Source organism: Auritidibacter ignavus (assembly GCF_003703835.1).
In the GTDB taxonomy this organism is placed as follows: Bacteria; Actinomycetota; Actinomycetes; order Actinomycetales; family Micrococcaceae; genus Auritidibacter; species Auritidibacter ignavus.
Map to the genome: position 1 here is coordinate 1 of NZ_RDQR01000013.1, position 57671 is coordinate 57671.

Below are 57671 nucleotides of genomic sequence, written 5' to 3' on the forward strand. Positions count from 1 at the left end.
CCGCTGATCGGCCACCACACCCTGCTGGCATCAAGATCCACCGCCGCGCCAGCTAATCGAACATCCGGGGATTATTTGTCTGAGGCACGGCCTACCTTTCGCGGGGATCTTGACATGAGGCACCCCGGAGATGCTTCATTTGAACTACTCCCTACGCGACCAGTTCGACAGTTGGGAAATCTGGGACAACAACCGATACTTTTAAAGTGGCGACGGGCAGCCCCCATGGTGGACAGTGGCACGCCAGCGGCAAGGAATGACCAAACCGCAGCCACCGTACAAGCAGCCGGACTTGACAGATCAAAAGTGGACTCCCCGTCAATCTTCCAGGAATTGATAATCGCGCAGGTGACCCGTCAGATCACTCGGGAGGAAGCGGAAGCGCTACTGGCGTAAACCAGCGTCGCGCAGCGGACATGACCGAAGCGGAACGCCACGAGGCTATCGTCGATATGAACAACCGCTTGCTGGACGGCGCAATCGACGTGGAGCCGCGATAAGCTGCCGAACGCGAGTAAAATCCGGCGCCTACACAAGGCATTGCAGGATCGGGGGCTAGACGTTGGTTTGGACCAGATGGGCGTAGCCAGCGACCAGTGGGGGTTCGCTTCTCCCATGTTGGACAACTACCGCCGGACGGGGAGCCTAAAAGGTGTTGAGCTCCGCTGTACTCATCCGGGCATGCTTCCCTGGGGCTAAAATCCCTACGGTAAACGTACTGTCCAAAAACATTCTCGGGACACGCACATTCCGTCTCGTCTTCTATTGCAACACCACGGATAGACACCACCCGGTTACGCTCGAACAAAGCATCGAACTCCCCCACGCACTACCCCTTCGCTCCATACGAGAAAAGAAGCTTCCCGTTTTGAGAAGAATCTTTCGAAAAGACCCGTTACATTTATTTATAGGTCCTTCTAGGGTATTTCTTAGGTCTATCCAAGGAGCTGGTCGCTGGCTCTGGTATGGCTGTGTTGCCCTGTCATTTCATGGTCCGGGGGGTGTTGCCGCCAGAGGTCCAGGACGCGCGTTGACTTCTCATAGGGATGCGGCCCAAGCAGTGTGTTGAGGTCTGTTCGTCACGTGGGTGCAAGCATCGGGTGTCATGATCACAGCGGCCTTGCTACCAGCAGTGAGGAAGACTGCCATGACAACAACCTACGATGTGATCCTGGGGCTAGACGTTGGTAAAAGCGCACATGACGGATGCGCTCTGACAACCACCGGCGAGAAACTCTACGACCGGGAATTACCGCAAGACGAAACCGCATTGCGAGACGTCATCGTTCAGCTCCAAGGGCACGGTTCAGTGCTGGTGGTGGTCGATCAGCCTAACACCATTGGTGCCTTACCGATCGCGGTGGCCCGAGACTGTGGCGCCACCGTGGCATACTTGCCGGGCTTGGCGATGCGCAAGACTGCTGATCTGTATCCCGGCCGGTCCAAAACTGATGCCCGGGACGCGTTCATCATTGCTGATACTGCCAGAACCATGCCCCATACGCTACGAGCCGTGGATCGGGAATCTGATCTGTTCTCGGCGTTGAAAGTGCTGGCTGGGTTTGATGATGACCTGGCTCGGGAATGTACCCCAGCCATCAACCGACTACGATCGTTGCTGGTGCACATTTACCCGTCACTGGAACGAGTCTTCACCGGCACCGTCCTCACACGGCCCATTGTCCTGGAGTTGTTGATTCGGTATCACGGACCCCACGGCCTGCAGGCTGCTGACAAATCTGGGGTAAAACGCTGGGCGAAAAATCATGCCCGCAAAGACCCCTCCGCGTTGATCGACCAGATCTTCGCGGCCCTAGCTGAGCAAACGGTCACCGTGCCTGGAACAGCTACCGTGGAACTGATCATTCCCAGGATGGCCGCCCAGATCAAAGAGCTCAAAGCTCAACGCGCTCTGGTGGCCACCGAGGTGGAAGCGATGGTCGATGCTCACCCTCTTACCCAGGTCTTGATTTCTATGCCAGGAGTCGGAATCAAGACCGCCGCCACGATCCTGCTCACTGCAGCAGACTTCAGCTCCTTCCCCACCCCAGGTCACCTGGCCACCTACGCCGGCATTGCTCCCGTAACGTGTCGCTCTGAGACCTCGATCCGAGGTGAGTCCCCGGCCCGTTCTAGCAATAAACAACTCAACAACGCCTTATTCCGATCCGCATGGGTGGACTCCTGCCACGATCCGGTATCGAAGGCCTACTACGACAAAAAACGCGCCGAAGGCAAACGCCACAACCAAGCCGTCATCGCCCTCGCCCGACGCCGATCCGACGTCCTGTTCGCCATGCTCAGAGACGGCACGTTCTACGAATCTCGCCCAGCACAACTTGTTCCAGCAGCTTGACGAAAACGATAGAAGCACCCCCCGTCGACGGTACTGAGCAAGCTCCGTCGATGCCAGGTTTCGAAGATTCCGAGTTAGACAACTACAATGCCGACCAGCTTGATGAGCCCGGCGACGACTACTCAAACGACAGCATCGTGAGCTAACCCCTCATCCCCAGTGTGGGGGACGTTGCTCCAGCATCCACCGGTCGCGTTCAGACAACTGAGCGTGGCCGGTGGATTTTTTAACGCGCGGAGTGGACACCGGGTGCGCCTGATCTGCGCGGCGTGTTACCTCCGCCGTGAGGTGCTGATCACCGTCGGGGTCAGGTTGACCTGTCGGCCCCACATCCACTCGACGGTGTCCACGCCGACGCGGTTGCGGGCGGTGCTGAGATGGCTCGTGCGGAGTCATCACGGGTCACTGTTCCGTCACATCGTTGGTGTCGGGCTCTTTGCGGTGGGAGCGACTACTGCGCCGGGTGCGTTGTGTCTGCTGATCCATCGTGCCCGGTTGCAGACCGATAAGATCACCCAGTCGGTCCACAGTTTTTTGCGGTTCGGCAAAAGAATCGATACTCCACACCGATACTGGCCGCCAGCCCGCTCGCTGAGCAGCCAGCGGGCGAAGTCGCGATCGCTCACGTACCGAAAGGTGCTGATAGTGGCTACTACCGTCGGTGGTGACCGCCAGGGGGACCGTGTAGTCCTCCCCACCGGGAGTAGGCCGGTAGATTTCTGGATCCGGGTTCCAGATCAGCAACTCCGCATGTAAAGCACCATCGGTGATCACCCGGGCGCCCCGGGCGAGGAGTTCCTCAGCGATCGGTTGCACCAGGGGGTCGGTGGTCGATTTCGTGACGCCGCCAGCCACAGCCTCGGTGTCTGTCCGTGGGGCAGAAATGAGTTCTATCATCTCCCAGAAGTAGCCGGCCCCAGCGGATAAACGAGCGGGGTCGACCTCTTGGGGGTGAATGCAGCTGAGCACCCGAAACGACTCGCGGGCACGGGTTGCCAGTCTCGCGTAGTACTCCACGCCGTGTTGTTCGGACAGTGGCCCAAAGTGGTGTACCACGGTGCCGTGGGAGGTGCGTCCATAACCCAGGGAGAAGATCACGGTGTCGCGCACCATTGACCCCGCCCGCTCCAGTGGTGCGACCACGAAGGGTTCGCCGTGGGGGGCAGTCTCGGCATTGAAGAAGCTGGTGGCCCAGCGGTGATCAGCGAGGTTGACGCGTATTGCTTCGGCCACCCTGCGGGCGTGCAACGGTGTGGTGGTCAACACCGCCACCGAGCGATGGGGGAACGTCTGGAACTGTTCAAAGACCAAATCGACCACACGATTGACTTCAGCAGTGGTGGACTCCACTCCATCGTCGCCGTAGCCCGGGGTACCGGGCGCGGTGAGGTATTCGACCTCGGCCCCTCGGGAGGTATAGGCCCCGGTGATTTCCGCGGCGGTGGCCATTTTGTCCAGTTGTCCGTCATAGAGTTGGGTCCCGAGTAATCGGACCAGCGCCTGGGAGACACCACGGTGCATGGTCGACAGCGCGGTGGTCGGCAACACTCGGCGCAGGGCCACGCACACCGATTCGGTCACGGCTGGTTCGCTACCGGTGGTGGGTTCCACGCAGACGTGGAACGGCTGGGGCCGTTCGGAGACCGGGTCTCCGAAGGCAACCACCTGTTGAGCCCGGGCCATCGCGCCCAGACCCGTGGGCAAAGCCAAGGAACCAGCATCCAGGATCAACACGGCATCGAAGTGCAGTTTCTGCGGGGCTTGCGCCAAAGCCATCGGCGAGGACATCCATACCGGGATCAAGGGCTGCAGGAGCTCGGGATCAATGTCAGCGAGGTTCTCTAGTGTGGTCTCGCCCTCTTTGAGCATGGTCCGTAGCGTCGAAGCGGCAGTCTCGTGAGTGTCGCAGACCTCGTTCCAGCGCTGGGCCAGCGTCCAGTTCAACGAGGAGGCGCCCAAGTCCAGATGCGTCCCATCGGCAAGACGGTACTCGGCTTCTAGTGTGTTCAGCTCGTCGCCGTCCATCACAGTCAGGGTCTCGTCGGAGGACAGCATCGCTTCCAGCACGGACTGCCACCAGGCCATCTCGAGTTCAGCGACCACGTTGTCTGCGGTGACTTCCCGTTCGGAGAAGTCGCGAAGTAGCTCACCGAGCCCGTGTTCAGTCAGCTGATCGACGACCAGGGTCCGTTCGGGCAGTGTCTGCAACGTTTCAGCGTCGTCGACCAGACGTTGGACGACGTCGGAGAGGTCGTTGATCGACAGACGCGCCAGTTCTTCGGCCCGCACCGCCGGTGTGGCTAACCGCTCTTGGAGCTGGGAAATATTGTCGGTCAGCACCGACAGCTCCCGTTCGAGGGTGTCTAGTCCGGTGGGGATTTTAGGATGGCGTTTGGAGGTGGAGTACTGATTCCACGCGGTGAGTTGTTCTTGGACTTTCTCCAGAGCGTCGTGTAAATCGGGCACCGACACGCCGGGCCGCACGTACTCTTTAGCCACACGACGAAGTTTCGACCGCGTCATCGCCGACATCTCGATCTCGTGATCGCGTCGCCAGGATCCTGACCCTGTGGCAGCAATCAGATCGGTCACCGGCCGATCGAAAATATCGGGGGTGAAGTGGTCCAGGGAGCCGCGCACACTTTGCAGCAGGGAAACTTGGTCGTTCCACTCATTGATGTTCGTCCCGGTCCGCAGGTGGGCATCCTCAGTGGCCTGGACCATCAGCTTTCGAACTCGCGGGAGGTGGTCGTTAATGTCTTCGGCCAGCTGGTAGGCAGCTTCGGCTTCTTGCACGTTGCGTAACCGCGCACCATACCACGGGGATTCGGTGGCGGCCCGTGAGAAGGCACCCAGTCTGGCCGCCGAGGTGAGCTTTTCAGCAATATCGTCCCGTGCGACGGTGGAATCCAGCACCGAACGTTTCAAGCGCACCGAAGTGCATGGTGGCGGGTCCAAGGCGGTGAGCTCAGCCAGGGCGCGCATGGCCTGGTAAGGCGAGCAATTCCACCGCTCGCGCACCCGGTGGAGGCTCTCGGCATGAGCAACCAGCTGATCACGACGTTGCACCAGGGTTTGGTTCACCCGCTGGGTGGCCGGCTCTTTGGCAGCTTCGACACGTAGTAACGCCTGGATCATTTCTTCACGCAACTGAGCGGAAGTATGGGTTGCACTGACGTGGAAGAGCATGCTGGCTAGTCCCACCGCGTCGGCACGACGGTAGAGCTCGTTGAGTGTCGTGGTGCGTTCAGCCACCATCAACACCCGGCGACCATCAGCGGCCAAGGCTGCTGCAGCGGCCAGCGCGGTCTGTGTTTCGCCGGTTCCCGGAGGAGCGGTTACCACCACGGAATGTCCGGAGCGGATCAGGTCCACGGCGGTTTGTTGTGAGGGGTCGAGGTCGAAGACGAGTGGCTCATCGGCGGGGTCGCGCTGGTCCAACGGGGTGAGGTCCACCGCCTCCAGACTCGATTCTTCGGGTTCGACGAGTTCGGTCGCGAATTCGGTGCCGGCTTGCGCACGGTAGAGGTCGCGGAGCACGGGGTGATCAAATCCGGTGATCGCCGAAACCGATTCGTCGGTGAGATCAGCGAAAGTCGAGAGCAGAATACGGTGTTCGACCACCAGACCTCGAACCTCAGAGCTATACTCGCGCATCAGCTCCAGTGCGGGCAGAGGCTCGAGCTTATTGGTGGCGTAGGCGGCACGACGGAACTGCTCTGGGTCAAGTTCTACACCGTAGACCGAGTGGAAGTACCGGGCCAGGGCCGGGTTGAGGATAGCTTGTCCGGTGAGCTGGACGTCAAAGTCTTCGCGTCCATTGCGCTGGCTCAAGCGCACAGGAGCCAGTAACACAGGCGCTGACATCTGGTGAGATGCCCCGCCATCGCTGATCCGCCAGGTCGCAATGCCGGCGGCGACGAAGCCGACGTTGATCCCACGATCTTCAGCGAGTTCGTCGATCTTGGAGATCATGGCGGTGGCGGTAGCTCGAGCCGAGTTTTGTCCGGGTTGATCCCGCATCAGCGTGGAGAGGCGGGTGCGACGTTTGGTCAGAAACTGTGTCAGCCCCGAGGGGTGGGAGTGGGTGATTTCCAGGGAGTTTGCCGTGGTCGGGGCAAACCGCAACATGGTGTCAGACTCTTGCCCGGTCGTGATCTGGTGTAGCCATTGGCCGAAGCTGATCTCGGGATCGTCGAAACCGGCTGTGCTCGGTGCGGAATCATCGGCAATGAAGTCGAGATCGGTGCTGTCCAGTTCCTGGTTTTCGGCGCCACCGAGCTCTGTGTCGTCATCACGACGAGTGGGATCCGTTTCGTTCACAGCAGCCTCGTCCTTCCTGATCGATAGTCCTCGCTGAAACTATCCAACCGCACATTGGGCGAGATCGGGCGGTGAACCACCGAGATGGTCCCAGATTTTCTCACGGGGATCGCTTTATTACTCCCATTCGATGGTTCCCGGGGGCTTGGATGTCACATCCAACACAACCCGGTTGATCTCATCGACCTCATTGGTAATGCGATTGGAGATCTTGGAGAGCACGTCGTAGGGCACCTTCGCCCAGTCAGCGGTCATCGCATCATCGGAAACCACCGGGCGTAGTACGATCGGGTGACCATAAGTTCTGGCATCACCCTGCACACCCACGGAGCGAACATCAGCCAACAGCACGACCGGGCACTGCCAGATCTCCCGATCCAACCCGGCTGCGGTCAGCTCGGCACGCACAATTGCGTCGGCGGCCCGCAGGGTGTCGAGACGTTCTTTGGTGACTTCGCCGATAATACGGATACCCAGGCCGGGGCCAGGGAAGGGCTGACGCCAGACAATCTCATCAGGCAGGCCCAGTTCAGTTCCCACGGCGCGGACCTCGTCTTTGAACAGGGCTCGCAGTGGCTCGACGAGTTCAAATTCAATATCGTCCGGCAACCCGCCCACGTTGTGGTGGGACTTGATCACAGCGGTCCCGTCTCCCCCACCGGATTCGACGATGTCGGGGTACACGGTTCCCTGGACCAGGAACTTCACTGGGGGCAGATCCTGATCAGCGGTTTCTGCCACAATCTCGGCTTGTGCCCGTTCGAAGGTGCGGATGAATTTTTCGCCGATGATCTTGCGCTTGGCTTCGGGGTCACTCACACCGGATAACGCCTGCAGGAAGTCTTCTTCGGCGTCCAACATCACCAGACGGGCTCCCCCGGAAGCGGCTCCAAAAGCACGTTCGATTTCGACTGATTCGTCGTGGCGCATCAGTCCGTGGTTGACATAGACGCAGGTGAGCCGGTCACCAATGGCGCGTTGCACTAGCGCGGCGGCCACCGCGGAGTCCACCCCGCCGGAAAGGCCACAGATGGCTCGAGCGTCACCGACCTGATCCTTGATCAGTTGCACCTGCTCGTCAATAACACTGCTGGTGGTCCATTCCGGACGCAATCCGGCACCGTGGTAGAGAAAGTTCGTGATGGTGTCCTGACCGAAGGGAGTATGTTTCACCTCGGGATGCCACTGGACGCCGAAAATCTTCTTTTCGGTGTTCTCGAAAGCGGCCACACTGGCATGCGGAGTCGAGGCAATGACGGTAAACCCTTCGGGGGCTTGCGACACCGCGTCGGAGTGCGACATCCACACCGTCTGGTCGGCGGGCTGACCCGCCAGCAGTACCGAGTCTGTCGCTAGGCTGGTCAGCGGTGTGGAGCCGTATTCGCGCCGTTCGGTCCGCGCCACCGTACCACCCAACGCCTGGGTAATGGCCTGGAATCCATAGCAGAGGCCTAGCACCGGGATGCCGGCTTCCAGCAGGTCCGGGTCAATTCCGGGAGCGCCGTCTTCGTAGGCCGAGGATGGTCCGCCCGAGAGGATAAGCGCGGCGGGTTTGCGCGCCACAATGTCTTGGACCGGGGTGGAGTGCGCGACCACTTCGGAGTAGACATGAGCCTCACGGACACGCCGGGCAATCAACTGGGCGTATTGAGCTCCAAAGTCCACCACCAACACGGTGGGGAAATCAGCGGCAATGTCTGGGTTATCTGCGCGGGATGGATCAGTCACGTTCTCAGTCTAACTGAGCCGCACCGGGGCGCTGCGCCGTTTTTCGGGACCGGATCTTGTAGACCACGTAGGCGATCAATGCCAGCAGGAGCAACCCGATCACCAGGTATTGGAACCAACCGGCGGCCTGTTCCAGCAGGTACCAGTTCTCCCCGAGCAGAAATCCACCGTAGACAAAGATGGTGTTCCAGATCGCTGATCCGGTCAGGGTCAAGAGCCCAAACTTCCACCAGTTCATGCGCTCAACTCCCGCCGGTAGCGAGATCAGTGAGCGGAAGATCGGCACCATACGACCGAGGAACACGGTCCAATAACCGTGTTTGTTGAACCAGTTTATGGTGGCGTCGATCTCCCTGCGCTCCACGAGCGGCAATTTCGTCAACAGATTCACGGTGCGCTGGTGCCCCAGCCAGGCACCCAGCCCGTAGAGACAGTATGCGCCCAGGACTGATCCAACGGTCGCGAACAGCACCGCGGAGGCCCAGGTGAACTGCGCCTGGTCGGAGGCGGCGCTAAATCCGGCCAGGGGCAGGATCACTTCGGAGGGAATCGGCGGGAAGAGGTTTTCGATCAGCACCAACAGCCCGACACCGGTGGGGCCTAAGGCGTTCATAACCGCCACGGCCCAATCGCCGATCAGGCCAAAAGCAGAGTCGGCGGAGTTGGCCTGGGTGGCCATCAACTCCTGGAGCATGATGGTGTCTCCGATCGTTAGTACCGGCGCACTCCTTCGGGGTGTTCGGCAAGTTCTTGGTGGGTCCGTTGAGCTATTTTATGCTCGGTGTAGAAACTCAAAAATGGCACCACGCCACCGCCGGCCATCGCCAACAGCGTCCAGCCGGACCAGCGCATCAGCGCCCACAGTCGGAAACAACCCACCAAATACACCACGTACATCCATCCGTGGACGATGAGTACTAGCAACGACAGGTTTACTCCGCCCAGCACGGAGTCCGGGGGGTGTAGTCCCAGCGTGTTATCCGCACCATCGAAGGTGGTGCCACCGGCGAAAAGCTCGAGGTCGAAACCGTATTTCAGGATCATTTCGACTACCAGCGCCAGGAGCAAAATACCGGTCAGATAAGCGCAGATCCGGTAAAAGGTCAGGGCTCCACGAATCTGTTTGTGGGTGCCGCCAAAACGGCGTTTGCCCACCGACTCAGGGCGGGGTGGCGCAGCCGGCAGATCCTCTTCGGTGATCTGGTCGGGGTCGGGCAGGGTGTTGGGGTCGATGGGAGGTTGTCTATCAGTCACGATCTGTCACGGTGCCTTCGTTGGGTCGAGCTCACTGGTCGGCGGGTGGTTCAGGGTCATGCCCATAGTAATTTCGATAGGCTACCACCGCCGCGGCCTTTTCGGCGCGGGCTTGTTCGCGTCGTTTTTCGAGTTCTTTGCGTCGCCAATGCTGTTCCCACAGCCGGTCGAGTTCTGCCTCGCGTTGGTCTTTCAGGTAGTCATCGCGCACGAATCGCCACCACAGATACAGCGCGAAAGCCGCAAAAATCACCCACTCGATCGCGTAGAAGACGTTGAGCCACACCACGTCGGTTTCCTGCTCCGGGGCGGAGACACGGACAGCTTCCAGGCCATCGGATGTGCTGGACGAGCCGGGGGCCTGAACGGTGTGCACCGTCCCTTCGGTGTCCTCGAATTCTTCGACGACAACATAGCCGGCATAGAGCGGCTCATCCCAGATATTGGTCAGCTCGGCGGTAGCCAGGGTCGAGACGGTTACCGGGGTGGTGGACAGATCAGAGCCGGTATCCGGCCCATCGGCAGGAAGGAGTCTTCCGGTCATGGTCACGGTCTGGCTCGGTTCGATGCCACTAGCCTCAGTAAACAGGCGTTCTGCAACGCTGAGGTCCGTGGGGTTCTGCTCGGTGGCCTCAAAATCCAGCGGTTCTTCGCGCCAGCCCCACACCACCGGAATACTCACGTTACGATCGGTGCCGGTCACCGTGGCACGCGAGACGATCCAATATCCGGTCTGGCCGTCGTGCACGCGGTGAGCAACTTGGACGGTGTGCTCGGGCTCAACAGTGCCGGTGAAGTACACCATCTGGTCAGCCTGAGTGGAAACCATAGCGGTAAATGGTTCGAAGAATTCGGTCATCTCCACCGGGTTTTCGGTTTGTTCCGGTGGCGGGGCAGGGTTGGAGACTGCTTGGCGGGCTTGCCAGACCGACAGGGCCATGAACACCGCCGAAACCAGGATCGCGACCGCTAGGAAACCCAGCCACCGAGGCTTCAGCGCGGTACGGAGCATCAGACCTCGCTTTATCGGGGGTAGCTACAGCAGATGGGAAGGGGTTAGACCTGGGCGATCTGAACTTCGACTTTCTGGAATTCTTTCAGTTCGGTATATCCGGTCGAAGCCATGGCACGCCGGAGTGCGCCCATCAGGTTGGCGGTGCCGTTGGTGTGATCGGTAGGTCCCAATAATACTTCACGCAACGGGGCGACGGTGCCCACATGGGTGCGATCGCCACGGGGGAAGACCGGATGGGCGGCTTCCAGGCCCCAGTGCCATCCCGCTCCAGGAGCTTCTTCGGCTCGGGCCAGGGCGGCGCCGAGCATCACCGCGTCAGCGCCCATACCCAGAGATTTCACGATGTCTCCCGAGTTTCCGAGACCGCCATCGGCGATCACGTGCACGTAGCGTCCACCAGATTCATCCATGTAGTCGCGACGGGCCTCAGCAATATCGGCAATGGCGGTGGCCATCGGCACCCGGATGCCTAAGGCACGACGGGTGGTGGAGGACGCGCCACCACCGAATCCGACCAGCACCCCGGCAGCACCGGTGCGCATCAGGTGAAGAGCGGGTGTGTACCCGGCGGCACCACCGACAATCACCGGAACGTCCAGCTCGTAAATGAACTGTTTCAGATCCAGGGGCTCGGAGGTTTCGGAGACATGCTGTGCCGAAACGGTGGTACCACGAATGACGAACATGTCCACCCCGGCGTCCAGCACGGTGCGGTAGAACTCTTGGGTGCGCTGAGGCGTGAGCGCCCCGGCGACCACGACTCCGGCGTCGCGAATCTCGGCCAGCCGGGCGGTGATCAGGTCGGGCTGGATCGGGGCCGCGTAGAGCTGCTGGAGGCGTGCGGTGTTCTCTGGGGAGAACGCTGCAACTTGCAGGTGGGCGATCTCTTCCAGAATCGGTTCCGGGTTTTCATAGCGGGTCCAGAGGCCTTCGAGGTTGAGCACGCCCATGCCTCCGAGCTTGCCCAGCTCGATCGCAGTGGCCGGAGACATAACCGAGTCCATCGGGGCTCCGATGACTGGCATGGAGAACTTGAAGGCATCGATCTGCCAGTCCAGCGACACATCTTCGGGGTCGCGGGTCCGGCGGGCCGGAACAATATTGACCGCGTCCAGCGGGTAGGATGCTCGGCCTCGTTTGCCGAGACCGATCTCAATCTCGTGACTCACTAGTTGGCTCCAGATTTAGCGGTTGTGGTAGTTGGGGGCTTCCACGGTCATCATAATGTCGTGGGGGTGGGACTCTTTGAGCCCAGCAGGGGTGATCCGCACGAAGCGGCCGTCGCGCTTCAAGGCAGGAATGTCGGCGGCGCCAGTGTAGAACATGGTTTGGCGCAGACCGCCCACCAACTGGTGCAACACGGCACTGACCGGACCGCGGTAGGGCACCTGTCCCTCAATGCCTTCGGGGATCAGCTTCTCTTCGCTGGGCACATCGGCCTGGAAGTAGCGGTCCTTGGAGTAGGAACGGTGACCATCACGGGTTTGCATCGCACCCAGCGATCCCATGCCGCGGTAGGCCTTAAACTGTTTGCCCTGGTAAAACACCAGGTCGCCAGGAGATTCTGCGGTGCCAGCCAACAACGACCCCAGCATCACCGAATCGGCGCCGGCGACCAGCGCCTTGCCGATGTCACCGGAGTATTGCAGACCGCCATCGGCGATCAACGGCACGCCGGCAGGGATGGTCGCTTTGGCGGATTCGTAGATGGCAGTCACCTGGGGCACGCCGACACCGGCCACCACACGGGTGGTGCAAATAGAGCCGGGGCCCACCCCGACCTTGACCGCATCGGCTCCGGCATCAACCAGAGCTTTCGCGCCGGCGTAGGTGGCGGCCTGTCCGCCGATAACATCAATATGCCCCGCGGCAGGTTCCTTCTTCAGTCGGGAAACCATGTCCAGCACGCCGTGGGTGTGACCGTTGGCGGTATCGACCACGAGTGCGTCGACTCCGGCGTCTACCAAGGTCATAGCACGGTCCCAGCCGTCGCCGAAAAACCCGACCGCAGCCCCGACCAGCAGGCGCCCTTCGTGGTCTTTGGAGGCCAGCGGGTATTCCTCGGCCTTGTCGAAGTCCTTGACCGTGATCAGCCCCTGGAGGTGGTTGCGATCATCGACCAGCGGGAGCTTTTCGATCCGGTTTTCAGACAACAACCGGATGGTTTCTTCACGAGTAATGCCGACGTGGGCGGTCACCAGTGGCATCTTCGTCATGGCCTCGGCCACCGTGATGGTGTCGAACTGTCCTCGGGGCACAAACCGAGTGTCACGGTTGGTGATGATCCCGACTAACGTGTTGTCTTCTTCTACAACCGGCAAGCCGGAAACCCGGTAGCGGCCACAGAGTTCGTCCCACTGGCTCAGAGTGGCTTGCGGAGAAATCGTGACCGGGTCGGTAATCATTCCGGACTCATTGCGCTTGACCTTATCGACTTCCGAGGCTTGGTCTGCGATGGACAGATTGCGGTGAATCACTCCCATACCACCCATGCGGGCCATGGCGATCGCCAGACGGGACTCGGTGACGGTGTCCATGGCCGCTGAGATGATCGGGACGTTGATGTTGATCCGTTTGGTGAGCCGGGTGGCGACATCGGCGTCAGCGGGAATGACTTCAGTGGCATTCGGTAACAGCAACACATCATCGTAGGTCAGCCCCACAAACCCGAAGGGGTCGGCGGCTTCGGTGACTGGCTGTTGTGACGGTCCAGAGGTGTTGTTGTTCACGATGGTCGCCTTTCACGAGATGATGCAGGAACAGCACCAAGTATTCGATCAGAACACAGGTTGGTTCTCAGTCTATTCCTCTGGGGTTACGGCGTCACGGTCGGTGACCGACGATGACCGACCTCGGCACGGGGTATTGGGGCCTGATATGGAGCCGCTGGCAATGGCTACTCACCGAAGGGGTCCGCAGGTAGGGTGTGAACTAGATGAAAAGGGGTTTCTCGTGACGGCACCATTGAAATTTTTTCACAGTTCACTGCTGAATCATGCGCCCAAACGGGTTTGGGACTGGTATTCCAGCCCGGGGGCTCTGACTCGGTTGACTCCACAGTGGTTGACCACGGTGGTAGAGCCTCCCACCAACGGCCTGCAACCTGGCTCGCGAACTCACCTGGTGCACGGGGCACCGTGGGTCGATGCGGTGGTCTCAATGGTGCCGGGGCTGCAGCATCTCACGCCGGTGGGTACCAGCTGGGTGGCGGAACACACCACGTTAGAGCCGGGAGTATCCTTCACGGACGAGATGGTGTCCGGACCCTTAGCATCCTGGGAACACATCCACCGGTTTGTGCCCAGTGGCACCGAGGAGACTCTGGTCTGCGATGAAATCACCTACGAGTTTCCCGGTGATCTCCGGGAGGTGCTGCGACTGCGCGAGGAATTTGAAGAGCAACTGGAACGCGTTTTCCGCCACCGCTCCCGGGTCGTGGCCGGCGACCTGAATTTCCACACCGATCTCGCGTTGAGCACGCCGTTGACTATCGTGATCGCCGGCGCCTCGGGTCTGGTGGGTACCCAGTTGGTGGCCCTGCTAACCGCCGCTGGTCACCGGGTCATTCGGTTACAGCGCCGTCGTGGTGAATCGCGTCGGCTCGATGAGGACCGGTTCAGTTGGGATCCTGCTCGGCATCAGCTGGACTCGGAGGTGCTCGAGGACGCGGATGCGGTCATTAATCTCGCCGGTGCATCGATCGTGGGCGTGATGACCGAAAAGCATCGCAACGCGATCTTTGCCTCCCGGGTGCAGACCAACTCCACGCTGGTCGCGGCCATGAAACGTACCACTCGTGCTCCAGCCAGTTTTATTACGGCTTCGGCCTCGGGGTTCTATGGTCACGACGCCTCCCCGCTGTCTCTGGTGGCTGAGCCGATTACCGAAGATCATCCCAGCGGTGACGATTTCTTAGCGGCTGTGTGCCGTCAGGTTGAAGGCATTGCCCGTGAGGCCGAAGATCTGGGGATCCGCACCGTGGCGATGCGCACCGGCCTCGTACTCTCAGCTCGTGGCGGTTTACTGGCCACGCAATTGCCCCTGTATTTTGCCGGCGCGGGAGGCCCGTTGGGTCCGGGAACCATGTGGATGCCCTGGATCGGGCTCGATGATCTGATCCAGCTGTATGTTTGGGCGGTGACGCACGATAGCATCACTGGCCCCCTCAATGCAGTCGCCCCGGCGCCTGTCCAGCAACGCGAATTCGCCGAGGTCCTCGGCGAGGTGATCACCCGGCCCACACGCCTACCCACCCCCGGGTGGGCGCCGGCGCTGGTGTTGGGGCGACAAGGCAACCGTGAATTAGCAATGGCCTCGGCGCGGTTGAGTGCCGAGAAGGCGTTAGCTTCTGGCTACCGGTTCCGCGCCGAGACCATCGATGAGGCGATTCGACAGATTTTTGGGCGTTAGCCCTCCGTCACCTCGACGTCGAATTCCTCGGCGTAGGCCTGAGCATCCAACAGAGGACCATTTTCGGTGACCTCCACGCTGAACAGCCAACCCTTACCGTAGGGGTCCTGATTCACCAACTCGGGGTCGTCCACGACCTCCTCATTGATGGCAGCCACGGTCCCGCTCACTGGAGAGTACAGATCAGACACCGATTTGGTGGACTCGAGCTCACCGCAGACCTCACCGGCGGTGACCTCATCACCAACCTGTGGCAGGTCCACGAACACAATGTCGCCGAGCTGTTCGGTCGCGAACTCGGTGACACCGACTTTCACCGGGCTGGACTCATCGATCCACTCGTGTTCGGCGGAATATTTCAGGGTTGACAGGATTGCGGGCATCGCAGGTGTCCTTTACTTTGTGGTGGGTTGATGGAAGCTGTTTCTGGAAGCTACTGAGACGATATACCGGGTCACCGGTTACGCTGGTAGAAGGGCAGGGGCACCACGGTGAACTCGTGCTGTTTACCGCGAATGTCCACAGTGAGCACTGTACCTGGTTCCGGGGCCGGTGCCTGGATATAGGCCAGTGCGATCGGATATCCCAGGGTAGTCGACAGCTGACCGGAGCTCACTTCTCCGATGGGCTGTCCCTGCTCGTCCAGCAGGTGCGCCCCTTCGCGGGCAGCGCGTCGACCGGTTCCTTGCAAGCCAATCAGCACTCGGACCGGGGTCGCCTCGTTCTCCCGGTCGGCATCTACCGCGGCACGCCCCGGGAAGTCTTCGGTCTTTTTGGCCGAGACCACGCCCAGCGACCCGGCTTCCGCCGGAGTAGTGTGCTCGGTCAGCTCGTGACCGTAGAGTGGCATCCCGGCTTCCAGGCGCAACGAGTCGCGACACGCCAGCCCACAGGGTAGTAGTTGCTCATCAGCTGCCCGAAGTTTCTCCCACAGGCTCACCGCCTGGGTGGCATCCAAGAACAGTTCAAAGCCATCTTCCCCGGTGTAGCCGGTTCGGGCCACCACCAGTTCGCCCAGGTTGTCAATCTCCCAGCGAGCGCAACGATAATATCCCAGCTCGGTTACGACGCTGGCGGCGTGTTCATCGATCAAGTCGGTGAGCACGCTGGCGACGATCTGTTCTGCGGCCGGGCCCTGCACAGCAATGATTGCGGTGTGCTCGGTGGTATCGACGAGTTCAGCTGGCTGCGCTAGCCCCTGGTTGACGCCAGCGATCTGGTCGCGGACCGGGTCCACGTTCGCGGCGTTGGGGACCACCATGAAACGGTCCTCGCCCAGCCGGTAGACGATCATGTCGTCCACAATGCCACCGGATTCGGTCAGAGCCAGGGTGTATTTGGCCCGGCCGATAGCCATCGGGGCGAAGTTTCCAGCTAGCGAGCTATTGAGCAACTCCACAGCGCTGGGACCGGAGATCAGCAGGTTACCCATATGCGACAGATCAAAGATACCGGCATGAGTGCGCACCGCTTGATGCTCCACACGCTCGGAGTCATAACGCAGTGGCATGTCCCAACCGGCGAAATCGGTGAACTTGGCACCGGTTTGCTGGTGCGTCTCGTACAGTGCACTCGTTTTTAGCTGTTCAGTCATGGCTTTACTCCCCCTGCTGTTGGTCGTCGCCGGATACCTCAAAGGCTTCAATGGGCGGGCAGGAACACACCAGGTTGCGGTCACCGGCCGCACCATCGATGCGTCCCACCGGCGCGAAGTACTTACCACGACGCAACTCGGGAACCGGGAAGGCGGCTTGTTCGACCGAGTAGGCCCGATCCCAGCTGGAGCTGATCACAGCATCCTGGGTGTGCGGTGCCCGACGGAGCACCGAATCCTCGGCGGCCACCTTGCCGTCAATGACTTCCTGAATCTCTTCACGCATGGCATGCATCGCCGCCAGAAAACGCTCGATCTCGTCCAGCGACTCGGACTCGGTCGGCTCGATCATCAGTGTGCCCGGAACCGGGAAAGCCTGGGTCGGGGCATGGATGCCGAAGTCGATCAAGCGCTTAGCCAGGTCTTCGACAGTAATCCCGGAGTCCTTGGTGAGCTCGCGGACGTCGATGATACATTCGTGCGCGACCAGGTTGTTGTCTCCGGTGAACAGGATCGGAAAGTCCTCGTGGATCCGACGTGCCAAGTAGTTGGCGTTGAGGATGGCAGTCTGCGATGAGGCCTTAAGTCCTTCAGCACCGGTCATCGCAATATAGGCCCAGGAGATGGGCAACACGCCGGCGGAACCGAAGATGGTGGCCACCACGGGATTGCCACCGCGGGCTGTCAGATCGTGGGCACCGTCGTCTGCCAGCGGGTCACCGGGCAAGAAATCCACCAGGTGCTCCCCCACCCCGATGGGCCCCACACCGGGGCCACCACCACCGTGCGGGATACAAAAGGTCTTGTGCAGGTTCAGGTGGGAAACATCGCCACCAAATTGGCCGGGCTTGGCCAGCCCCATCAGCGCGTTGAGGTTGGCGCCGTCAAGGTAGACCTGACCGCCGGCGTCGTGGATCTTCGCGCACACCGCGCGCACCTGGGTTTCATACACGCCGTGGGTGGAGGGGTAGGTGATCATGATCGCAGCGACCTGATCCCCGGACTTCTCCAGGATGCTGTCCAGATCTTCCATGTCGATCGAGCCATCGGGGGCGGTTTTGACCACCTTGACGGTCAGTCCGGCCAACACTGCTGAGGCAGCGTTGGTGCCGTGGGCCGAGGCCGGAATCAAGCACAGACGACGCTGTTGATCACCCTGAGCGATGTGGTAGTTGCGGATCGCCATCAGACCAGCGTATTCACCCTGCGAGCCAGCGTTGGGCTGGACCGAGACGGCAGCGTATCCGGTGATCTCCGCCAGCCAGTCTTCCAGTTCTGCAATGAGCTCGCGCCAGCCGGCGGCCTGATCGGCCGGAACGTAAGGGTGAATGCTGGCAAATTCGGGCCAGGTGATAGATTCCATTTCCGTAGCGGCGTTGAGCTTCATGGTGCACGATCCCAATGGGATCATGGTCCGGTCCAGCGCCAGGTCTTTATCCGCCAAGCTGCGCAGGTAGCGCATCATCTGTGTTTCGGAGTGGATGGTGTTGAAGGTCGGGTGGGTCAGGTAGTCGCTGGTACGCACGAGGGAAGAATCCACCACATCGGCGATCTCGTAGGAAACTTCGTCCAGCTCGCGTGTAGCGCTGGCCGGAAGCTCGGCGCCAAAAGCCTTGGCAACCGCTTCCAGGTGCGCAATGGTGGTGGTCTCATCCACGGACACACCCACGCGGGTCGCATCCACGTGGCGCAAGTTGATATCGGCGTCCAGGGCCTGGCTGATGACCTGCTCGGCTTGGGCTTCGGAGCCGGTGTCGACCACGAGAGTGTCAAAATAGCTGGTGGTGGCCAGGTTTAGTCCGGCCGAGGTAAGGGCCTCGCCGAGCACGCGGGCCTTGGCATGCACCTCGGAGGCAATCTTCCGCAACCCGGCCGGGCCATGGTAGACGGCGTACATGGAGGCAGTGACCGCCAGCAGTGCCTGCGCGGTGCAGATATTGGAGGTCGCCCGGTCGCGTCGAATGTGCTGTTCGCGGGTTTGTAGGGCCAAACGGTAGGCCGGGGTTCCGGCGTCATCAGTGGAAACACCCACCAGACGGCCCGGCAAGGAACGCTCCAGCCCGGCACGAGCCGCCATATAAGCCGCGTGCGGACCACCGTAGAACAGGGGCACACCGAACCGCTGGGTGTTACCCACCGCAATGTCAGCGCCTTGCTCACCGGGAGGGGTAATCAGGGTCAAGGCCAGCAAGTCAGCGATGACCGTCACGAATCCGCCGGCTTCTTTGGCGGTGGCAATCACCTCGGACTGGTCACGGACCCCACCGTTATTGCCGGGTTGCTGCAGGATGATGCCACACAGGCCTTCTTCCGGCAGATTGTCGGTGACGTTGTCAGGGTTGGAGAGGTCACGAATGTCGATCTCCAGGTCCACCATGGTAGCCCGAGAGGTCACTACCGAGAGGGTCTGCGGGAAGATGTTTTCGTCGACCAGGATGATGCCTTTGGATTTCTTCCGATTGGCACGGCGCATCATCAGCATCGCTTCGGCGGCGGCGGAAGCTTCATCCAGCAGGGAGGCGTTGGCCAACTCCAACCCGGTCAGGTCCATCACCATGGTTTGGAAGTTCAACAATGCTTCCAACCGGCCTTGGGAGATTTCGGCCTGGTAGGGAGTGTAGGCGGTGTACCAGGTCGGATTCTCCACCACGTTGCGACGAATGACTGCCGGGGTGAAGGTGTTGTAGAAACCTTGCCCGATCATCTGGGTTTTCACCTGGTTTTTACCGGCCATCTCCCGCAGGCGATCCTGCGCCTGTTCTTCGCTGAGCGGGGCGGGCAGGTTCAGCGGCTCGGTAATCCGAATGTCTTCGGGAACGGCGGCGTCGACTAGATCCTCAACGGAGGCATAGCCGACTGTGTCGAGCATGGTCTGGACATCTTGTGCGGTGGGTCCGAGATGACGGGTGATAAATGAGCTCATCGGAGTACCTCTCATTGTGCTGTCGGTGGCCCACGACCGGTAGTCGTGTCCCCGCTCTGTTCAAGACCTGAGAGTTTTAGCCGCACTCGGTCGGGACCGGGTCCGGTTTTGCACCGTCGGTGAGACCTGAGTGACTCAGGGCTACTTTCCAGAGTTGCCTAACACAAGCGATTCTGTGACCTGAGAGATTCTTGGGGGTGTTACTCCTTCGGTACCTCCTCCGGTGTTGCCACCGAATGAGATTCTCCCGCCTGCGCTCAACGGCATCACCGTCAGTTTACGTGATCTGGGAATCACTGCTCAACACATCACCATTCTGACGGGCACACTCACGACACGCCGGAAAAAACACGTGTGGCCCCGCCAATTCAGGCGGGGCCACACTGAAGATGTCAGGACGCATCAGCACGGTCAGCGCCGGTGATTAGTCCTCGTCTTCGTCTTCGTCGGTCTTGTCGGCGACCAGGGTTTCAGTGGTCAGCACCAGACCAGCAATGGAGGCTGCGTTCTGCAAAGCTGAACGGGTCACCTTCACCGGGTCGATGATGCCCTGCTCCAACAGGTTGCCGAATTCGCCGGTCTTGGCGTTAAAGCCCTCGTTGGCTTCCAGCTCAGCGACCTGAGAGATAATGACGTAGCCGTCCTCGCCGGCGTTCTCAGCAATCCAGCGCAACGGCTGCACCAGAGCGCGACGAACCACACCGACGCCGGCGGCCCGGTCGCCGGTGAGCTGGTCCAGCTCGGCGTTGTCATCCAGAGCCTTCAGTGCGTTGATCAGCGCGGTACCACCGCCGGCGACAATGCCTTCTTCCAGGGCGGCACGGGTCGAGGAGACAGCGTCTTCAATCCGAGCCTTACGCTCCTTGACCTCGACCTCAGTGGCTGCACCAACCTTAATCACACCGACACCGCCGGCGAGCTTAGCCAAGCGTTCCTGGAGCTTCTCGCGATCCCAGTCGGAATCGGTGGCATCGATTTCGGACTTGATCTGAGCCACGCGCGCTTCCACGTCAGCATCGGAGCCAGCACCTTCCACGATGGTGGTGTTGTCCTTGGTCACAGTCACTCGACGGGCGCTACCCAGGACTTCCAGGCCAACCTGGTCCAGCTTCATACCGAGATCTTCGGAGACCACCTGACCACCGGTGAGGATCGCGATATCCTGCAACATGGCCTTGCGACGATCACCGAAGCCCGGAGCCTTCACGGCCACAGCATTGAGTGTCCCGCGGATCTTGTTGACCACCAGGGTGGATAGTGCCTCACCGTCGACGTCTTCGGCGATGATCATCAACGGCTTCTTCTCGTTGAGGACCTTCTCCAACAGGGGCAGGAATTCCTGGACGTTGGAAATCTTGGACTGGGTGATCAGGATATAGGGGTTCTCCAGTACCGCTTCCTGACGGTCAGTATCGGTGACCATGTAGGGCGAGAGGTAGCCCTTATCGAACTGCATACCTTCGGTGATATCCAGATCGGTCGAGGTGGTGGAGGATTCTTCGATGGTGATCACACCGTCAGTGCCCACTGCATCGAAAGCGCGAGCCAGCAGTTCACCGACTTCGTCGTCGCCAGCGGAAATAGCCGCCACCTGAGCCAGGTTCTTGTCGGTGACGTCCTTGGCGTTGTCCAGCAGACGCTGTTCCACAACAGCCACGGCCTGCTCGATGCCCTTCTTGACTTCGTTCGGGGCAGCGCCGGCAGCCACCAAGCGCATACCCTCATTGACGAGAGCCTGAGCCAGCACAGTGGCGGTGGTGGTACCGTCACCAGCGATGTCTTGAGTTTTGGTGGCAACTTCTTTAGCCAGCTGGGCGCCCATGTTTTCGTAGGAGTCTTCCAGCTCGACTTCGCGAGCGATCGAGACACCATCGTTAGTAATGTTCGGGGCGCCGAATGCCTTGTCGAGCACGACGTTGCGACCCTTGGGCCCCAAAGTGACCTTCACAGTGTCGGCCAGACGATCGATACCGGCCTGCAGTGCACGGCGAGCATCGTCATTGAACAGTAGCTTCTTGGCCATCTGTTCTCCTTCCGGTTATTTCAGGACAGTCTTTTCACTCAATCTGTTCTGTCAGTGAATGATCAGCGACTGAGCAGACTTACTTGGTGACAACAGCCAGCACGTCACGTGCGGAGAGCACCAGGTACTCTTCGCCGTTGTACTTAACCTCAGTGCCACCGAACTTGGAGAACAGCACGACGTCGCCTTCGTTGACGTCGACGGAGACGCGCTCGCCACTATCGGTGATACGACCGGGACCAACGGCCACGACGGTGCCTTCCTGTGGCTTCTCCTGTGCGGTATCGGGAATGACCAAACCGGAAGCGGTGGTCTGCTCGGCTTCCAGCGGCTGGACGACAATGCGGTCCTCAAGGGGCTTGATGGAAACTGCCATAATCAAACTCTCCTGTAGTTCTTTGTCACGTTTTTCGTGAACTGAATCAAGGTTTTTGCGCCGGGCGAGCCAACCGTCGTCGCGGGTGCCGGATGGCGTCTGGCATTTAGCACCTTCACTGTTCGAGTGCTAACTCGACTCTATTCTGTGATTAGCACTCGGTCAAGATGAGTGCCAGCCTGTTCTGCTCAGAGAGGAGCAGGCGGTAACGTGAACATCGTGCCAACACACCAACCCACTGCTGAAAACGCCGAAACCTGGGCGCAACTGCTCTCTCCGGCCGGTCGCGCTCTGCTCGATAAGCTCACCACCGAGACGAGTTATCACCGTGAAGATCCCCTGCAGTTAGCGACGCAACTGCGCCGGGACGGCGTGGACTCCACGCTCGCTGCCGCAGTGCTCACCCAGCTGAAGTTGCGCGAAAAAGCCCACGCAAAGTTCGGCGAGTTCGCCCAGCACATGTTCTTCACCACTGATGGGTTACAGCAGGCCACCCGCCTGGGCGTGGCGGCCCACCATGCCCGCCGTTTTCAGGCCCACGGCATCCAGCACGTGATTGATCTCGGATGTGGGATCGGCGGCGATGCCATGGCTTTTGCGGCGATCGATTTGCAGGTCACCGCGGTGGAGGTCGACGACATCACCGCGGCGGTGGCCACCTTGAATTTGACGCCGTTCCCGCACGCTGAGGTGATCGCCGCCGAGGTCGAGACCTGGGTCGCCGATCATGCCGAGCAGCTTTCGGGAGCCGGGCTGTGGTTGGACCCGGCCCGACGTGAAGTCTCCACCGCCGAATCCGCCCACCGGATTTTCGATCCGGAGTCTTTCTCTCCCCCCTTGTCCTTTGTCGAACGGCTCGCCGATGCCGGACACGCCGTCGGGGTCAAGCTCGGTCCCGGTCTCGCCCATGACTCCATTCCCACCACCGCCGAGGCCCAGTGGGTCTCGGATCACGGGTCGGTAGTGGAGGTAGCCCTGTGGTTCAATGATCTTGCCCGTCCCCGGGTGCGCCGAGCCGCCTTGGTGACGACCGCCCACGGTAGTGCTGAGTTCACCTCGGATCGGGAGTTCGGTGACGATCCCAAGGTAGAGGTCCGTCCTACTCCCAGTGTGGGTGGCTATCTCTACGAACCCGATGGCGCGGTGATCCGTTCGGGGCTGATCCGCGAGTTGATGGCTCGGGAGTTTGGGGCCACCGCGCAAGACTCTCCCAGCTGGTTGCTCGATCAGCACATCGCTTATTTCTGTTCCGATCACCTGGTCGACAGCGACTTTGCGACCGCTTATCGGGTTGTGGAGGTTCTGCCCTATCATCTGAAAAAGCTCAGGGCCTGGATCGCCGAACACGGGATCTCTCGCCTTGATATTAAAAAGCGTGGAGTGGACGTCACCCCTGAGCAGCTTCGTCGGATGCTGATGGCAGGTACGGCGAAAACTCGCAAGAAAACCAAGGCCGGTGGCCATCAGGCGACCTTTGTCCTGACCCGGATCGGTAACTCTCGAGTGGCGCTCGTCGTCGAACCGGCCGAGCAGTCCTGACCGCACCCCGCCGAAAACTGGTCCTAGAAGTAGACCGCCACCGGGCCGTCGTGATCGTCGATAATACGGACCGTGGTGCCGAAAATCTCGGTGAGTACCTCGGGTTGCATAATCTCTGCGGTGGGGCCGGCATGAGAAATCTGGCCGTTTTTCATCGCGACAATATGATCGGCGTACCGGCCGGCAAAGTTGATGTCGTGGAGCACGATCACCACGGTGCGACCCAGGGCATCGCAGGCTCGGCGCAGTTGGTGCATCATGTGCACCGAGTGGGACATATCCAGGTTGTTCAGCGGCTCATCGAGTAAGAGGTAGTCGGTTTCTTGGGCCATCACCATCGCCACATAGGCGCGTTGGCGCTGACCGCCCGACAGCTCATCGAGGTACCGGTCCTGGAGGGTGACCAGATTGAGAAATTCCAACGCCTCATTGATGGCGCGTTCGTCGTCGACGGTGAGTCGCCCTTTCGAGTGAGGGTAACGACCAAAACCGACGAGTTGGCGGACGGTAAGACGGGTGATGAAATGATTCTCCTGACGCAGGATGGCCAGCGTTGTGGCGATTTGAGCCGAGGGCACCTTGTGCACGTCCTGACCGGCGACGGTAATCCAGCCGGTATCAGGTTGCTGAAGCCGTCCGATCATGGTCAATAGCGTGGACTTACCGGCACCATTGGGGCCTACCAACGCGGTGACTTGCCCGGCTGGGATTGCTAAGTCGATGGGGCCGATCTCAGCGTCTTCTGAGTATTTTTTGGCGATATTGCTGATCTGAATCACAGTCGCCCCTTTCTCATGATCACGACCAGGAACACCAAGCCACCGATCATTTCAATGATCACGGTCACCGCCCCTTGAGCATAAAAGATATTGCGCAACACGAAGTACGCTCCGGTTAACACCACATAGCCGAGCAATATGGCCACCGGGAAGATGCGCTTGTGATCGTAGGTGTCGGTGAAGCTATAGGCCATCGCGGCGATCAAGAACCCCAGGAAGGTCATCGGCCCCCCCAACGAGGTGGTCACCGCCATCAGGATCGAGACCAGCAGCAGGGTTTTCATCACCTCGTGTCGGTGGACCAGCCCCAGGTTTTCAGCCACCGGTTTGCCGAGGCTGAGGACGTTGAGCCGGTTGGCTCGGCGTAAGAGCAGAAACGCGACGACGATGACAAGTGGGATGACGACCGGTAAGAAGTCGGTGTTGGCGTTGGCGAGATTGCCGAAGGTGCGTGCCGAGAGCACATCGAATTCATTGGGGTCCAGCATCCGTTGCATAAAGGCCGACAGGGAGCTCAGCCCGCCACCGATCACGACACCAACCAGCAGCATGATGTGCACGTTGGAAAATCGGCCGGAGAGTAGCCAGCCGTAGAGCAGTGAGGCGAGTCCGACCATCAGCACCATTTGGAGGATAAAGGGCACCAGGCCCCGGCCGATCGCTGCACCGGCGATACCGAAGAAAAACACTAAGGCGGTTTGGATCGCCACATAGAGGGATTCGAACCCCAGGATCGAGGGGGTCACGATCCGGTTGGCGGTGGCTGTCTGGAAGGAGACGGTGGCCATCGCGTGGCAGGTGGCGACCAGCATCATCACCACGATGGTCGACAACCGCGATTCGACAATCAGCCAGAACCCCTTGTGCCCGAACGGGACCGGAATACCGTAGGTGAGCATTCCCATCGTCGTCAGCAGGGATAACACGATCAGTGAGGCCACCAGGATGAAGTAACGCTTGCGGTGCCGTGCGGTGACAAAGGACCCGGTTTTCGCCCGATGTCGTTGCGGGGCCTGCGGAGTTTTAAACACGCGTGCGCCTCCTGACCAGCAGGTAGACGAACACGGTCGCTCCCAGGACACCCAGGATCATCGAGACAGGAATCTCGAACGGCATGATGATGGTGCGACCAATGATGTCGCAGACGGTCACCACACAGATGCCGACCAGACACACCCACGGCAGGTTTGAGCGCAGGTTATCTCCACGGAACAACGAGACGATATTGGGCACGATCAGGCCCAAAAACGGTAACGCTCCGACGATCACGGTGACCACACCAGTGGTCACGGCCACCAGAGCAATACCGGTAAAGAGCACCAGCCGGTAGTTCAAACCGACGTTGGTGGCAACTTCTTCACCGAGTCCGGCCACGGTGAAGCGGTCGGCTGTCAGAAAGATCAGCACCAATACGATCGCGACAATCCACAGTAGCTCGTAGCGTCCTCGCACGATCGAGGTGAAGGATCCGGCAAACCAGATGCCCAGGTTCTGCAACATGTCGTATTGCAACGCGATGAAGGTGGAGAAGGATCCCACCACAGCACCGAGCATGATGCCAACGATGGGCACAATGAGTGATGATTTCAGCGCCACGCGCCGCAGGAAGAGGAAGAAGACGATGGTACCGATAAAGGCAAAGAGGATCGCTCCGACCATACGCATCATCAGGGTCGGTTCGGGTAGTAGCAGCCAGGTGAGCATCAACCCCAGACCGGCCCACTCAATGGTTCCGGTGGTGGAGGGCTCAACGAACCGGTTTTGAGTCATCAGTTGCATGACCAGTCCGGCCACCGACATGGCGGCACCGGCCAGGATCAGTGCCAGGGTGCGTGGCAGCCGGGTAATGAAAAACATCTGCCGTCCACCCTCTTGGCTCAGGTCGTAGACGCCGATGAACAATGATGCGATCACCAGCCCGAGGGTGACCAGAACGCCGAGGGCTAAGGGCCACATGGTGTGCCAGATTGACCGGTGAGCTGTGGGGCCACTGGTTGGTGGTGTAGATGTCTCGGAACGGGACGGGGCCCTGTTCCGGGAGATCGTCTCTGACATGTCTCCTCACTTCGGCCACGAAATGGCCTGCCCCATCGGTGCGACGGGACAGGCCACCTGCTCGGCCAGGTCGGGATTAGTTTTCAGCCCCACCAGCGTCTTCAAAGGCCTCAGACATCTGGTTGAACAGCTCGGTATAGTGCTGAATGTCTTCGGCAGTGTAGAAATCAGGGCTCATGTAGATGACCTGATCTTCTTTCACCGCGGTGACGTCAGCCAAGGCTTCGGACTCTTCAATGAGTTCTTCAGCCGAGGAATACCCCTCTTCGTCACGGGCGCTGGTACCTGCGTCGCGGTCCAGAACAATCAGCCAGTCGGGGTTGGCTTGGGCGATGGTTTCCACGGAAATGTCGTCACCTTGGTGGTTAGCGGAACCGTCTTGGTCCAGAGCTGGAGTCAGCCCGATGATGTCATAGACCGGGCCCACGGCCCGACCGGTGGTCGGAGCTGAGTAGTTGATGTCCCCACCGGAGGTGATCAGCCCGGCTACGGTCCAGTCCTCATCGTAGGCGGCTTGTGCATTGTCGATGGCCACGTCGAAGTCATCGACAATCTGCTCGGCGTCCTGCTCACGCCCGAAGATCTCGCCCAGCAAAGTGGTCAGCTCCCGATACTGGTCAGCGACGTCACGGAAGCCTTCTTGTTCCTGACCTTCGCGGTCAACGGGGGAGGAGACAATGTTGGTGTCCACCATGGTTGCATCGGGAGCAGCTTCCTGCATGGCTTCAGTGTGCTGATCGAAACGTTGACCGTTCAAAATCAGATCCGGTGCGGCAGCGGTGACCTGTTCGAAGTCCGGTTCACGGTGGTTTCCGATATTGAGGATGTCCTCGTTCTCGCGGTAGGGCTTCAGGGTCTCGGTATCGGGCATCAGATCCACCGGTGCTGCCGAGAGCTCAATATCCCAGTCAGCCAGGGTCCCAAAGATCCGGTTATCAGTGGCCACAATGGATTCAGGGTTTTCGGGCAACTCCACCGTGTTGCCACCCATGTCGGTGACCTCGGTAGCAGTAGCACTACCGTCCTGTTCCGAATTGCCACCGTTATCGTTGGCCGACTCGGTGCCACCACAGGCGGTTAATCCCAGGGTTGCGGCGGTCACGAAGGCCATGACGCCCAGACGAGTGCGAGTCTTATTCTGCATTCTTGAACTCCAATTGAGTATTTGGTGAGTGTTCGCAAGCCTCAGGGTGGGACCCTTTCAAAAGGCTGGGCTTACCTAACTTCATTTACGCTACTAGAGCATTGCCAATTCGTCCACCGTTACCTGCCAGATATTCGCCATTCACTCATCGTTATCTCAGCGCCATCGAGCCATTTCGCCAGAAAAACCGCAGGCTTTCTTTTCGTCCGCACCTGTCGTGTGGCATAAAACACTCTCGCCGGGTGGCTGTGGAGGGAATGACATGGAGCTACCGAGCGTGGTTGGTGGGCAGAATATGTCGAACGATGTCAGCCCGGCATGTCGCACCAGGCCACAACTGGGATACCGGCTGATGCACTGGCTAAAATCATCGGTATTGTTACCGCTCGGGAAAGGCTCAAGTACCGCTGATGCATCTACCCTTCGCACCGTCTGAACCCGCAACACTGGGAATTGAGTGGGAGTTGGGGCTGGTTGATCGCCAGACCGGAGTACTACAACCTCTGAGCGATCGGATCGTTGACCGGGTGGTGGCACCCTCTGAGCAACGACCCTATTTGGTCTCCGGTGAGTTTATGCTCAACACCATTGAGCTCATCACTGGTGTGTGCCGTACCGTTGACCAGGGATTAGACCAGCTGGCTGCCGCTGGGCGAGAAGCTCTCAAGCACGCTCAGGCCGAGAACCTGCTGTTGTATTCGCAGGGCACTCACCCCTTCGCGTCGCCACGACAGGAAACGGTGGCTCCTCAGCAGCGTTATCAGCGGATGCTAGACCGCACCCAGTGGTGGGGCCAGCAGATGGTGATCTACGGGGTCCATGTGCATGTTGGGTTACCGAGTACTGATGCGGCGATGCCGGCGATCAACCAGCTGATTAACTACTACCCACACTTATTGGCATTGTCAGCCTCCAGCCCGTATTGGGAATCTCAAGATACCGGATATGTCTCCCAACGGACCTTGATTTTCCAACAGCTACCAACCTCAGGACTTCCTTTCCAGTTTGAGCAGTGGTCCGGGTTCGAGTCGGTGGTCAGCGATCTGATCAAAATCGGGATGGTCGACGATGTCACCGAGTGCCGGTGGGACGTTCGCCCGGTGCCCCGTTTGGGCACCGTGGAAATGCGGATCTGCGACGGGGTCTCGACGCTGAAAGAGATCGGTGCGTTGGCAGCGTTGACCCAGTGTTTGGTGGCTGAAGTGATCACCCCTGAGTCAGACCGGTACGCCCCGGTGGAGATTATGGCACCCTGGTTTGTTCAGGAGAATAAATGGCGGGCTGCCCGGTACGGGCTGGATGCGATCGTGATTATCAATGCCGCCGGGGATGAACAGCTGGTCACCGAACACCTCATGGAGACCATCAACCGGTTGGAGCCTGTTGCCCATCGGCTGGGTTGTCACACGCAGCTAGGCTGGGTGGAGGATTTGATTCGATCCGGGGGCCCGGCGGCGCAACAACGCCAGATTGCTCAGCGAGGAGACCCGGGGCGCGCCCCGGATGTTGCGGATCTAGCCCACGTGGTGTTGGATGCGGCCGGTCGCACCGAGCATTCACTGCTCAACTGGGGTTAGACGCTAATCTGGTCGACTGGTTGGCTCGGGTTGGCGGAGAAGTCCAGACCGGAGGGAGCCACCCCGGCCGAGACGAGATGCGCACCCAGGGCTGCCACCATGGCGCCGTTATCGGTGCAGAGCCCAACCGGCGGGATGGTCAGCGAGATACCGGCTTGCTCGCACCGCTGGGCCAAGAGGTCGCGCAATCGCGAATTGGCGGCTACTCCCCCGCCCAGAAGCACGTGGTCGATGCCGTGCTCTTGACAAGCCAGGACCGCTTTCGAGGTGATCACGTCTACGACGGCTTCCTGAAAAGAGGCGGCGATATCGGCCACCGGCACCTGGTCTCCGCGAGCGCGGAACTGCTCCACAGCCCGAGAAACCGCGGTTTTTAGTCCGGAGAAGGACCAATCGTAGCGGTGCGGGCCAGGCTCTTCGGCGCTACCGACGAATTTAGGGGCGGTCAAGCCACGTGGGAACCGAAACGCGGTGGGATCGCCTTCTGCAGCAAGTCGGTCGATGACTGGCCCACCGGGGTATCCGGTGCCTAGTAGCCGGGAGACCTTATCGTAGGCCTCACCGGCGGCGTCGTCGATGGTACTACCCAGCAGCTCGACGTTGTGGGCCAAGGAGGTGACCTGCAGAATTTCGGTGTGACCACCGGAGACCAGTAACGCTCCCAGGGCCTCCGAGTCCTCGGAGCCGAAACGACTGTGGCGTGCTGGCACGTCGTCGGTGTGGGCTTGATGGAGAAAGCCGACCCCGATGTGGGCCACCAGATGGTTGATTCCATATAGTGGCTTACGATAAGCCACCGCCAGCGCTTTAGCCCCGGCGACACCGACCATCAACGCTCCGGCAAGTCCGGGTCCGGCGGTGACTGCGATGGCGTCCACGTCCTCGGGGCTCACCTGGGCTTCCTCGAGGGCCGCATGGAAGACGGGCAGGAATTCGGTGACGTGGGCACGGGCGGCGATCTCGGGGATCACCCCGCCGAAGGCAACGTGTTCGTCCATCGAGGAGGCCACCTGGTGGGCCAGCAATTCTCGACCGCGCACAATGCCCACACCGGTTTCATCACACGAGGATTCGATGCCGAGCACCAGCGGTGCCCGTTCGGTCGGCATGGTCACAGGATGTGTCGGGAAGGTCATGAACGCGCTTTCGGGTCGTCGTGGGTCGGGGTGTTGGGCAGTATTTTACGCATCACCAAGGCATCGACTCCGGGCGGGTAGTAGTGCGGGCGGGTTGAAATGTGCTCAAATCCCAACTGTTGGTAGAGCTGTTGAGCGCCGGGGTTATCGGCACGTACCTCTAAGAGCAGGTCGGTGGCGCCACATTGCTGGGATTCGTCAAGCATCCACTGCATCAGGGCGGTCCCGATACCCTGGCGACGAACGGATTCTGCTACCGCGATAGTTTGGATATCGGCCAGGGGTAGCACACACATCAACCCCGCGTAACCGACGACCTGCTCTGTTGGTTCGCCGGTGGTGACCGCAACCCGATAGGCTCGGGTCCCGCCTTGCTCCGGTGGGGTGGTGGCGGCCAGTTCGTCGTGGAAGAAGGAAGCCGGCCAGGCATCCAGAGGGAACAGTTCTCGTTCCAGCGCATGCACGGCGGGGATGTCCTCGGCTGTCATCTGACGCAGTCGGTAGGCAATAGTCATCGGGATCACCCGTGGCGCATTGCGGCCGGGATGTGGGCGTCGTGACCGCGCAGGTACATCGGTGTAACCGCTTCGAGCCCACGGCCACGGCGGAGTGCCCGGATGCCGTAGTGCCCCAGGAATTCTGCCAGCGGCTGAGCCCGGTCCCATCCGGGCACGGCGTGCAGAGCGTCAGGGTACAGCCCGGCTCCGGCGCCGACAACCGGCAACCGGGTGACGTCTTCGGCGGAGGTGACAAAGGGGCCGTGCAGGCGCTGGGATTGTCCCCCGATCAGCTCGTAGTGGGCCCAGTACACCTCGTGTCGGCGGGCATCGGTGGCGACCACCAGTTCTTCGTACCCCTCACGCCACAGTGGTGCCACAGCCTGTTCGGCGAGCGCATCCAAGCTCATCACCCCATAGCAGGGAATGCCCCAGCTATCAGCCAGGGTGGCGGCGGTGAGCACACCGACGCGCAGTCCGGTGAAGGGGCCGGGGCCCACCCCAGCGAAGACCGCCTGAAGGTCCTGGACCCCCAGGCTGGCTTCCTCGAGCACTTCCGCCACATAGCCAGCCAAAACTTCGGAGTGGCTCCGTGTGTCCTCGGTGTGCCGGGTGGCGATGGTGTCGTGCCCGGTGACGATCGCTACCGAGGCTCCGGCAGCGCAATCAACAGCGAGATAGTACATACGGGAGTATCCCACCTTAGGGTTGGTCGGGGCCAGTCGATTCCTCGAAGACGACGGCTGGGTGATCAGGAATCAGCTCGGCAAGGTGAAAACGGCTGTGGTGGTCGCAGACAACGATCCGGCGAGATTCGTCGTGGTCGTCTGCCTCGGAAAAGTCGGTCACCATCGGTGCAGTGGGATCCGGGGTCCCACAGCGCTGAAAGTCTAGTTCGAGCCAGCCGGTAGTGGCGAACAGGGCCTCTGCGAGGCCACGGCCCCATTCGATGACGGTTACGGACTGCTCGAGATCGGTGTCGAGGTCGAGGCTGGCGAGCTCGTCGGCGCCCGAGATCCGGTAGGCATCCACATGGACCAAATCTGGCAGTCCGGGGTGCTGGTTGCGGTGGTGGTGGGCGATGACGAACGTCGGGGATTTCACCGGGTCGGTGATCTTCAGCCCGGTAGCCAGGGCCTGGGTGAAGGTGGTTTTGCCGGCACCGAGGTCTCCGGTGAGCACCAGCCCGTCACCGCCACGCAAGTGCGTGGCCAGATGATGGGCTACCGCGGTGGTTCCGGTTCGATTAGCCACGGTGATGACCAAGGAGTCCTGGGACTTGGTGCTCTCAGCCATCGATGCCCTCCGATACGTGGGGGTAGATGTGTTGCCGGGGTACCCGCTGGGAAATGCGGCTGACGATCTCGTAGTTGATCGTTCCGGCAGACTGTGCCCAGTGGGCCGCGGAAAGGCCCGAGCGTTCCCCGAAGAGTTCCACCTCAGCACCGACGGGTGCAGTAACGGTGTCTTCGGGGCTGATATGCAAGTCCACGACGAATTGATCCATGGCCACGCGCCCGCAACTGCGGTAGATTGTCCCGTCGATCCACACCGGGGCTTCCCGAGCGATCCGCGGGATGCCGTCGGCATAGCCCAGGGGGATCAAGGCCAGCCGGGTTGGCGCGCTGGTGTGATAGAGGTACCCGTAGGAGACCCCTTGGCCTTTCGGCACCGGTTTATTGTTGGCCACGCGGGTGCGTAAGGACATCACCGGGCGTAGTCCGAGGTCTTCGGCGCAGCGGTCGGCGAAGGGGCTGAGCCCGTAGATCGCGACTCCGGCGCGCACCAGATCCAGGTGGGTGTCGGGGCGGGACAGGATAGCCGGAGAGTTGGCGATATTGCGCAGGTCGATGGTCAGCCCATGGGTGCGGGCCCGCTCAACGGCCCAGTGGAAGACACGGAGCTGTTCGTCCACGTCTTCTTCTCGTTCGGGTTCATCGGCTACCGCCAGGTGGGAAAACACCCCGACGGTGCGGATGAGTCCTTGTTGTTGGTACCGTGCGGCGGTTTTGACCAGGTCTTCCCACTGTTCGGGAACGCAACCGTTGCGACCCAGCCCCGTGTCGATTTTCAGGTGAATTTTCGCGGGGGTGCCCATCTGTTCGGCCACCGAGGCGATATGGGGTAGCTCCCAGCCGGAGACGCCCAAATCGATATTGTGTTCCACCGCCTGGGCGAAGTCCGTGCCGGGTGCGTGCAACCAGGCCAGGGTGGGGGAGGTAATGCCAGCGGCCCGTAGCTGGAGTGCTTCTTCGACCAGGACCACGCCCAGCCAGCTGGCACCGGCCTCGAGTACCGTGCGGGCAACGGGGATCAGCCCGTGACCGTAGGCGTCAGCTTTGACGACGGCCATCAATTGGGCCGGGGCGACCCAGTCTTTGATGACGCGAATATTGTGGGCGAGGTTGGCGTGATTGATCACGGCGATCCGGTGCCCGTCTGGGGCCTCTGGGATGAACTCAGCAGAAGACATAACGACTCCATTATTCCACCACCGCTACGGCGACGGTACCGAATGTGTGGGATTTAGCCTCGTGAGGCGAGTACGGCTCGAACGGCCGGGGCTAGGTCCGAGGCGGAGACTGGTCCGGCGTGGCGTGCGCTCACGGCCGCGGCCCCGTGGAGGTGGATGGCAGCCAGCACATGGTGCAGCACCTGGTGTTCGGTGACAGGCGAGTTCGTGCGTGTCCACGCCGTGGCCAAACTGACAGCGATCAGCCCCGCCAAGGTGTCGCCGGTGCCGGCTGTGGCGAGGTCGGCGCTTTGGGCCGGGTGGAGTCCTCGCTGACCCGATGGGGTGGCCACGACGGTATCGGCGGCTTTCAGCACCACGTAGCAACCGGTTGCCTGCGCCAACGCGGTGGCCCAGGCCAGCGCGTCTTTGTCTCCACCGATCGTTGCCGGAACTGCCTCAGTGCCCACGAATCTCTGGCTCAGTCGCGACATTTCCCCGAGGTGCGGGGTCAGCACGGTGGGTGCGGTCCGCGAGCTGGTGCCTCCGAGACGGAGTCGGTCGAGCCACCCCTGGTCCACCAGGTCTAATCCGGTGGCATCAATGACCACCGGTAGGTCGTGTTCCACAGCATGGTCGAGCCCCTCGTCGAGCCGTTGCCGGCTGGTTGAGGTGTCGTCGAGCCCGGGGCCGATCACCAGGCTGGTGACCTGGGGCACCGGTGCGGCGGTGACCACGGTTTCCGGGCGATCGCCGAGTACGAGCGGTCGTAGGCTCGGCACGGTTTCTGGGTCGGCGATCAGGTTTACCATGCCGATTCCGCAACTGGCCACAGCTCGGCTACACAGCAGGGACGCGCCCGGATAGGCTTCGGATCCGGCAATGATTCCAACGACACCGCGGGAATATTTGTAGTCGGTAGCCCGTGGGGGTGGAAAACACGTTGTGACGTCGTGGGGGTCCGGGCACCACACCGTGGGTTGGTAGGATAGGTGCTCCTGCAACCCGATATCAACAGTGTGCACACGACCGGCGTGCTGGTGCCCTGCCGAGAGCAACAGTCCAGTTTTGGTGGCCCCAAAAGTGACCGTGGCGGTAGCGGTCAGCGTGTCTCCGTCCAGCTGTCCGGTATCGGCGTTGATCCCGGAGGGGATGTCACAGGCGATAACTGTGGTCTCCGGACGGGGTCGATCGATACCTCTCTGGGCCAGCACGGCGCTCATCGAAAAAGGACCGGAAGCGCCAGTGCCCAAGACCCCATCGATCACCACGTCGGTGCGCTGGCCCAAGGCGGTGACGAACCGGCCCCCTGCTCGGTGGAACGCGCTCACCGCGTCCTGCGCGTTCTGCTCCGGATTGCCGAGCACCGCAATGGCCTCGACCGAGACCCCACGCTCGGCCAGCATCGACAGCGCCCAGAGGGTGTCAGCACCGTTCTTTCCTTTGCCGATCAGCCCCACAACCCGGCTCCCATAAACCGCACCGTGAGCAGTCTCCGCCAGGTAGGCCAGTACGTGGTGCGCGAGTCCCCAGGCCGCACGGCGCATTAAAAGCGCCGAGGCGCCACGGGCAATTAGGGGCGCCTCGGCCTTTCGGACACTGGTTCCAAAGTAGAGCTTTTTCACGAGAGACCTTAGCCTTCAGCGACCACCATGGCTGCCGCCCAGCCACCGTCGTGAGACAGGGACAGGTGCCAGCGACGCACGCCCTTCGCTTCAGCAATATCGGCGATCGTTCCGGTCACCACCACGTAGGGTTGCCCGGATGCTTCGGCGCCGATGGTGCAGTGTTGCCAGTTCATGCCACCCGGGGCGGCCAACGCTTTGGCAACGGCTTCTTTGGCGGCAAAGCGGGCGGCCAGGGATTGCAGATTGAGCTCACGTTCGGGCGGGGTGAACAACCGTTCCTTAAGTTTCGGGGCTTTGCGAAGTTGCCCCGCAAAGCGGTTGATATCCACCATGTCTATCCCGATACCGATGATCATGTGCTCAGTCTACCGTTCCCTGTTGTTCGTCCTGGTGTTACTGTCTGCTGGCACCCCAGAGGAGCGTTATTCCACGGTGACCGCTTTGGCAAGGTTGCGTGGCTGGTCCACGTCATAGCCCTTGGCAGCTGAGAGTTCCATGGCGAAGATCTGCAACGGCACCACGGTCAACAGTGGCATCAGTAGCGGCATGGTCTCCGGCACGTAGAAGACCTGCTCGGCGAATTCCTTGACCTTCTCGTCTCCTTCGGCTGCCACGACCACGGTGGCTGCACCGCGAGCGCGAACTTCCTGAATGTTGGAGACCACTTTGGCGTGCAATGAGTGTCGGTCCCGCGGAGAGGGCACCACCACAAACACCGGTTGGCCCTGATCGATCAACGCGATGGGGCCATGCTTGAGCTCACCGGCGGCAAAACCTTCAGCATGGATATAGGCCAGCTCTTTGAGTTTCAAGGCACCCTCGAGAGCCACCGGGTAGCCCACGTTGCGACCCAAGAACAACACCGAGTTGTTCTGCTGCATCTGTTGCGCCAAGTCTTTGACCGCCGCAGCGTTTTCCAGCACCTTGTGAATCTTTGCCGGGATTTCGGCCAGTTCGGCCAAAATATCCTTGATCTGCTGGCTGAAAAGTTGCTTCTGTAACTGAGCCAGGTAGAGCCCCAGCAGGTATGCTGCGGTGATCTGGGCCAAGAAGGCCTTGGTGGAGGCCACCGCGATTTCCGGGCCCGCATGAGTATAGAGCACCGCGTCCGACTCGCGCGGAATGGTCGCTCCGTTGGTATTACAAATCGAGACGGTGCGCGCGCCCTGCTCGGAGGCATAACGGACCGCCATGAGCGTATCCATGGTTTCACCGGACTGAGAGATCGACACCACCAGGGTGGAGGGATCGATGATCGGATCACGATAGCGGAATTCGTGCGAGAGCTCGACTTCCACCGGGATCCGTACCCAGCGTTCAATGGCGTATTTAGCCACCATTCCTGCGTACGCGGAGGTTCCGGCGGCCAAGATCACAATTTTGGAGATGGCCTTGAGTTCTTCTTCATCAATGCGCAGTTCGTCCAGGGTCAGCCGACCGCTCGCATCGTGACGTCCCAACAGCGTATCCGCCACTGCGGTGGGCTGTTCGTGGATTTCCTTTTCCATGAAGGTCTCGTAGCCACCCTTTTCAGCAGCCGAGACGTCCCAGTCAACGGTGAAGGGTTTGCCTTCGGCCGGCTGGCCCTCGAAGGAAATGATCTCCACTGAATCGGCGCTGATGGTTACGATCTGGTCTTGATCCAGTTCAATGGCGTTGCGGGTCTCATCGATGAAGCCGGCAACGTCAGAGCCCAGGTAGTTGGCGTCATCGCCCAGACCAACCACCAACGGCGAGTTGCGACGCGAGGCCACCACGTGATCCGGATGCTCGGCGTGCACAGCCAGTAGCGTGAAGGCCCCTTCGAGCCGGTTGACGGTCAGCCGCATGGCCTCGGTGAGGTCCTGGTGCGCCTCGGTGCGGTAGAGGTGGCCCATCAACACCGCGGCCACTTCGGTGTCGGTTTCAGAGATGAAACTGTAGCCATCGGCCACCAGCTCATCTTTCAGGGCCGCAAAGTTTTCCACGATCCCGTTGTGGATCAGAGCGAGTCGGCCCTGATCGGCCAGGTGGGGGTGAGCGTTTTCGTCCGAGGGCACACCGTGAGTTGCCCAGCGGGTGTGTCCGATACCGACCTGCGCTTCGGGCACAGGGTGCTCGGCGATGTTGTCCAGAAGGTTCTGGAGTTTGCCTTCTTTTTTGCGCATTTCCACGTGGCTTGGTTCCTCCGTGGCAATGACCGCAATACCCGCGGAATCATAGCCACGGTATTCAAGTCGTTTCAGGCCGGTCGTCAACACGTCCACCGCGTTGCGCTGTGTCACGGAGACTGGCTGTCCTGCGTATCCAACAATTCCACACATGGATTCAACAATAGCCGGTGATGGACCACTTCCAGACCATTGAGTATCGTTGTCGCCGGAATTGAGCTACCTGTCACCCGATGCGCACCACTGATGTCACTCACAGCACGGTGTTTACCGTCGTGGTCCATAATAGAGCGGTGACTGATTCTCAATACTCCACACCCTCGGTGCCCAAAGTTTTTGGTGCCCGGCAGACCCCGGTGTCGCCGGTGACTGCCAGCAACCCCCGGGTCGGTTCGCCACCGATGGAAGAGCAAAATCACTACTCGCCGTTTATTGAACTGGACCGTCCAGCCTGGGCCCGGCTCGCCCATGAGCTAGAACAGCCCTTTGATGAGTCCGACGTGGAACGTTTGCGGGGACTGGGAGAGCAACTCTCTCTACAGGAGGTCGCCGAAGTATATCTGCCCTTGTCTCGGTTGTTATCGATTTACGTCGATTCCTCGTCGAAACTGCGCCAAGCCTCCAATGAATTCCTCGGAGAGTCCACCCGACGCACCCCCTACGTCATCGGAGTCGCCGGCTCGGTAGCAGTCGGAAAATCGACCACGGCTCGCGTACTCCAGGAGATGTTACGTCGCTGGCCCAATACCCCGCGTGTGGAACTGGTCACCACAGACGGTTTCCTGTACCCGAATGCAGAGTTAGAGCGTCGCAATCTGCTGGGTCGCAAAGGCTTCCCGGAATCCTACGACCGACGTCGCCTGCTGCGGTTCGTCTCCGATGTGAAAGCCGGTAAACCCGAAGTGCGGGCTCCGATGTACTCGCATTTGACCTACGACATTCTGCCCGACCAACAAGTGGTGGTCCGTCGTCCGGACGTGTTAATTATGGAGGGGCTGAACGTGTTGGCCCCACCCACCGTTCGAGCTGATGGCACCGCAGGGTTAAGTGTCTCTGACTTCTTCGATTTCTCGATCTATGTTGATGCCCGGACCACGTTCATCAAGCGCTGGTACACCGAGCGTTTCATGGACCTGCGCAAATCGGCTTTCACCGACCCCCGCTCCTATTTCCACCGCTATTCCACGCTGTCGGATGCTGAAGCCGAGCGTACGGCATCCGATATTTGGGATCGGATCAATGGCCCGAATTTGAAGGTCAATGTACTACCCACACGCGGGCGTGCCAGACTAGTGTTAACCAAGGACGAGCATCACCGCGTCAAGCGGGTTTTAATGCGGAAAGTTTAACGAAGCGTTCGATGGCTCCACCACGCACACAGCTCAGCGCCTATCGGGCGGTGGCCTCTGCTGTCATCGTCGTGCTGGCGCTGACTTCGTGCGCCTTAGCCGAACCGAGAACCTCGGCCACCCACCGGATGGAACACCGGGTACAGCACCCGCACGAGCACCCGCGGGTGGAGTTTGTGATCGACTCACCGCTTATGGTCTTTCCCGCCACAGGACCCCCGTCGTCTCGCGAGCCCCTCTTACAGGCCCGGAGCGCTCCAACTCGCCAGGAATCGGTGCTGGAATCCTCGCCACGTCCGGCGCGTCAACACTCGATTCTGCACAGTTCGCCCCGGCCCTTGCGACAACAGTCCATTGTCGAGCCATCCGCTGTCCCGACCGCGCCGGGTCCGAGCGCCGGTACCGCCTCAGAGTCGAGCCCAACATCGCCGAGTCGCCCGGAGCCCACCGAGACCACGACTGTCGAAGAACTCGACCATCAGGACCCCGCCTCCATCCACGTCATGGTCAATAAGCACCACCCGCTGGAACCAATAGACTACGCGCCCGAGGACCTGGTGTCCGTTCAGGGCACCGGCACCTCACAGACTGTCACCTTACGCCAGGAGGCTGCCACCGCACTGGAAGAGCTCATGGAAGTAGCCACAGACGATGAGGTCACATTCTCCTTACTGTCGGGCTACCGGTCCTATGAACGACAAAACCAGCTCCACCGGCAGTATGTGGCCAGTCATGGTACCGATCAGGCCGAGCACTTCTCTGCCCGTCCCGGCTACTCCGAACACCAGACGGGGCTGGCCGTGGATGTGGCCGGAGAGAATCATCACTGTGTGCTGTCGGCCTGCTTTGGCGAGACCGTCGAGGGCCAATGGCTCGTTGACCACGCCGCCGAGCACGGCTGGGTGATCCGTTATCCGCAGGATTCCGCCGAGCTAACCGGGTATGCCTATGAGCCCTGGCACCTGCGATACGTCGGGAAAGAACAGGCTGAAGCAATTGTCGATGCCGGGGGCATTGCCGAAACAGCGTGGGGCTTTGAGGCTGCCACAACATATCCGGAAGAGTCACACTAGTCACACGGTTCTCTACGTCCTACGATGAATGTCATGCTCCAAGGATTCAAAGACTTCATGATGAAGGGCAATGTCATTGACCTGGCCGTGGCCGTGATTATTGGTGCGGCATTCAGCCAGGTCGTGACCGCGCTGACTGACTCGGTCCTGATGCCGTTGATTTCAGCGCTGGTGGGATCACCGAACTTCGACTCTTTCGCGGTACTGGAACTGAACGGCAACGAGATCCGCTTCGGCGTCTTACTCACCGCGGCCGTGAACTTCCTGCTGATCGCCGCCGCGGTTTACTTCGTGATCGTGCTACCGATGAATAAGATGATCGAAGCTCGCAACCGTCGACTCGGCATCGAACCCGAAGAGGACGCCGTGGCCGAAGACGTTCAGCTACTGACCGATATCCGCGATTTGCTAACCGCCCAGGCCAAGGCCCAGGGTACCGATCAGCTCGCAGATCACTCCCGCGACGAATCCTCTGGACGCCACGCCGAATAGATTTCTCCCACCATCAACAGCTCAGCGCCGGCCAAGTGCCCGGCGCTGAGCCCTTTAACCGGAACCATCCAAACACGGTGCCCAGTTCAGCGTGGCCTGTTCGCAATCCGGTGCAGTAATCAACGTCCAGCTCAACAAGACGAGGCCGGTAGCCAGCACCACAATCCCGATGAACAGCACCCACTGCCACCGCAACAGGTGTTGGGCTGGTTGTGGCATCACGTCCCCGGCGTCAACGTTGTCCTGTTGCGACGGGTCGACGAGATGTTCTGATGCCATGATGTTCGAGATCCTTGACAGGAGATTTACAGAGCGAGCTGTGTGGCGACCTCTTGGGCCAGATACTCAGCTTCCCGCTCAGCCTGCGCCTGATCAGCGGCTTCGACCATGACGCGAACCACCGGCTCGGTACCAGAAGGACGCAAGAGCACCCGCCCGGTTTCGCCTAGTCGGGATTCCGCCTCGGCCACTGCCTGCTGTACTGCGGGATGATCTTTCACTGCGGTTTTGTCTACGTTATTGACGTTGATGAGCACCTGGGGGAGCTTCGTCATCACGGTGGCTAATTCGGCCAGCGACGATCCGGTTCCAGCAACGCGGGCAGCGAGCTGGAGACCAGTCAAGACGCCGTCGCCGGTGGTGGCGAAGTCCGAGAAGATCACGTGGCCGGACTGTTCGCCACCCAGGGAGTATCCGCCTTGGTCCATGGCTTCCAGCACGTAGCGGTCGCCCACCTTGGTTTCCACGACGTTGATGCCCTGGTCTTGCATGGCCAGCTTCAGGCCGAGGTTCGACATCACGGTGACCACGAGCGTGTCGTCTGCGAGCTGGCCGGCTTCTTTGAGCGCTGTAGCCATGATGCCCATGATCTGATCACCATCAACTACATGGCCCTGGGCATCAACGGCCAGGCAACGGTCAGCATCCCCGTCATGCGCGATCCCGAGATCGGCCCCGCGGTCCACGACAGCCTCTTGGAGACGTTCCAAGTGGGTTGAGCCGTAGCCAGCATTGATATTCAGGCCGTCGGGGGCCGCCCCGATGACCACCACATCGGCGCCGGCGTTAGCGAAGGCCTGCGGAGAACAACCGGCGGCGGCACCGTGGGCGGCATCGATCACGACCCGCAACCCGTCCATCCGGTTGGGAAGACTTTTCAGCAGGTGAAGCACGTAGCGGTCTTCTGCGTCGGCGAACACCCGCACCCGCCCGACCTCAGCTCCGGTGGGGCGTTGTGGTGGCTGTGACATTTGCTCCTGGATAGCGTCTTCCTGTGCGTCGGAGAGTTTCAGGCCACCGCGCGCCAAGAATTTGATGCCGTTGTCTGGGGCAGGGTTGTGAGAAGCCGAAATCATCACACCGAAATCGGCGTTGATATCGCCAATCAGGAAAGCTGCCGCCGGGGTGGGAAGCACCCCAGCATCGTAGACGTCGACGCCGGAAGCGGCGAGACCAGCCAAGACCGCGGCGTTGATGAATTCCCCGGAGATTCGTGGGTCTCGGGCCACCACGGCCAGAGGACGACGGCCGTCGGTGGTGTGATGACCTAGAACCACCGCCGCGGCCTGCGCGAGCTGTACAGACAGTTCGACGGTCAGTTCTTCATTGGCTTTGCCTCGAACGCCGTCGGTTCCAAACAATCGAGTCATTCCACTTAGTGTAATCGCGAAAGGTAAATGCTCGAGATTCACCACGCACGTGGGATCGTTTCCTGGTTTTTGCCGGCCTGTGATTTCGTATCACACGGTGAGAAAACAGTCGCCACCGCACCGCGACGGGTTCTTGCTGGGGTGCCTTGGACACAGCATCGGAGGACCAAAGCACGTATGCTGGATCACATCACCACTATTCACACAGAAGAGGTAACGATGATGCGCAAACTCAGCGCCCTGCGGGCACTGGTGATTGCAATGCTGTGTCTCATACCGGCATTGCTCGCTGGATCGTCTGGTGCCTGGGCCGATGCCGAAGAAGTACCGCCCGGGGATTCAGGAGACAATCAGGTCGCCGGTGACGACGCTGGTGAACTGTACGTGATCGGGACGGATACGACCTTCGCGCCCTTTGAATTCCGGGATCCGTCCGGCGAATTGGTCGGTATTGACATCGATATTATGACCGCGATTGCCGAGAATCAGGGCTTCCAAGTCGAGTTCCGTTCGATGGGCTTTAACGCGGCCCTGCAGGCGTTGAGCTCCAATCAGGTCGACGGTGTGATCGCTGGTATGGGGATCACCGACGAACGCCAGGAAGTCTATGACTTCTCCGACCCATACTTCACCGGCGAGCTGACCATCGCTGCCAACGAAGGCAGTGGCATCACCGGCTGGGAAGACCTGGAAGGGGAGACGGTTGCGGTCAAGACCGGGTCCCTATCCGAAGAGTGGGCCCGAGACATGCAAGAGGACTACGATTTCGAGCTGAATTCGCTGGACCAGACCACCTCCTTAGTCGAATCAGTCAAAGCCGGCCACGATGCCGCGCTGGTTGATGACTTACCGATTATTGCCTACGGAATTCAGCAGGGCTCGGGTTTGGAACTGGTCTCTGATCCCGAGCCGGCCGGCGATTACGGTTTCGCCGTCAATAAAGGCGAGAACCAAGAATTGCTGACCATGTTTAACGAGGGCTTGCAAGAAATTCAGGCCTCGGGTGAGTACGACGAGATCCTTGACCGTTATCTGGGGGAAGATGCCGAGGGACCAGATAATTCGACATTCATCGGCCTGTTGCAGACCTCCCTGCCGGCCCTGATGATTGGTCTGGGAAACACCCTGGCGATTACCGGCATTTCCTTTGCCATGGCGATGGTGCTCGGTCTGGTCTTCGGTTTCTTGAAGGTCTCCTCCAATATCGTGTTGCGCGGTATTGCCACCACCTATGTCAATCTCTTCCGGGGCACTCCGGTTCTGGTCTGGGCGTTTTTCTTCTACTTCGGTCTCCCCCAGCTCATTCAAACAGAAGTCAATATTTGGTTGGCCGGTGCCCTGACGCTGTCTCTAAACGCCGGTGCTTATATCGCCGAAATTGTTCGCGGGGGTATTCAGTCGGTTGACTCCGGTCAGCAAGAGGCGGCTCGGTCACTTGCCCTAACGTCCGGACAGTCTATGCGCTACGTGGTCTTGCCACAGGCCTTCAAGATCATGACCCCGTCACTGATCAACCAGCTGGTGATTATGATCAAAGACTCCTCGTTGCTGTTGGCTATCGGTTTCGGTGAGTTGCTCTATCAGGCGCAGCAGATCTACGCTGCCAACTTCCGCGTGACCGAAGTGCTGGCCATTGCCGGTCTGATCTACTTCATCGCCATCTATCTGCTGACCAAGCTCGCCAACTTTGTCGATAAGAAGGTGAATCACTGATGAGCCACACATCATCGAATCCCCACACCTCGACCATCCCCCTGGTGGTCGATGATTCGTCCAACATCATCCGGCTCGAGAACCTCCACAAGTCTTTTGACAAGAATCATGTCCTCAAAGGTATTGATGCCACGATCAAAGTTGGCGAGGTGGTCTGCATTATCGGCCCGTCGGGGTCCGGTAAATCCACGTTATTGCGCTGTCTGAACCGGTTGGAAACTCCCAGCGACGGCGCTGTTTGGGTGGGAGGCTACAACCTGGCTGATCCCAAGGTGGACATCAACGAGGTTCGTAAACATGTCGGGATGGTGTTCCAGCACTTCAATCTCTTCCCCAATATGAACGTCCTGGACAACATCACCTTGGCCCCGCGCAAGGTGAAGAATAAAGCCGCCCAAGATGCCAGTGACCAGGCGATGGCCTTGTTGAAGCGGGTCAACCTGGAGGATAAGGTTGAAGCCAAAACATCGTCCCTGTCGGGTGGCCAAAAACAACGTGTGGCGATCGCACGCGCGTTGGCGATGAACCCCGAGGTCATGCTCTTTGACGAAGCAACCTCAGCATTGGATCCTGAGACGGTCGGTGAGGTTTTGCAAGTCATCCGGGATCTGGCCGGCGGAGGCATGACCATGGTGCTGGTCACGCATGAGATGGGTTTCGCTCGCGAAGTTGCCGACACCGTACTATTCATGGACGATGGCCAACTTGTCGAGCGCGGGTCGCCTGCCGAGGTCTTTGAAAACCCGCAGTCTGCACGGCTACAAGACTTCCTTTCCAAGGTGCTCTAAGCCCGGACCAGCGGCGTTTTTTAGAGAACCCTACAAGCCAACGGGGACCTCGCCATCATGGCGAGGTCCCCGTGTGGTGTGCTGGCTGAATGCGCCAGTACAAAAAGGAGTTTAGCGCTTGGAGTACTGCGGGGCCTTACGGGCCTTCTTCAGACCGGCCTTCTTCCGCTCAACAGCGCGCGCATCGCGAGTTAAGAATCCGGCCTTCTTCAGGGCAGGACGGTTGTTGTCGCGATCGATGTCGTTCAGCGCACGAGCGACGCCCAAGCGGACTGCACCGGCCTGGCCGGAAGGGCCACCGCCACGCACAATAGCGATCACGTCGTAGGCGCCGTCAACGTTGAGAAGCTTCAGCGGGTCGTTGACTTCCTGCTGGTGGAGTTTATTCGGGAAGTAGGTGTCGAGCTCGCGGCCGTTGACTTTCCACTCACCGGTGCCCGGAACCAGACGCACGCGGGCGATGGCCCGCTTCCGGCGACCCACGGCGGAACCGGACTGAGTCAGGGCAGGACGCTCAGCAACAGTGGCACCTGCATCGACAGATTCGGTTGATTCGGAGGTGTAGCTAGTCAGCTCCACTTCCTCGGTGGACTCATTCTCATTCAGAGTCATGGTTCTCCTTAGAAAGAATTAATGGGGCTGACCCTACTGGGCCACCTGGTTCAAGGTGTACTCAACGGGCTGCTGGGCAGCGTGCGGGTGCTCGGAGCCGCGGTAGACCTTCAGCTTCGACATGAACTTGTCGTTGAGCTTGTTCTTCGGCAACATGCCACGAACAGCCTTCTCGACGGCCTGGACCGGGTCTTTCTCCAACAGCTCAGCGTAGGAGGTGGAGGTCAAACCACCCGGGAAGCCGGAGTGACGGTAAGCGCTCTTCTGCTCCAGCTTGTGCCCGGTCAGGGTCACCTTGTCTGCATTGATAATGATGACAAAATCGCCCATATCCATGTGGGGGGCGAAACTTGGCTTGTGCTTGCCGCGCAGTAGCGGAGCCACCTGGCTAGCAAGACGCCCCAGCACCACATCGGTGGCGTCAATAACGTGCCATTGACGATCGATGTCGTCTGGCGTTGGTGTAAACGTACGCACTATTCTTGCCTTCGTTAATTCGGTATCGGTCTGCAACATTCGACGAGTTCTTGGGCGTGAGACCAAGTTGACTCGACTGTATCTTGTGGGTGCTTCCGGTACACCAGGTGAGGGCTGGCGTGAAGCCGGGTCGATATTTCCCAGCGCGATGAGACTTTGCAACGATGCAACGACGTCAGTCTGATCAGCGTACAGTCTGGGATGACTCGCACAACAGCAACCTAGTTTAGCGCGAGTCTACCCCTAACACCAAATATGGGGCATGTGGGCTGTGACGAAACTAGCGTTCTGTGTCGCGTTTGGCTCGAGTCTGTTCGGCTCGCGAGGCCAGGTCTTCATCGTTAGGGTAGTCAACACCACTGAGGATAAGTCCCTCAGCGGGAGCCAACCGCACCTGCGAGTCGCGAACCTTGGCCGCTAAACGGTGCGCCAGCCACCCCGGGTCCTTCGACCCCTCCCCCACCTGAATCAGTGCTCCCATCAGCGCCCGCACCATGTTGTGGCAGAAGGCGTCTGCGACCAGCTCCGCGGTAATGATGCCACTGTCGTCGCGGGTTATACGAATGTCGTGGACCGTGCGGATCGTGGTGGCGTCGGGTTTAGGTTTGCAGAAGCTGAGGAAATCATGTAGTCCCAAAACCGTGTTGGCTTCGGCCTGCATGAGGCTCACGTTGAGTTCACGACGTAACCAACAGGTGAAATGCCGTTCGAGAGGTCGGAAGTTCTCTACACGGTCGGCTATCCGGTACCGATAACGGCGCTGGGTGGGCGAGAATCGAGCATCGAAACCTTCTGGAGCCCGCTCGGCAGTATAAATGTGGATCGCTCCGCCCAGGTGTTTGAGAGTCCCGTTCAGGCGTCGCACCAAGCTTTCGCCAGGATCCAGTGCAGACTTACCGCGGGCAAGCCCCCACCATTCGTCCTGAGTCAGGTCGAACTGAAACACTTGGGCTTCTGCGTGCACGCCGGCGTCAGTTCGACCGGCAACCACTGTCCTTATCTCGCGACGAATAAGTGTGTGTAGCCCCTGTTCGATCTCACCTTGCACCGTGGTGAGTCCTGGTTGACGGGCCCAACCGTGAAAGGCGCCTCCGTCATAACCACAACGGACTTTAACCCGCACCGAACGGCTAGTACGAGCTGATTTATTCGCGGGCCTTGGTTGCACAAAAACGTTCTGGGCCCCGGGGGGTGCCTTCTCGTCGTCCATCACATCTAGTGTAGGCACTGAGACGAAAAGGCGGTGTGAACCCTGCTCATTCGTGTAGGGCTCACACCGCCTTGGTGTCAGGCACGTGCCTGGTGAGGTGTTGACAGCAGATTATTTCTGCTCTTCGTCAGTCTCTTTGGCCTCGTCTGCTGTTGGAGCGTCAGCTTCATCAGTGGATTCAGTCTCCGTCTCGGCAGGAGTTTCAGCTTCGGCCATTTCGGCTTCTTGCGACTCGTCGACAATATCGTCGGCAATCGGCTGCTGTTGTTCAGCCTGTTCGTCCTGCTCGTCGGCAGCTACCACCTCAGCAGCGTGCTTGGCTGCGTTTTCGGCATCCTGAACCACAGCCTGTTTGGGCGAAACCGGCTCCATGACCAGTTCGATTACGGCCATCGGGGCGTTATCGCCGGAGCGAGTACCGATCTTGGTGATGCGAGTGTAGCCGCCTTCGCGGTTCTCCATAGCTGGGCCAATTACGGTGAACAGTTCGTGCACGACGGACTTGTTGGTGCGAGAACGACCAGCAATCATGGACTGCACCTTACGGCGGGCGGGCAAGTCACCGCGCTTAGCGAAGGTGATCAGACGCTCGGCGTAAGGTTGCACTCGCTTAGCCTTGGCCAAGGTGGTCTTGATGGACTTGTGCTCGAAAAGGCTCGCCGACAGGTTGGCCAGCATAGCCCGCTGATGAGCAGGGCCGCTGCCCAGGCGCGGACCTTTAGTTGGGGTTGGCATGGTTTTCTCCTTGGGATATTCCCGCACGCGTGGCGGAAGCCACCGACACAGGAATCACTTATTCGGGTTCGGATGTCTTCTCAGTAACCAGTACGGAACGGATTTAGTACTGGTCATAGGACTGGAAGTCACCGTTGTACTCTTCGCCGCCGTTGTACTCCTGGGAGTCGGTAGCCAGAGGATCGAAGCTTGCCGGTCCAGAGTCCTTCAAGGACAGGCCCAGCTCAGCAAGCTTCTCTTTCACTTCGTCAATGGACTTCGCACCGAAGTTCCGGATATCCATCAGGTCGGTCTCAGAACGAGCCACCAGCTCACCGACGGTATGGATCCCTTCACGCTTCAGGCAGTTGTAAGACCGCACGGTCATCTCCAACTCCTCGATGGGAAGGGCCATATCGGCAGCGACGGTATCATCGGCCGGCGAAGGGCCAACCTCAATACCTTCGGCGGCAACGTTGAGCTCACGGGCCAAACCGAACAGCTCCACCAGCGTGGAACCGGCCGAAGCCAGCGCGTCGCGCGGAGCAATGGATTCCTTGGTCTCCACATCCAGTACCAACTTGTCAAAGTCGGTGCGCTGCTCAACACGCGTGGCTTCGACTTTGAAGGTGACCTTCAGGACCGGAGAGTAGATGGAGTCGACTGGAATTCGTCCGATTTCAGCGTCCGGGGTCTTGTTCTGAGTAGCGGTAACGTAGCCACGACCGCGCTCAATGGTCAGCTCCATATCGAACTTCCCCTTCTCATTCAGGGTCGCGATATGCAGTTCGGGGTTGTGGATCTCAACGCCTGCCGGCGCAGTGATATCAGCGGCAGTTACCTCGCCGGGACCCTGCTTGCGCAGGTAAGCCACGACCGGCTCATCGTTTTCCGAGGAAACCGAGAGCTGCTTGATGTTGAGGATAATTTCGGTGACGTCTTCGTTCACACCGTTGACGGTAGAAAACTCGTGAAGCACGCCATCGATGCGGATGCTGGTCACGGACGCACCGGGTATGGATGACAGCAGGGTCCGCCGTAGCGAGTTACCCAGTGTATAACCAAAACCAGGCTCCAAGGGTTCAATAACGAACCGCGAGCGTTGAGTTGATACGGGTTCTTCAGTCAACGTGGGGCGCTGTGCAATGAGCACTGACATTTCCTTTCAGCGAGGCGTCCGCCATATGACGCCCGCAGGTATGGGGAAACGAGGGAGATAATGATGTTTTGCTGTAAACCAGTAGGCCTCTTCCGGCGCATGGCCCGCGGAATTAGCTTACTGATCCACAGTTGGTGTGCTCAACGGTTTAGACGCGACGACGCTTTGCCGGGCGGGCACCGTTGTGGGCGACAGGAGTGACGTCTTGGATCGATCCGACTTCCAGTCCTGCTGCCTGCAGCGAACGAATCGCAGTCTCCCGTCCAGAGCCGGGGCCCTTGACGAAGACGTCGACCTTCCGCATGCCGTGCTCTTGAGCGCGCTTCGCAGCTTGCTCAGCAGCGGTCTGAGCTGCGAAAGGAGTGGACTTACGGGAGCCCTTAAAGCCCATCTCTCCAGCTGACGACCAGGAAACCACAGCACCGGTGGTGTCAGTAATGGAAACGATGGTGTTGTTGAAAGTGCTCTTGATGTGGGCTTGGCCCTGGGCGATATTCTTCTTCGAGCGACGACTCTTACGTACGGTCGCTCCGCGTCCCTTCGGGGGCATGTTTCTCTCTCCTACGAAAAGCTATTGAGGTGATTAGACAGTAAAGCTCTGGGATTGATGGCCCAGGAGACTACTTCTTCTTACCAGCGACGGTCTTCTTCGGGCCCTTACGGGTACGTGCATTAGTCTTCGTGCGCTGACCGTGGACCGGCAGGCCACGACGGTGGCGCAAGCCCTGGTAGCTACCAATCTCCACTTTGCGACGAATATCAGCGGCGACCTCACGGCGGAGGTCACCCTCAACCCGATAGTTTCCTTCGATGTAATCGCGCAACTCCACCAATTCAGCGTCGGTGAGATCCTTGACACGGGTATCGGGAGAAATCCCGGTCGCCTCAAGGGTCTGCTGCGAGCGGGTACGACCCACCCCGTAGATGTAGGTGAGAGCGATGACCACACGCTTCTCGCGCGGGATATCAACGCCTGCTAGACGTGCCATATGGCCGTTCTCCTTGTTCTGTCGAGCAAAGGTCTGCAACGGTACGTCCTGAACCGTGATGATGGTCTCTTATCATCTGCTAACCCTAAGAATCGACGATCTCAGAACAAGATCGATCAATACTGTAGTCAGCCAGTTCAGTCTCCGGCCTTTGCTGTGTCCGGAGGTTGAGACACATGAATAGTTCATGTGCTCTGCACCGCTGTCGGCTCCTGGACGAGCCTTCGTTCTCAGCGCCTATTGGAAGGGCACCCCGCGGGGTGTTAGCCCTGACGCTGTTTATGGCGTGGGTTACTGCAGATCACCATAACGTTGCCATGGCGGCGAATAACCTTGCAGTTATCGCAGATCCGCTTCACGCTTGGCTGAACCTTCATGGTTCCTCCTTGAGCGTTGTGCTAGTTCTTCTATTTTTATTTGTAGCGGTACACAATACGACCCCGGTCCAGGTCGTACGGGCTAAGCTCGACTACCACTCGGTCTTCGGGAAGAATCCGAATGTAGTGTTGCCGCATCTTGCCTGAAATCGTCGCAAGCACAACGTGCTCGTTCTGAAGGCGGACGCGGAACATTGCATTGGGCAACGCTTCGGTTACGGTGCCCTCGACTTCGATGACGCCTTCCTTCTTAGCCATGTCCTCCACAATCGCTTGGCCCACGCAGTCTTCCTGAAACAGGTATACAAAGGCTACGTGGGGACGAATACTTGATGCGCTGTTCGTGATCTGTGATCTGGCGACACGCCAATCCACTGAAGACAAAAACAGCCAACAAATTATGTTATCTCAGACAGGCACATTTTTCCAGCTCGATCCGCCGTGGGACGGCTTACGATGCCGTGGAAGGCAAGGGAACCGGTGTCACACCCAACGGTTGGAGTTCGCTGGCTCCCCCGTCTTCGGCGGTCAGTACCCAAATTCCGTCCTGATGACGGGCAACCGAGTGCTCCCACTGGCTGGCGCGCGATCCGTCGTTGGTGACCACGGTCCAGTCGTCGTCCAACACGGTCGTGTCGATACCGCCACGAACGAGCATGGGTTCGATCGCGAGGCAAAGCCCGGGTTTGATGCGTTGCCCTCGCATTCCGGAGTCGTAATTGAACACGTCGGGGGCTTGGTGCATGGCTGTGCCGATGCCGTGCCCGACGTATTCTTCCAAAATCCTCAGGTGCGAGCCTGGCTGGGCCCGCACGTAGGTTTCGATGGCCTCGCCGATCTCTCCGACATATTTGGCCGAGGCAAAAGCAGCAATGCCACGCCACATCGCTTTGCGGGTAATCTCAGAAAGTCGCTGGTCTTCCGGGTCAACCCCGGTGTTGTTCTCATCGGCTACGATCACGGTCCGAGCCGAATCGGAATGCCACCCATTCAGAATGCAACCGCCATCAATTTTCAGCACGTCACCAGACTGCAAGGGTGTTGCGTTCGGAATCCCATGGACCACCTGGTCATTGACAGAGGCGCATATGGAGTTCGGGTATCCGTAATATCCCAGAAAATTTGAGGTCGCTCCTGCTTCGGTGATGGTCTCAGAGAAAATCTCGTCGAGTTCCAGTGTGGTGGTGCCGGGTTTCGCGGTCGCAGCGACCGCGTCCAGGGCTCGAGACAGGATAAGTCCTGACTGGTGCATCACTGCCATCTCATTGGCGGTCTTCAGTTCAATTTTGCGACGGCTCATGGTCGCCTCCTGACGGTGCTCGCAAAGGTATTCTCACGGTGTGCGCTCAAAAATCAACAACGCCGGCCGAGAATGCTCGGCCGACGCTGTGATGATGTGGTGGCGACTGCGTGATTACTGGTCTTTCCTCGGACGAATCACGGGAAGTGTCCCGGTGCGTGCACGAATGTTGTACACGGCTTGCAACAACCGCTCGGTGACGTCATCGATCATGCCGGTGCCGTCCACGCGGGCAACAATACCGTCCTTGAGGTAGGCATCAACCAGGTCCGCAGTTTCTCGGTGGTAGAGCTCCAGGCGGTGTTTGATGACCTCTTCGGTGTCATCGCTACGGCCTTCGGTCTCGGCGCGGGCCAGCAGGCGTTGCACAAGTTCGTCGTCGGGCACTTCCAGAACCAGAACGGCAGTAAGGGTTTTACCCTGGTTGTCCAGGATGTTGTTCAGGGCCTCAACCTGTCCGGCGGTGCGAGGATATCCGTCCAAGAGGAAACCTTCGGTAGCATCCGACTGGGCCAGACGATCCTCCACCATGCGGTTTGTGACGTCATCGGGTACGAAGTCACCGTTATCCATATACTGCTTGGCCTCACGCCCCAGTTCAGTGAGTTCCTTGACGTTATAACGGAAGATATCGCCGGTGGAAATCGCTGGAATTCCGAGCTTATCGGCGATCAGGGCCGCCTGCGTGCCTTTACCCGACCCTGGAGGGCCCATCATCAAGATTTGAGACATGTGTGATACCTCAGTCCTATCTACTCTGCTCTACACAAGGATCAGACCACTAACGCAGGAGTCCTTCGTAGTTGTGTTGTTCCATCTGGGCATTGATTTGCTTGATGGTCGTCAGAGCAACGCCCACCATAATCAAGATCGACGTACCGCCGAACGGGAAGTTCTGATTCGCACCGATCAGAACAAAGGCTACCAGCGGAATCATGGCGATAACACCAAGGTACAAGGAACCCACGAACGTGATACGAGAAATCACGTATTCCAGATACTGCACGGTGGGCCGGCCCGCCCGGACGCCTGGAATGAATCCGCCGTAGCGTTTCATATTGTCCGAAATGTCCTGCGGATTGAACGTGATGGTCACGTAAAAATATGTGAACCCAATCGTGAGCAAGAAGAAAATCAGCATGTAGACCGGGTGCGACTGCGTGCCGAAATACTCCTGCAACCAGACCACCCATTCTTTGGGTTCTTCTTGACTACCGGGAGCTGGCTGGTTGAACTGGATCAAGATCTGCGGAAGCATCAGGATTGAAGAAGCGAAGATCACCGGAATGACACCGGCCATATTGACCTTGATCGGAATGTAGGTCGAGGTACCGCCGACGGTGCGACGACCAATCTGACGCTTGGCGTATTGGACCGGTACGCGACGTTGCGAATCCTCGACGAACACGATGGCCATAATGGTCAACAATCCCACGACCATCACGATCGCAAAAGTCTGCCAACCCTGGGTGGTCCAGATCTGGCCGAGTCCGGCCGGGAAGCCAGCTGCGATCGAGATGAAGATCATCAGCGACATACCGTTACCCACACCGCGTTCGGTGATCTGCTCCCCCATCCACATCAGCACCACGGCACCAGTGGTGAGGATCAGCACCAACAACAGGATGGAAGGGATGCTGCTATCGGTGAGCAGCGGGAGGTTGCAGTTCAGCAGTGCACCCGAGGAAGCCAAGGTAGACAGCGTGGTCGCATTCAGTAGCGCCAGTGCAATGGTCAGGTAGCGGGTGTACTGTGTGAGCTTGGCTTGTCCTTCGGCGCCTTCCTTATGGAGGCGCTCGAACCGTGGGATCACGACGCGCAACAGTTGGGTGATAATCGCGGCGGTAATGTAGGGCATGATGCCCAGCGCGAAGATGGAGACCTGGAGCATCGCGCCACCGGAGAACATGTTCACGAACGAGTACAGGCCACCTTCGGTTTCACCGCTGGCCAGACACATTTGCACGTTGTCGTAGTTCACTCCCGGTGCAGGGATAAAAGAACCGATCCGGTAGATCACAATGACACCGAGCGTGAATAGGATCTTGGTCCGCAGATCCGGGGTCTTAAAGACCCGTGCAATCGCGCTGAACAAGCGTCCTCCTGAAGGGGTAATGGTCGAGGTGGCCGAAGCCGTTCGTAGTCTGCGTGGGTGGGCCATAACCCGCGCATCTGCGGGTGTGGTGATGACACACCGTAGAGATTCTAGCGTTAAATGCCTCGGTCCTCGATTCGTTGCAAGACCTCCTGCACAGAATCGAGGACCGATTGGCCTGAATCGGAGTGTTTCGCCTTAGCGAGCCGTGGTTGACCCTCCAGCGGCGTTGATCTTTTCAACAGCCGACTTGGAGAATGCATCGGCGGTGATGTTCAGAGCCACGGAGATCTCTCCGGTACCCAGGATTTTCACCGGCTGGTTCTTGCGCACCAAGCCACGCTCCACCAGAGAATCGACGGTGACCTCGCCACCGTCGGGGAAGTGCTGAGCGAGCTTGTCCAGGTTGACGACCTGGTACTCGGTGCGGAATGGGTTTTTGAATCCGCGCAGTTTCGGAAGGCGCATGTGCAACGGAAGCTGACCACCTTCGAAACCTGCAGGGACCTGGTAACGAGCCTTGGTGCCCTTAGTACCGCGGGTAGCGGTCTTGCCACCCTTACCGCCTTCACCGCGTCCGTAACGCAGCTTGGTCTTCTTCGAACCGGCAGCTGGACGCAGGTCATGCAGCTTGACGATGTCTGGGCCGTTCTGGCCTTCGTTGGTGTCAGCCATTATTGACCTCCTCCACTGTGACGAGGTGGCGCACGGTATTAATCATGCCCACCGTGGACTCATCGGCTGTACGGGTCACAGTGTGACCAATTCGCTTCAGACCGAGCGAACGCACAGTCTCACGATGCTTGGGTTTACGGCCCACGGTTGAACGGATCTGGGTAATCGCCAGAGTCGCATCCGAGGCCGTGATGTTCTTTGGAGTTGAACCGTTGTTCGTTGCCATGATCAGGCACCTGCCCTTTCTTCGGCCTTCTTGGCGCGATCTTCCTGCATGGTGCGAAGCATGGCGTGCGGAGCGACCTCATCGACAGGTTTACCGCGACGGGCAGCAACTTCCTCGGGTCCTTCCAACTGCTTGAGCGCATCGATCGTGCCTCGCACAATGTTGATGGCGTTCACTGAACCCATCGACTTGGAAAGCACATCGTGGATTCCTGCGCACTCCAGCACAGCACGCACCGGACCACCAGCGATCACACCGGTACCGGGGGAAGCAGGACGCAACAGCACAACGCCGGCAGCGTCTTCACCCTGCACGATGTGAGGAATGGTTGTCCCGATACGCGGAACGCGGAAGAAGCTCTTCTTGGCCTCTTCAACACCCTTGGCGATAGCGGCCGGAACTTCCTTGGCCTTACCGTAACCAACGCCAACCAGACCGTCGCCGTCACCGACGACAACCAGAGCGGTGAAGGAGAACCGACGTCCGCCCTTGACCACCTTGGATACGCGGTTGATGGTCACCACGCGCTCGAGGAACTCGTCGCGGTTGTCGTTGCCACGGGAGTTGTTACGGCGGGAGCCGCGTTCGTTCTTGGCAGCGCGGTCACGACGGCCTCGACCGCCGCGCTCACCACGACCACCAGTGCGTTCGGTGTTCTGGCTAACCGAACCTGATGAGGTCTCAGACACGGCGTCTTCGTTAGCTTCAGTCACCTGATTGTCCTTTTCGTTGGTGTTTTCGCTCACAGTTTCAGCCCCCCTTCGCGTGCTCCTTCAGCTACTGCCGCGACGCGACCGTGGTAACGGTTACCGCCACGGTCGAAGACGACCGCTTCAATGCCGGCTGCTTTGGCGCGCTCAGCGACGAGCTCGCCAACCTTACGCGACTTCTCGACCTTCTCAGCGTCCAAGCTCCGAAGATCGGCTTCCATAGTGGAAGCTGAAACCAGGGTGAGTCCCTTGGTGTCGTCGACCACCTGCACGAAGACGTGTCGGGCTGAACGGTTGACGACCAAGCGAGGACGTGCCGAGGTTCCGGAGATATGCTTGCGAACACGCTGGTGGCGGCGAGCCCGAGCAGCGTATTTGCCCTTGCCTTTGACAGTGACGTTCGACATCACTTACCTGCCTTTCCGGCCTTACGACGGACCTGCTCGCCCAAATACCGGATGCCCTTGCCCTTATAAGGCTCGGTTCTACGAAGTTTCCGGATATTGGCTGCGGTTTCGCCGACCAGCTGCTTGTCGATCCCGGAGACAGTCACCTTGTTGCCGTCAACTTTGAAGTCGATGCCCTTCGGCGCGTCTACGGAAATGGTGTGGGAGAAGCCCAGGGAAAATTCCAGACCCTGTCCCTTGGCCAGCACGCGGTAACCGGTACCAATGATCTCCAACGTCTTGGAGTAGCCTTCGGTGACACCCACGATCATGTTATTGATCATGGTCCGGCTCAAACCGTGCAACGAACGCGATTCGCGCTCATCGTCGGGACGGCTGACAGTAATAGTGTTTTCTTCCAAATCAACGGTGATAGGCGATGCAACGGTGAAGCTCAGCTCGCCCTTAGGTCCTTTCACATCGACCTGCGAGCCATTGACCTTCACATCAACGCCGGAAGGCACGGTGATCGGAAGACGTCCAATACGTGACATTTTCTCTACCTTTCGTCCGTGTTCCGTTACCACACGTAGGCGAGGACTTCCCCACCTACACCTTTGGAAGCCGCCTGACGGTCTGTGAGCAGACCGGAGGAGGTTGACAGGATCGCAATCCCCAAACCGCCCAACACACGAGGCAGGTTGGTGGACTTGGCATAAACGCGCAGACCGGGCTTAGAAATACGGCGCAGGCCAGCAATAGCGTGCTCGCGCTGCGGGCCGAACTTCAGCTGGATGGTCAGGGTTTTGCCAACACGGGCCTCTTCTTCGGCCCAGTCATCGATGTAGCCTTCGTTTTTCAAGATCTCGGCCAGGCGGGTCTTCAGTTTCGAAGACGGCATGGATACCGAGTCATGTGAGGCCGAATTTGCGTTGCGCAGACGGGTCAACATGTCTGCGACAGGATCGGTCATAGTCATGTGGGCTTCACGCCCTTTCTCGCTGTGGTTTCCCGGACCGGTACACCGGATGGGACCTGTAGCGTAGATAGATTACTGGTCTTTCTTGAATGGGAAGCCCAGAGCGCGCAACAGCGCACGGCCTTCGTCATCGGTCGTTGCGGTGGTCACGACGGTGATGTCCATACCGCGTACGCGGTCGATATTGTCCTGATCGATCTCGTGGAACACGGTCTGCTCGGCCAGGCCGAACGTGTAGTTACCGTTACCATCGAACTGCTTGGAGGACAGACCACGGAAGTCACGAATACGTGGCAGAGCAAACGAGACCAAACGGTCCAGGAATTCCCACATGCGGTCGCCGCGCATGGTCACATGGGCGCCGATGGGCATACCTTCACGCAACTTAAACTGCGCGATGGACTTCTTGGCCTTGGAAACCTGTGGCTTCTGACCAGTGATGGCGGCCAGATCCTTGATGGCACCTTCGATGACCTTCGAGTCACGAGCTGCTTCACCAACACCCATGTTCACCACAACTTTGGTCAGGCCCGGGACCTGCATCACGTTGCTGTAGTTAAACTGGTCCTGCAGCGACTTCTTGATCTCGTTCTGGTATGTGGCCTTCAGACGCGGGGTGACCTTGGGGGCTGCGGCCGTATCGGTGCTAACCTCAGTCATCACAGCTCCTTTCCAGAGGCCTTGGCGTAACGGACCTTGACGGTCTTGGTTTCGCCGTTCTTCTCGACTTCTTCAAAGCGGTAGCCAACGCGGGTCGGCTTGCCAGACTCGGGGTCTACGATGGCAACATTCGAAATGTGCATCGGGGCTTCGACCACCTGGATACCACCTTCGGTAGCGCCCTGGGGTCCCTGACCGGCACGGACGTGCTTAGTCACGCGGTTGACACCTTCAACGAGCACGCGCTCATCTTTGGGGAACACGCGCAGGACTTTGCCCTGCTTGCCCTTGTCCTTGCCTGCAATAACCTGCACGAGGTCGTCTTTCTTGATCTTGGCCATGGGACTAGATCACCTCCGGTGCCAGTGACACGATACGCATGAACTTCTTGTCACGAAGTTCGCGACCGACCGGGCCGAAAATACGAGTGCCACGGGGTTCCTGGTCACCCTTGAGAATTACAGCTGCGTTCTCATCGAAGCTGATGTAGGAACCGTCAGCGCGGCGTACCGATTTCTTGGCACGGACTACCACGGCTTTGACGACATCTCCAGCCTTGACGTTGCCACCGGGGATAGCGTCTTTTACGGTTGCGACGATCACGTCGCCGATGGATGCATAGCGGCGTCCAGATCCTCCGAGAATACGGATAGCCAGGATTTCCTTGGCGCCCGTATTGTCGGCGACCTTAAGCCGCGACTCCTGCTGAATCACTTGATTACTCCTGTCGTCGTGCTGGTTCTCCCCCGAAGACCGGGTGAGCCTAGCCGAACGGTGAACTGATAGCTTTCGCCTTCTGCTTTCCCTCACCCTGAGAGGCTCGTGGCGTCGAACAACGAGCAATCTCGACGTTGTTCAGACCGCTCGAGAACACTCATTCACGTCATCCACGTGCAGGGCAAGGCCGAGGCATTTTCGGCGAAAGTTCTGTGGTTCTTGGCACGTGAGATGGATGGTCTCACCATCAAGAGCACACAGACTCTTCATCTTACACGCCATACTGGCGCTATTTCAATCTAATGGCATGGTGGTGCGGGTGTTAGTTCGCTCTCTGTCGATTGGCGTCGTCCTGAGAAAAG

57 protein-coding genes and 1 riboswitch are annotated in these 57671 nt (G+C 59.6%); of the genes, 10 read left to right on the forward strand and 47 right to left on the reverse strand.

Annotation, left to right across the window (positions count from 1 at the left end; all coding sequences use genetic code 11):
• Positions 1–1147 precede the first annotated feature (1147 nt).
• Complete coding sequence (locus DYI20_RS07535) at positions 1148–2356, forward strand: IS110 family RNA-guided transposase (RefSeq protein WP_122549240.1); 1209 nt, start codon at positions 1148–1150, stop codon at positions 2354–2356.
• A complete protein-coding gene (locus tag DYI20_RS12345; protein WP_158524707.1) occupies positions 2353–2502 on the forward strand; it encodes a hypothetical protein in 150 nt (49 codons plus the stop codon). Before DYI20_RS07535 ends, DYI20_RS12345 begins: the two co-directional genes overlap by 4 nt.
• A gap of 256 nt (positions 2503–2758) precedes the next feature.
• Here the strand turns inward: DYI20_RS12345 and DYI20_RS07545 are convergent, their stop codons facing one another.
• The 7 genes from DYI20_RS07545 to guaB all read right to left on the reverse strand — a co-directional run bounded on the left by DYI20_RS07545 (position 2759) and on the right by guaB (position 13405).
• The gene (locus DYI20_RS07545) at positions 2759–6679 is read right to left on the reverse strand and encodes a DUF4011 domain-containing protein (protein WP_110100608.1); all 3921 of its coding nucleotides are present in this window, start codon (positions 6677–6679) and stop codon (positions 2759–2761) included.
• A gap of 117 nt (positions 6680–6796) precedes the next feature.
• The gene (guaA, locus tag DYI20_RS07550; RefSeq protein ID WP_110100609.1) at positions 6797–8407 is read right to left on the reverse strand and encodes a glutamine-hydrolyzing GMP synthase; all 1611 of its coding nucleotides are present in this window, start codon (positions 8405–8407) and stop codon (positions 6797–6799) included.
• A gap of 4 nt (positions 8408–8411) precedes the next feature.
• On the reverse strand, positions 8412–9101 hold the full coding sequence (locus tag DYI20_RS07555) for a DedA family protein (RefSeq protein ID WP_110100610.1): 690 nt from the start codon (positions 9099–9101) through the stop codon (positions 8412–8414).
• Between the two features lie 17 nt (positions 9102–9118).
• Complete coding sequence (locus tag DYI20_RS07560) at positions 9119–9661, reverse strand: DUF3817 domain-containing protein (RefSeq protein ID WP_183145610.1); 543 nt, start codon at positions 9659–9661, stop codon at positions 9119–9121.
• Between the two features lie 31 nt (positions 9662–9692).
• Positions 9693–10673: an SURF1 family protein gene (locus DYI20_RS07565; protein ID WP_110100611.1), complete on the reverse strand. Its 981-nt coding sequence runs from the start codon at positions 10671–10673 to the stop codon at positions 9693–9695.
• 44 nt (positions 10674–10717) lie between these two features.
• The gene (locus DYI20_RS07570) at positions 10718–11845 is read right to left on the reverse strand and encodes a GuaB3 family IMP dehydrogenase-related protein (protein ID WP_110100612.1); all 1128 of its coding nucleotides are present in this window, start codon (positions 11843–11845) and stop codon (positions 10718–10720) included.
• A gap of 15 nt (positions 11846–11860) precedes the next feature.
• Positions 11861–13405 carry an IMP dehydrogenase gene (gene guaB / locus DYI20_RS07575; protein WP_110110276.1) on the reverse strand — a complete coding sequence of 515 codons (1545 nt, stop codon included), beginning with the start codon at positions 13403–13405 and terminating at the stop codon, positions 11861–11863.
• Between the two features lie 223 nt (positions 13406–13628).
• Between guaB and DYI20_RS07580 the strand changes: the two genes are divergently transcribed.
• Positions 13629–15086 (forward strand): TIGR01777 family oxidoreductase, encoded by a 1458-nt coding sequence (locus DYI20_RS07580; protein ID WP_158524708.1) that lies wholly within the window; start codon positions 13629–13631, stop codon positions 15084–15086.
• On the opposite strand, the gene gcvH is transcribed toward DYI20_RS07580, so the two are convergent.
• The 5 genes from gcvH to groES form a co-directional block, all read right to left on the reverse strand.
• A complete protein-coding gene (gene gcvH / locus DYI20_RS07585; RefSeq protein WP_110097878.1) occupies positions 15083–15469 on the reverse strand; it encodes a glycine cleavage system protein GcvH in 387 nt (128 codons plus the stop codon). The genes DYI20_RS07580 and gcvH overlap by 4 nt on opposite strands.
• Positions 15470–15540: 71 nt before the next feature.
• On the reverse strand, positions 15541–16680 hold the full coding sequence (gene gcvT / locus DYI20_RS07590) for a glycine cleavage system aminomethyltransferase GcvT (RefSeq protein ID WP_110100615.1): 1140 nt from the start codon (positions 16678–16680) through the stop codon (positions 15541–15543).
• A gap of 4 nt (positions 16681–16684) precedes the next feature.
• Positions 16685–19603 carry an aminomethyl-transferring glycine dehydrogenase gene (gcvP, locus tag DYI20_RS07595; protein ID WP_233487890.1) on the reverse strand — a complete coding sequence of 973 codons (2919 nt, stop codon included), beginning with the start codon at positions 19601–19603 and terminating at the stop codon, positions 16685–16687.
• 158 nt (positions 19604–19761) lie between these two features.
• A riboswitch (glycine riboswitch) is annotated at positions 19762–19863 on the reverse strand.
• Positions 19864–20027: 164 nt separating this feature from the next.
• A complete protein-coding gene (gene groL, locus DYI20_RS07600; RefSeq protein ID WP_110100617.1) occupies positions 20028–21626 on the reverse strand; it encodes a chaperonin GroEL in 1599 nt (532 codons plus the stop codon).
• Positions 21627–21705: 79 nt separating this feature from the next.
• Entirely contained in the window at positions 21706–22002 is a 297-nt protein-coding gene (gene groES, locus DYI20_RS07605) for a co-chaperone GroES (protein WP_110097882.1), read from the reverse strand.
• 210 nt (positions 22003–22212) lie between these two features.
• Here groES and DYI20_RS07610 point away from each other — a divergent pair, with 210 nt between their 5' ends.
• The gene (locus DYI20_RS07610; protein WP_110100618.1) at positions 22213–23541 is read left to right on the forward strand and encodes a THUMP-like domain-containing protein; all 1329 of its coding nucleotides are present in this window, start codon (positions 22213–22215) and stop codon (positions 23539–23541) included.
• A 23-nt stretch (positions 23542–23564) separates the two neighbouring features.
• On the opposite strand, the gene DYI20_RS07615 is transcribed toward DYI20_RS07610, so the two are convergent.
• From DYI20_RS07615 to DYI20_RS07630, 4 genes are all read right to left on the reverse strand, one after another.
• Positions 23565–24320: an iron ABC transporter ATP-binding protein gene (locus DYI20_RS07615; RefSeq protein WP_110100619.1), complete on the reverse strand. Its 756-nt coding sequence runs from the start codon at positions 24318–24320 to the stop codon at positions 23565–23567.
• Positions 24317–25351 (reverse strand): iron chelate uptake ABC transporter family permease subunit, encoded by a 1035-nt coding sequence (locus DYI20_RS07620; protein WP_122549241.1) that lies wholly within the window; start codon positions 25349–25351, stop codon positions 24317–24319. Before DYI20_RS07620 ends, DYI20_RS07615 begins: the two co-directional genes overlap by 4 nt.
• The gene (locus tag DYI20_RS07625) at positions 25344–26276 is read right to left on the reverse strand and encodes an ABC transporter permease (protein WP_110098170.1); all 933 of its coding nucleotides are present in this window, start codon (positions 26274–26276) and stop codon (positions 25344–25346) included. Before DYI20_RS07625 ends, DYI20_RS07620 begins: the two co-directional genes overlap by 8 nt.
• Positions 26277–26451: 175 nt before the next feature.
• Positions 26452–27519, reverse strand: coding sequence for a siderophore ABC transporter substrate-binding protein (locus DYI20_RS07630; RefSeq protein ID WP_110100621.1), 1068 nt, complete (start codon positions 27517–27519; stop codon positions 26452–26454).
• A gap of 410 nt (positions 27520–27929) precedes the next feature.
• Between DYI20_RS07630 and DYI20_RS07635 the strand changes: the two genes are divergently transcribed.
• Positions 27930–29096: a glutamate--cysteine ligase gene (locus DYI20_RS07635; protein ID WP_110100622.1), complete on the forward strand. Its 1167-nt coding sequence runs from the start codon at positions 27930–27932 to the stop codon at positions 29094–29096.
• Here the strand turns inward: DYI20_RS07635 and tsaD are convergent.
• From tsaD to glmS, 8 genes are all read right to left on the reverse strand, one after another.
• Positions 29093–30205, reverse strand: coding sequence for a tRNA (adenosine(37)-N6)-threonylcarbamoyltransferase complex transferase subunit TsaD (tsaD, locus tag DYI20_RS07640; protein ID WP_110100761.1), 1113 nt, complete (start codon positions 30203–30205; stop codon positions 29093–29095). The two genes, DYI20_RS07635 and tsaD, sit on opposite strands and share 4 nt — an antisense overlap.
• Positions 30206–30228: 23 nt before the next feature.
• Positions 30229–30747, reverse strand: a complete 519-nt coding sequence (gene rimI / locus DYI20_RS07645) for a ribosomal protein S18-alanine N-acetyltransferase (protein ID WP_110123057.1) — start codon at positions 30745–30747, stop codon at positions 30229–30231.
• A gap of 5 nt (positions 30748–30752) precedes the next feature.
• Positions 30753–31415 (reverse strand): tRNA (adenosine(37)-N6)-threonylcarbamoyltransferase complex dimerization subunit type 1 TsaB, encoded by a 663-nt coding sequence (gene tsaB / locus DYI20_RS07650; RefSeq protein WP_122549242.1) that lies wholly within the window; start codon positions 31413–31415, stop codon positions 30753–30755.
• Positions 31416–31431: 16 nt separating this feature from the next.
• Positions 31432–32025, reverse strand: a complete 594-nt coding sequence (tsaE, locus tag DYI20_RS07655) for a tRNA (adenosine(37)-N6)-threonylcarbamoyltransferase complex ATPase subunit type 1 TsaE (RefSeq protein WP_122549243.1) — start codon at positions 32023–32025, stop codon at positions 31432–31434.
• On the reverse strand, positions 32018–33202 hold the full coding sequence (gene alr / locus DYI20_RS07660) for an alanine racemase (protein ID WP_110100624.1): 1185 nt from the start codon (positions 33200–33202) through the stop codon (positions 32018–32020). Before alr ends, tsaE begins: the two co-directional genes overlap by 8 nt.
• A 53-nt stretch (positions 33203–33255) precedes the next feature.
• Positions 33256–34806, reverse strand: a complete 1551-nt coding sequence (locus DYI20_RS07665) for a bifunctional ADP-dependent NAD(P)H-hydrate dehydratase/NAD(P)H-hydrate epimerase (protein ID WP_110110274.1) — start codon at positions 34804–34806, stop codon at positions 33256–33258.
• Positions 34807–34814: 8 nt separating this feature from the next.
• Entirely contained in the window at positions 34815–35165 is a 351-nt protein-coding gene (locus DYI20_RS07670; RefSeq protein WP_110097894.1) for a holo-ACP synthase, read from the reverse strand.
• Between the two features lie 66 nt (positions 35166–35231).
• Positions 35232–37112 carry a glutamine--fructose-6-phosphate transaminase (isomerizing) gene (gene glmS / locus DYI20_RS07675; protein WP_110097895.1) on the reverse strand — a complete coding sequence of 627 codons (1881 nt, stop codon included), beginning with the start codon at positions 37110–37112 and terminating at the stop codon, positions 35232–35234.
• A gap of 248 nt (positions 37113–37360) precedes the next feature.
• Here glmS and coaA point away from each other — a divergent pair, with 248 nt between their 5' ends.
• From coaA to mscL, 3 genes are read left to right on the forward strand one after another with little or no spacing between them, the layout of a single operon-like run.
• On the forward strand, positions 37361–38308 hold the full coding sequence (coaA, locus tag DYI20_RS07680) for a type I pantothenate kinase (protein ID WP_110098171.1): 948 nt from the start codon (positions 37361–37363) through the stop codon (positions 38306–38308).
• An 11-nt stretch (positions 38309–38319) separates the two neighbouring features.
• The gene (locus DYI20_RS07685; protein WP_110100627.1) at positions 38320–39381 is read left to right on the forward strand and encodes a M15 family metallopeptidase; all 1062 of its coding nucleotides are present in this window, start codon (positions 38320–38322) and stop codon (positions 39379–39381) included.
• A gap of 33 nt (positions 39382–39414) precedes the next feature.
• Positions 39415–39873, forward strand: coding sequence for a large conductance mechanosensitive channel protein MscL (mscL, locus tag DYI20_RS07690; protein WP_110097897.1), 459 nt, complete (start codon positions 39415–39417; stop codon positions 39871–39873).
• 54 nt (positions 39874–39927) lie between these two features.
• On the opposite strand, the gene DYI20_RS07695 is transcribed toward mscL, so the two are convergent.
• On the reverse strand, positions 39928–40152 hold the full coding sequence (locus DYI20_RS07695) for a hypothetical protein (RefSeq protein ID WP_110100628.1): 225 nt from the start codon (positions 40150–40152) through the stop codon (positions 39928–39930).
• Positions 40153–40178: 26 nt separating this feature from the next.
• Positions 40179–41522, reverse strand: a complete 1344-nt coding sequence (glmM, locus tag DYI20_RS07700; RefSeq protein ID WP_110100763.1) for a phosphoglucosamine mutase — start codon at positions 41520–41522, stop codon at positions 40179–40181.
• Positions 41523–41699: 177 nt separating this feature from the next.
• Here glmM and DYI20_RS07705 point away from each other — a divergent pair, with 177 nt between their 5' ends.
• Together DYI20_RS07705 and DYI20_RS07710 are read left to right on the forward strand one after the other, a co-directional pair.
• Positions 41700–43235: an ABC transporter substrate-binding protein/permease gene (locus DYI20_RS07705; RefSeq protein WP_243857489.1), complete on the forward strand. Its 1536-nt coding sequence runs from the start codon at positions 41700–41702 to the stop codon at positions 43233–43235.
• Positions 43235–44023: an amino acid ABC transporter ATP-binding protein gene (locus tag DYI20_RS07710; RefSeq protein ID WP_110100629.1), complete on the forward strand. Its 789-nt coding sequence runs from the start codon at positions 43235–43237 to the stop codon at positions 44021–44023. Before DYI20_RS07705 ends, DYI20_RS07710 begins: the two co-directional genes overlap by 1 nt.
• Positions 44024–44134: 111 nt before the next feature.
• On the opposite strand, the gene rpsI is transcribed toward DYI20_RS07710, so the two are convergent.
• The 21 genes from rpsI to rplN all read right to left on the reverse strand — a co-directional run bounded on the left by rpsI (position 44135) and on the right by rplN (position 57306).
• Positions 44135–44635, reverse strand: coding sequence for a 30S ribosomal protein S9 (rpsI, locus tag DYI20_RS07715; protein WP_110097901.1), 501 nt, complete (start codon positions 44633–44635; stop codon positions 44135–44137).
• Between the two features lie 33 nt (positions 44636–44668).
• On the reverse strand, positions 44669–45112 hold the full coding sequence (gene rplM, locus DYI20_RS07720; RefSeq protein ID WP_110097902.1) for a 50S ribosomal protein L13: 444 nt from the start codon (positions 45110–45112) through the stop codon (positions 44669–44671).
• Positions 45113–45392: 280 nt separating this feature from the next.
• Positions 45393–46322, reverse strand: coding sequence for a tRNA pseudouridine(38-40) synthase TruA (truA, locus tag DYI20_RS07725; protein ID WP_110100630.1), 930 nt, complete (start codon positions 46320–46322; stop codon positions 45393–45395).
• A gap of 111 nt (positions 46323–46433) precedes the next feature.
• On the reverse strand, positions 46434–47057 hold the full coding sequence (gene rplQ / locus DYI20_RS07730; RefSeq protein ID WP_110110272.1) for a 50S ribosomal protein L17: 624 nt from the start codon (positions 47055–47057) through the stop codon (positions 46434–46436).
• Between the two features lie 103 nt (positions 47058–47160).
• Positions 47161–48189, reverse strand: coding sequence for a DNA-directed RNA polymerase subunit alpha (locus DYI20_RS07735; protein ID WP_110097904.1), 1029 nt, complete (start codon positions 48187–48189; stop codon positions 47161–47163).
• 154 nt (positions 48190–48343) lie between these two features.
• Complete coding sequence (gene rpsK / locus DYI20_RS07740) at positions 48344–48745, reverse strand: 30S ribosomal protein S11 (RefSeq protein ID WP_110097905.1); 402 nt, start codon at positions 48743–48745, stop codon at positions 48344–48346.
• Between the two features lie 70 nt (positions 48746–48815).
• Positions 48816–49184: a 30S ribosomal protein S13 gene (rpsM, locus tag DYI20_RS07745; RefSeq protein WP_110097906.1), complete on the reverse strand. Its 369-nt coding sequence runs from the start codon at positions 49182–49184 to the stop codon at positions 48816–48818.
• A gap of 263 nt (positions 49185–49447) precedes the next feature.
• Positions 49448–49561, reverse strand: coding sequence for a 50S ribosomal protein L36 (gene rpmJ / locus DYI20_RS07750; RefSeq protein WP_110097907.1), 114 nt, complete (start codon positions 49559–49561; stop codon positions 49448–49450).
• Between the two features lie 36 nt (positions 49562–49597).
• Complete coding sequence (gene infA, locus DYI20_RS07755; RefSeq protein WP_110098174.1) at positions 49598–49819, reverse strand: translation initiation factor IF-1; 222 nt, start codon at positions 49817–49819, stop codon at positions 49598–49600.
• A gap of 193 nt (positions 49820–50012) precedes the next feature.
• Positions 50013–50861, reverse strand: coding sequence for a type I methionyl aminopeptidase (gene map, locus DYI20_RS07760; protein WP_122549244.1), 849 nt, complete (start codon positions 50859–50861; stop codon positions 50013–50015).
• 114 nt (positions 50862–50975) lie between these two features.
• Positions 50976–51593 (reverse strand): adenylate kinase, encoded by a 618-nt coding sequence (locus DYI20_RS07765; RefSeq protein WP_110097909.1) that lies wholly within the window; start codon positions 51591–51593, stop codon positions 50976–50978.
• Between the two features lie 49 nt (positions 51594–51642).
• Positions 51643–52956, reverse strand: coding sequence for a preprotein translocase subunit SecY (secY, locus tag DYI20_RS07770; RefSeq protein ID WP_110097910.1), 1314 nt, complete (start codon positions 52954–52956; stop codon positions 51643–51645).
• A gap of 198 nt (positions 52957–53154) precedes the next feature.
• Positions 53155–53631, reverse strand: coding sequence for a 50S ribosomal protein L15 (gene rplO, locus DYI20_RS07775; RefSeq protein WP_110097911.1), 477 nt, complete (start codon positions 53629–53631; stop codon positions 53155–53157).
• Positions 53624–53857: a 50S ribosomal protein L30 gene (rpmD, locus tag DYI20_RS07780; protein ID WP_110097912.1), complete on the reverse strand. Its 234-nt coding sequence runs from the start codon at positions 53855–53857 to the stop codon at positions 53624–53626. Before rpmD ends, rplO begins: the two co-directional genes overlap by 8 nt.
• Positions 53858–53859: 2 nt before the next feature.
• Complete coding sequence (gene rpsE / locus DYI20_RS07785; RefSeq protein WP_110097913.1) at positions 53860–54603, reverse strand: 30S ribosomal protein S5; 744 nt, start codon at positions 54601–54603, stop codon at positions 53860–53862.
• Complete coding sequence (gene rplR / locus DYI20_RS07790) at positions 54600–54974, reverse strand: 50S ribosomal protein L18 (protein ID WP_110097914.1); 375 nt, start codon at positions 54972–54974, stop codon at positions 54600–54602. Before rplR ends, rpsE begins: the two co-directional genes overlap by 4 nt.
• Positions 54974–55507: a 50S ribosomal protein L6 gene (gene rplF, locus DYI20_RS07795; RefSeq protein ID WP_110097915.1), complete on the reverse strand. Its 534-nt coding sequence runs from the start codon at positions 55505–55507 to the stop codon at positions 54974–54976. Before rplF ends, rplR begins: the two co-directional genes overlap by 1 nt.
• Positions 55508–55533: 26 nt before the next feature.
• On the reverse strand, positions 55534–55932 hold the full coding sequence (gene rpsH, locus DYI20_RS07800; RefSeq protein ID WP_110097916.1) for a 30S ribosomal protein S8: 399 nt from the start codon (positions 55930–55932) through the stop codon (positions 55534–55536).
• 72 nt (positions 55933–56004) lie between these two features.
• Positions 56005–56592, reverse strand: a complete 588-nt coding sequence (rplE, locus tag DYI20_RS07805) for a 50S ribosomal protein L5 (RefSeq protein WP_110100633.1) — start codon at positions 56590–56592, stop codon at positions 56005–56007.
• A complete protein-coding gene (rplX, locus tag DYI20_RS07810) occupies positions 56592–56933 on the reverse strand; it encodes a 50S ribosomal protein L24 (RefSeq protein ID WP_110097918.1) in 342 nt (113 codons plus the stop codon). Before rplX ends, rplE begins: the two co-directional genes overlap by 1 nt.
• Positions 56934–56937: 4 nt before the next feature.
• On the reverse strand, positions 56938–57306 hold the full coding sequence (gene rplN / locus DYI20_RS07815; protein WP_110097919.1) for a 50S ribosomal protein L14: 369 nt from the start codon (positions 57304–57306) through the stop codon (positions 56938–56940).
• Positions 57307–57671 lie beyond the last annotated feature (365 nt).

Bases quoted from the DNA above. Each gene is read 5' to 3' on its own strand.
- DYI20_RS07635 (WP_110100622.1), top strand. From the start codon at position 27,930: ATGCATCTACCCTTCGCACCGTCTGAACCCGCAACACTGGGAATTGAG.
- DYI20_RS07685 (WP_110100627.1), top strand. From the start codon at position 38,320: ATGGCTCCACCACGCACACAGCTCAGCGCCTATCGGGCGGTGGCCTCT.
- rplX (WP_110097918.1), bottom strand. From the start codon at position 56,933: ATGGCCAAGATCAAGAAAGACGACCTCGTGCAGGTTATTGCAGGCAAG.
- rplQ (WP_110110272.1), bottom strand. From the start codon at position 47,057: ATGCCAACCCCAACTAAAGGTCCGCGCCTGGGCAGCGGCCCTGCTCAT.
- rpsI (WP_110097901.1), bottom strand. From the start codon at position 44,635: ATGACTCTGAATGAGAATGAGTCCACCGAGGAAGTGGAGCTGACTAGC.
- gcvT (WP_110100615.1), bottom strand. From the start codon at position 16,680: ATGACTGAACAGCTAAAAACGAGTGCACTGTACGAGACGCACCAGCAA.
- DYI20_RS07695 (WP_110100628.1), bottom strand. From the start codon at position 40,152: ATGGCATCAGAACATCTCGTCGACCCGTCGCAACAGGACAACGTTGAC.
- gcvP (WP_233487890.1), bottom strand. From the start codon at position 19,603: ATGAGCTCATTTATCACCCGTCATCTCGGACCCACCGCACAAGATGTC.
- DYI20_RS07765 (WP_110097909.1), bottom strand. From the start codon at position 51,593: ATGTCTCAAATCTTGATGATGGGCCCTCCAGGGTCGGGTAAAGGCACG.
- coaA (WP_110098171.1), top strand. From the start codon at position 37,361: ATGGAAGAGCAAAATCACTACTCGCCGTTTATTGAACTGGACCGTCCA.
- map (WP_122549244.1), bottom strand. From the start codon at position 50,861: ATGAGCCGTCGCAAAATTGAACTGAAGACCGCCAATGAGATGGCAGTG.
- mscL (WP_110097897.1), top strand. From the start codon at position 39,415: ATGCTCCAAGGATTCAAAGACTTCATGATGAAGGGCAATGTCATTGAC.
- groL (WP_110100617.1), bottom strand. From the start codon at position 21,626: ATGGCCAAGAAGCTACTGTTCAATGACGATGCTCGCCGTGCACTGCAG.
- DYI20_RS07625 (WP_110098170.1), bottom strand. From the start codon at position 26,276: ATGTGGCCCTTAGCCCTCGGCGTTCTGGTCACCCTCGGGCTGGTGATC.
- tsaD (WP_110100761.1), bottom strand. From the start codon at position 30,205: ATGCCGACCGAACGGGCACCGCTGGTGCTCGGCATCGAATCCTCGTGT.
- rpmJ (WP_110097907.1), bottom strand. From the start codon at position 49,561: ATGAAGGTTCAGCCAAGCGTGAAGCGGATCTGCGATAACTGCAAGGTT.
- DYI20_RS07535 (WP_122549240.1), top strand. From the start codon at position 1,148: ATGACAACAACCTACGATGTGATCCTGGGGCTAGACGTTGGTAAAAGC.
- rpmD (WP_110097912.1), bottom strand. From the start codon at position 53,857: ATGGCAACGAACAACGGTTCAACTCCAAAGAACATCACGGCCTCGGAT.
- DYI20_RS07565 (WP_110100611.1), bottom strand. From the start codon at position 10,673: ATGCTCCGTACCGCGCTGAAGCCTCGGTGGCTGGGTTTCCTAGCGGTC.
- rplR (WP_110097914.1), bottom strand. From the start codon at position 54,974: ATGTCGAACGTCACTGTCAAAGGCAAGGGCAAATACGCTGCTCGGGCT.
- rplO (WP_110097911.1), bottom strand. From the start codon at position 53,631: ATGGCTGACACCAACGAAGGCCAGAACGGCCCAGACATCGTCAAGCTG.
- groES (WP_110097882.1), bottom strand. From the start codon at position 22,002: ATGGCAGTTTCCATCAAGCCCCTTGAGGACCGCATTGTCGTCCAGCCG.
- rpsM (WP_110097906.1), bottom strand. From the start codon at position 49,184: ATGGCACGTCTAGCAGGCGTTGATATCCCGCGCGAGAAGCGTGTGGTC.
- rpsK (WP_110097905.1), bottom strand. From the start codon at position 48,745: ATGCCCCCGAAGGGACGCGGAGCGACCGTACGTAAGAGTCGTCGCTCG.
- glmS (WP_110097895.1), bottom strand. From the start codon at position 37,112: ATGTGTGGAATTGTTGGATACGCAGGACAGCCAGTCTCCGTGACACAG.
- DYI20_RS07705 (WP_243857489.1), top strand. From the start codon at position 41,700: ATGCTGGATCACATCACCACTATTCACACAGAAGAGGTAACGATGATG.
- rpsH (WP_110097916.1), bottom strand. From the start codon at position 55,932: ATGACTATGACCGATCCTGTCGCAGACATGTTGACCCGTCTGCGCAAC.
- DYI20_RS07630 (WP_110100621.1), bottom strand. From the start codon at position 27,519: ATGCAGAATAAGACTCGCACTCGTCTGGGCGTCATGGCCTTCGTGACC.
- alr (WP_110100624.1), bottom strand. From the start codon at position 33,202: ATGTCTTCTGCTGAGTTCATCCCAGAGGCCCCAGACGGGCACCGGATC.
- truA (WP_110100630.1), bottom strand. From the start codon at position 46,322: ATGGACGACGAGAAGGCACCCCCCGGGGCCCAGAACGTTTTTGTGCAA.
- gcvH (WP_110097878.1), bottom strand. From the start codon at position 15,469: ATGCCCGCAATCCTGTCAACCCTGAAATATTCCGCCGAACACGAGTGG.
- DYI20_RS07555 (WP_110100610.1), bottom strand. From the start codon at position 9,101: ATGCTCCAGGAGTTGATGGCCACCCAGGCCAACTCCGCCGACTCTGCT.
- rplF (WP_110097915.1), bottom strand. From the start codon at position 55,507: ATGTCACGTATTGGACGTCTTCCGATCACCGTGCCTTCCGGCGTTGAT.
- glmM (WP_110100763.1), bottom strand. From the start codon at position 41,522: ATGACTCGATTGTTTGGAACCGACGGCGTTCGAGGCAAAGCCAATGAA.
- tsaB (WP_122549242.1), bottom strand. From the start codon at position 31,415: ATGTACTATCTCGCTGTTGATTGCGCTGCCGGAGCCTCGGTAGCGATC.
- tsaE (WP_122549243.1), bottom strand. From the start codon at position 32,025: ATGGCTGAGAGCACCAAGTCCCAGGACTCCTTGGTCATCACCGTGGCT.
- infA (WP_110098174.1), bottom strand. From the start codon at position 49,819: ATGGCTAAGAAGGAAGGCGTCATCGAAGTCGAGGGCACCGTAACCGAA.
- DYI20_RS07710 (WP_110100629.1), top strand. From the start codon at position 43,235: ATGAGCCACACATCATCGAATCCCCACACCTCGACCATCCCCCTGGTG.
- rplE (WP_110100633.1), bottom strand. From the start codon at position 56,592: ATGACTGAGGTTAGCACCGATACGGCCGCAGCCCCCAAGGTCACCCCG.
- rimI (WP_110123057.1), bottom strand. From the start codon at position 30,747: ATGACTATTGCCTACCGACTGCGTCAGATGACAGCCGAGGACATCCCC.
- DYI20_RS07670 (WP_110097894.1), bottom strand. From the start codon at position 35,165: ATGATCATCGGTATCGGGATAGACATGGTGGATATCAACCGCTTTGCG.